Raw genomic sequence first — 55,913 nt, 5'->3', positions numbered from 1 at the left:
CCGAGACCGGCCGCCACATGGTCAAACGCGTCTCCGCCCGGCCGCCGGCGCTCCCCGCGGGCGACACGGGCCGGCCGATGACCGCCGGGGAGTTCGAGGCCTGGCTCGGCCCGGCCGTCGAGGGGTACGCGGAGGTCTGGCGGGGGCGCGGCCTGCCGCCCGGGGCGGCGCTCGCCCGGTCGCGCGAGGCGCACGAGGAGCGGCTGCCGCGGGGCCTCGACACCCCCGGTACGTCCTTCTCCGTGCTGGAGAGCGGGGGTGTGCCCGTCGGGCACGTGTGGGTGGGCTTCGGCGTCGCCGGCCTGCCGGGGGACCCCGGCGCGTACGTCTTCGACGTGGCGGTGGACGCGGCGCACCGCGGGCGCGGCCACGGGCGTTCGCTGATGCTGCTCGCCGAGGGGGCCGCCCTGGCCGGCCGCGCCCGGCTCATCGGCCTGCACGTCCTGGTGTCGAACACCCCGGCCCGGCGGCTCTACGAGTCCCTCGGGTACCGGATCGTCCAGCACAACTTCACGAAGCCGCTGATCTGACCCGGCGGAGGAACGGCCGCGCCGCGCCCGGCACGGGGCGCGTCGCGGCCGGGGATCCCGGGGCGGCCGGCTAGCCGGCCAGCAGGCGGTCGGCGATCTCCTCGATGCGCTCGCGGAGACCCTCCTGGCTCTTGCCGCCGTCCAGGCGCTCGCCGTCGATCACGTACGTCGGGGTGCCGGTGACGCCGATCGCCTTGCCCTCGGCCTGGTCGGCGTCCACGATCAGGATGTGCCGGCCGTCGATCAGCGCGGTGTCGAACTCCTCGGCGTCCAGCCCGAGTTCCTTCGCCGTCTGGACGAGGAAGGCCTCGCCCCGGCGCTCCAGCTCCTCGGTGCGGGCGAGCACGGCCTCCGCGTACGGCCAGCCCTGGCCCTGCTCCACGGCCTCCTCCACGGCCTGGGCCGCGGCGAAGGCGTGCTTGTGCTTCTCCAGGGGGAAGTGCCGCAGCCGGATGTCCATCCGGTCGCCGTACCGGGCCCGCAGGGCGCGCACGTCGTCCAGGGCGGTGCGGCAGTCGGGGCACTGGAGTTCGCACCAGACCTCGAGGACGACGGGACCGGGGGCGCCGGAAGGCTGGGAATCGCTCATGGGGTCAGTCTCCCAGACCCTCCTTGAGGAGGAGACCGACCCCGAGACGCCCCGGAGATCTCCCGGAGATGCGCCGCCACGGGCCCCGATCCGTGGCCCGGGCGCACCGGCCCGGTGCAGGATGGAAGGGGCGGAAACGCCCGCCCGCGCGCCACACCACAGCTGGAGGGACCGCATGCTTGCCGAGACCATATGTTCCGCGGTGTCCGCGGCGGGCCTGGGCATCGCCGCGCTCACCGCCTACCGCAAGCGGTACCGGGCGGCGACCCGCATCGCGGCCTACTCGCTGGTGCCCGTGGCGCTGGTGATGACCGGCCTCGTGGAGTGGGTCGGCGGCATCGTCTTCAACCCCGGTGTCTGGATCGGCTTCGGACTCCTCGGCCTGGCCTGGGTGCTGCTCGCCACCACCCGCGCCGTGGAGCGCCGCGGCACCGGCACCCGCAAGGACCGCAGGGCGGCCGCCTCCGGCACGACCCCCGCGGCCGTCGCGCCTGCCGCGGCGCCCGCCGCATCCCGCCCGCAGCCGAAGGCGGGCGCTCCGGCGGTCACCCCCGCGGATGACTTCTCCGACATCGAAGCGATTCTGAAGAAGCACGGGATCTAGCGAACTGCCGCGTGGTTCTGGCGTGTTGGGGTGGCGGCGGGGAGGGGCTGCGTCATCATTCGCCCCGAGATGCCGGACACATCGCGGGGCGAGCCCGCCACCATCGTTCCTCCGGAAGACCAGCGCGGCTGCCTCTTCGCGCTCTCCCAGCCGCCGTTGATGATCTTCCTGGCGGTGATCGGCACCCTGTTGCTGCTCGCCGCCACGCACGACCTCTTCCTGCTCTAGGGCGGGGGAGGGGCCGGGGTGCCGGCTGCTACTCGGCGGCTTCCTTGCGCCGGGCGCGGTACGCGGCCACGTGCAGGCGGTTGCCGCAGGTGCGGGAGTCGCAGTAGCGGCGCGACCGGTTGCGGGACAGGTCGACGAAGGCCCGGCGGCAGTCCGGCGCCTCGCACCGGCGCAGCCGCTCCCGCTCGCCCGAGACCACGATGAAGGCCAGGGCCATCCCGCAGTCCGCGGCGATGTGGTCCCCGACGGAGGCGCCGGGGGCGAAGTAGTGCACGTGCCAGTCGTAGCCGTCGTGGTCGGTCAGGCGGGGTGTGGTGCCGGCCGCGGCCACCAGTTCGTTGATCACGCCGGCCGCCACGCGGTCGGTGCCGGCCGCGAAGATCTGCCCGAACAGGCCGCGTACCGTCCGCACCCCCGCGAGGTCGCGGGCGCCGAGCACCCCGACGTCGCTGATCTCGTGCTCCCGTACGAACTCGCGCAGCGCCCCGAGGTCGGCCAGCCCGTCGGGCCCGCCCGGATCGGGCGCGGTGTTCACCAGATCGACGACGACGTCGAGCGCGCGACGCGTGTCGTGGGGGATCTGCATGGGGTTCTCGCTCCCTGGGGCCGCCTGCGAGCCGGTGCCCGCCGATGTCGCCGAACAATAGCGTCCCCTGGAAAAAGCGCACCGGCGCCGTCCGCGCGGGTGGCTTCCGCGGAACAGCGCCGGCACTGCCGTATGTGGTTGTCCGGCCCACACCGTCGCCCCGAGTCGGACGGTGTCGGGCGGCTCTCGCCCTGGCTCAGCTTTCCGCCAGGATGTGGGAGAGCTCCTGGTCGAGGTCGAAGTGGCGATGCTCGGTGCCGGGTGGCACCGCCGCGTCGGTCCGCTTCAGGAACGACTCCAGGGCCCTCGCGGGGGCTTCGAGCAGGGCTTCTCCCTCCGGTGAGCTCAGGGCGATGCAGACGACGCCCTGACCGTGGCTCCGGGACGGCCAGACGCGGACGTCTCCGGTACCGGTGGGCCGGTGCAGGCCCTCCGCGAGGAGGTCGCGGGCGAAGACCCACTCGACCGTCTCCTCGGCGCCGGTGTGGAAGGTGGCGTGCACGGCGTAGGGGTCGGCCGTGTCATACCGCAGGCCCGCGGGTACAGGCAGTGAGGACTCGCTCGACACAACGAGGCGCAGGTGCAGCTCGCAGCTGACCGTGGTGTTCATAAGCGCCAGGGCCTTTCGCTCAGTGTGCGCTCGGGGATTCGCACGTCGGCGAAATCGACATGCCACCTACGGTGCCGTTGTAAACCCCTCTGACCGTTTTGCGGGCGTTCAGGTACCTCGTACGGCGGATCCCGCAGCCCGTTCACCTGTGCTTGGAGCTCCGGTAGGTTTGCTCCCATGAACACGGGGAGTGACGGCCGCGGGGACACCCGGAACCCGGCCGCAGAGACGGAAGAGGCGCCGCTCGGCTCGCGCGCGCCGGAATTCATCAAGGCACGCCGCACCCTGCACCTCAGCTGGCAGGTCGGCGTCTTCATCGTGGGCCTGGCCGTCGTGGTCGCGGGCGTCATCATGCTCCCGCTGCCCGGCCCCGGCTGGCTGGTGATCTTCGCGGGCATGGCGATCTGGGCGACCGAGTTCGTCTGGGCGCAGCTCGTCCTGCGCTGGACCAAGCGGAAGGTGACCGAGGCCGCGCAGAAGGCGCTCGACCCGAAGGTCCGGCGCCGCAACATCATCCTGACCTCCATCGGCCTGGTGATCACCCTGGCGGCGCTGGGGATCTACCTGTGGAGGGTCGGCTTCGCCATGCCGTGGAACGCCGCCGAGTGACCCCGCGGGTGCCCGGCGCCTCCGTGGTCCCGGGCACCCTCTGACATGCGGTAATGTTTGAGGTGCGCCGGGGCGATTAGCTCAGCGGGAGAGCACTTCGTTCACACCGAAGGGGTCACTGGTTCGATCCCAGTATCGCCCACCCGGACCGAAGGCCCGGAGACTCGTGAGAGTCTCCGGGCCTTCGGCGTTCCCGCGTCACTTCATGCGGCCCAGCGCCTCCCGGACCCGCCGCGCGTCCCGCAGGCGCCGCTCGTACGTCGCGCCCACCACCAGCAGCAGCACCCCGGCCAGCGCCGGCGGCATCCAGCGCGGCAGCGCGTCCGCGACCTGGACGACGTACGGCGCCAGCTCGTGCAGCGCGTCCAGGGCCAGCACCGCCCCGCCCAGCAGCAGCGGCGCCCGCAGCTTGTACCGCGCGCCGAGCAGCGTCACCACCAGGGCGGCAAGCCCCAGCAGCAGCGGCCGCAGCCAGTGCGCGTCGCCCCACGCGGCGACCAGGCTCGGCACCAGCGTCGCGGCCAGCCCGGGCCCGTACGCCGTCCAGGACCCCGCCCCGGGGTCGCGCCGGCGCCGCAGCAGGCCCACCACCAGCGCGGGCACCGTCACCGGCAGGGTGTACGCCTCCGGCACGGTCACCCCCGAGGCCGCCAGCCGCACCCAGGCGGCCAGCAGGAAGAGCGCCCCCGCCGCGTACCCCACCGGCCGTCGGTCGGCCCGTACGGCGGTCCCCGCGCAGACCACCCCGAGCAGCGCCAGCACCAGGGCCAGCACCGGCAGGTCCGGCAGGGCCAGCGCCACGGCCGGCACCCCCGCACCCGCGCCGGCCACCTCGAACGGCACCCGCACCGGGCGCGCCGCCGGCGCCACCGCGGCCAGGGCCACCACCACCGGCACCACCAGCACCAGCAGCGCCGTCGGGGCAGCCGGCAGGTCGAGGGCCCGCCCCAGGGCGAGCAGCACCCCGGTCGCGTAGCCGACGGACAGCACCGCGGCCACCGACCGCGCCCCCACCGGCCCCCGCCCCGCGAAGGCGGCGGCCGCGAACAGCGCCAGGAAGGCCCCCAGCACCGCGAAGGTGCCCGGCTTCCCCGCCAGCGACAGCACCGACACGCTCGCCGCACCGGCCACCGCGCACGCCTCCGCGGCCACGGACCGCCCGAGCGCCCCCGTCACCGGTCCGCCGGCCCGCAGGGCGTACCCCACGGCCAGGGCGGTCAGCAGCACCTGCCAGGCGAGCACCACCGGGTGGGCCAGCGGCAGCACCGCGGAGGCCGTGAAGAGGGCCGCCCAGACCAGGACGACCACCGCCGCCCCCGCCTCGGCCCGCCGCCGCACCCAGGGCCCGGCCAGGCCCGCCACCACGAGCAGCACCACCGGCGCGGCCTGCATCCCCACCACCCGGACGTCGGAGGACACCGGCACCCGGCCCGCCCACACACCGCCCCACACCTCGACCGGCAGCGCCAGCGCCAGCAGCACCGCGGGCAGCGCCGACAGCGCGCCCAGCACCGCCACGCCCGCCCCCGCACCCGCCAGCCCGCGCCGCACCCCCGCGCGCAGCACGGCCACGCGGAGGAGCAGCAGCAGCGGCACCGCGCAGACCAGGTACGGCAGCACCGCCCAGCCGTCCGGCAGCGCCGCCCGCGGCACCCCGCCGAGCGCCGCCACCGCGGCCGCGCCCGCCAGCCCGGCCAGCGGCACCGCGCCCTGCTCCGGCACCCGGAACGCCACGGCCAGCGCCAGCACGGCACCACCCAGCAGCAGCGCCCCCGGTGCCACCGCCGCCGCCGGATCCCCGGCCGCCAGCGACAGCCACAGCGCACCCAGCAGCGCCCAGCCACCCGTCGCCGCACCGGCCACCGCCGCGAGCACCCGCACGAACCGGTCCCGCCACCACAGAGCCACCGCCGCGTCCAGCACCGCGGTCCCCAGCAGGGCCCAGCCCACGGCCTGCGCCGGGGCCCCGGCCGCCACCGCACCCAGCGGCAGCGGCAGCTGGGCCGTCACCAGCGCCACCGGCACCGGCAGCCGCAGCGCACCCAGCGCCAGCCCGTAGGCCGTCCACAGCGCGGCCAGCACCGCCGCCGCACCCGCCGTGTACGCCGTGCCGTCCGTACCCGGCAGCGCCACCGCGTACAGCGCGTACGCGTCCAGCACCGTCAGCGCCAGCCCCAGCCCGGCCACCGACTCGGCCGTCGACCGCAGCCCGCGGCGCAGCAGCGGCACCGGCGCCGCCAGGGCCGCGGCGGTCACCACGCCCAGCACCGCGGCCCGGCCGCCGATGCCCAGAGAGCCCCAGCTCACCACCGTGAACGCGAACGCGGCGATGGTCAGCAGGACCGCGCCCAGGGTCAGCAGCACGTTCTGGGCGCTCGGCCCGGACGCGTCACGCGCCGGACCGGCGCCCGGCGGCGCCTGCCACCCGGGGAAGGGCGCGGCGGCCGGTGCCGTCAGGACGGAGACCAGCCAGGCCCGGCGGGCCAGCAGCTGCGCGCGGCGCGCGTCGAGCTGCACCAGCTCCCGGTCGAGCAGGACGAGCTCCTCGGCGGGCGGCGGTACGCCGGGCCCCGGCGGCCCCTGGGGCGGCGGCATGTGCGGCGGAACGTTTTCCATGCCCCGGAGTGTGGCGCCGGTCACCCGGCGGGAACATGGGTGCGGATACTCAGATTTCCCCGGGGACCCGCGTGAGTACGGGTGGGGGCGGCCCGCGGAAGCCGGGGGCGCGGGGGAAAGGCGGCCGCGGGCGAGTGCCGGGCCCGTCCGGCGCGCAGACTCCCTCCATGGACTGGTGCCGCTACCGCTTCCGCAGCGTGTGGGAGCTCCCCGCGCCGCCCGGCCGGGTCTTCGCCGTGCTCGCCGAGCCCGGACGGTACCCCGAGTGGTGGCCCCAGGTCCGCCGCGTGGCCCCGGGCGGGGCGGGCGCCGGCACCGCCCGCTTCCGCTCCCTCCTCCCGTACGACCTGGTCGTCACCGCCTCGGAACGCCGCAACGACCCCGCGGCCGGCGTGCTGGAGGTGGCGATGGACGGGGACCTCGACGGCTGGGCGCGGTGGACCGTACGCCCCGGCCCCGGCGGCGGCACGCGGGCCGTCTACGAGCAGGAGGTCGTGGTGCGCAAGCCCCTCATGCGGCGGCTCGCCGTGCCCGCGCGGCCGGCCTTCCGCGCCAACCACGCGCTGATGATGCGCGCCGGACGGCGCGGGCTGACGCGCTACCTGGCGGCCGGCCGGGACGCCGCCTGAGGACCGGGTTTTGAACCACCCGCCCGTGCCCTGTATGGTTCAACTCGTTCCCGGGCGATTAGCTCAGCGGGAGAGCACTTCGTTCACACCGAAGGGGTCACTGGTTCGATCCCAGTATCGCCCACCGGGAGAGGCCGGTCCGTCAGCAGACGGACCGGCCTCAACTCGTTTCCGTGGTACGCCGGTTCCGTCCCGCTCCCGGCCACCCGCGCCCGGCGCCCCGCATCGCTTCCCGGCACCGCTCCCTCCCCGCGCCCCGGCACCGCTCCCCGCGCCGGGCCCACGGGCACGCCGGGCCCAGGAGCACGCCGGACCTCACGCCGCCGCCGGCACCTCCGGGCGCAGCGGCCAGTGCGGGTCCACCGCCTCCTCCGAGCCGTTCCGCGCGAACCACGCCTGGAGCCCCCGCGCCTGCGCCGCGTGCCAGACCGCCTGCAGGGCGTGCAGCTCCGCCGGGCTCAGCCGCTCCAGCCGCGCCGCGAACCTGCGCCCCACCGCCCGGACCACCTCCAGCGACGCCGCCGCGTCCGCCGCCGCGTCGTGCGCGCCCTCCAGCGCTATGCCGTAGTGCGCGCACAGGTCCGTCAGCGTCCGCCGCCCCTTGCGGTACCGGTCCAGGTGCTTGTCCAGCACCCGCGGATCCAGCACCGTCAGCGGCCGGTTGTCGAGGTACCGCGACAGCGACGACGCCCGGTGCCTGCGCAACTCCCGGTCCAGCAGCGTCAGGTCGAAGGGCGCGTTCATCACCACCAGCGGGCGGCCCGCCGCCGTCTGCTCCGCCAGCGTGCGGGCTATCTCCTCCACCACCGGCGCCGGCCACCGGCCGTTGCGCTGGAGGTGGTCATCGGTCAGACCGTGTACGTCGGTGGCCTCGCGGGGCACCGGGATGCCCGGGTTGACCAGCCAGCGGGTGGCCCGGACCCGGCCCCCCGCACACTCCTGGACCACCACCGCCGCGGAGACGATGCGGTCCTGCTCGACGTCCACCCCGGTGGTCTCGGTGTCAAATGCGGCCAGCGGCCCCTCGTACCAGCGCGTCATGTCCGAACTCCTCGTCCCCGATCGGCAGATGGCGCGCGCCTTCGATCCGGCCAGCCCTGCCCGAGAGCGTGATACCCGGGGCCCCGGCGCCGTACGCCGTTTGCGGCACGGCCGTCGCGGAGACAACACCGGTGGGGGACCGTACACCTGAACGGTCGTCATGGATCGGCAGACACGACCCGGAAGGCACGGGGAGCCATGGCGCTCGTACAACCCGAGCGGACGGAGCCGCTGCGGGGCAACCTCGCCACCACCGCCTGCATGGAGACCCTCCAGGTGGGCTACCTGCACGCCGTCGCCGCGGCGGCCGGCTGCTCGCTGTCCCAGCCGTTCCCGGACAACGGCATCGACTGGCACGTCAGCCACGGCTCCGACGGCCACACCGTCGACGACGAGGTCACCATCAAGGTCCAGCTCAAGGCGACCTACCAGGTGGCCCCCCGCCCGCCGGGGCCGAGCTTCGGCTTCACCCTCGACAACGACCACCTGGTCAAGCTCGCCCGCACCCCCGTCGCCGTGCACAAGATCCTCGTCGTGATGCTCGTCCCCCGGTCCCGGGAGGACTGGATCGGCGCCGGGCACGACGCCCTCGGGCTGCGGCACTGCTGCTACTGGACCAACCTGGCCGGACACCCCGTCACCGGCCGGAGCAGGACCACCGTCAGGATCCCCACCGACCGGATCTTCGACGACCGCGCGCTCTGCGAGATCATGACCCGGGTCGGGGTCGGAGGGAGACCTTGATGCACTGGACGCACCACGAGACCCCGCCCCACCCCGCCGCCGCGCCCCGCTGGCCGGCCGCCGCGGACGTCGACCCGACGGTGCTCGGCGCCCTGCTGCACCGCCACGGCTGGCAGCGCAGGGGCGGAGCCGCCGGGAAGTACGGCCGCTGGACGCCGCCCGGCGCCGGCCCCGGCGGCACCAGCCTGCTCGTGCCCGAGAGCACCGGCTTCCCGGACTGCGAGGACCTGCTCGGCGAGGCCCTCACCGCCCTGTCGCGCAGCGCCCTGCCCGGCGCCCGCGAGGTGCTCTACGGACTCACCGTGCCCAGCGACGAGGTCCGCTGGTGGCGCGCGGTCCCGCCCGGACTGCGCGAGGAGTCCTCCTGGGGCGCCCAGGAACAGCTGCGGAAGGCCGCGCACCGGCTGCTGCTCGCCGGGGCGCTGGCCGACCGGGCGCGGGCCGGGTACCACGGGGCGCGTCACCGGGCGCAGGCCGAGCGGGCCCTGGAGGGGGTCCTGGTCGGGCCCTCGCCCGGCGGGGCGCGGCTGACCGCCTTCGTGCCGGTGGACGGGGGCCGGGGCGCGGTGATCCGGCTCCACCACGCGCTGCACGCCGCCCGGGAGGCCGTCGACTACCGGCGGGCCACGGGCGGGATGGAGGCCTTCGACGCGGCCGTCGAGGCGGGGGTGAGCCGGGAGCTGGCCGAGGCGCTGATCTCCCTGGTGCGGGGCACGGAGGGGGCGCGGGTGGCGCTGGCCTGGGCGCCGGCGGCCGGGACCCCCGCCGGGTGCGCGGTGCGGCCCGAGCCCGTGGAGTTCTCGCCGGGGGACCTCCCAGTGCTGCGGGAGGCGGGCGAGCGGTACACGCGGGACGAGCCGGCGGTGCCGGTGCGGATCGCGGGCACGGTGGTGCGGATGCGGCGCGCGTCCGCGCGGGGCGGCGGGAGCGTACGGCTGCGGGTGCTGGCCGGGGCGGAGGTGCCGTACGTCCGTGCCGCGCTCGACGAGGAGGCGTACCAGGTCGCGGGCCACGCGCACCTGGCCGGGCTGCCGGTGCGGCTGTCCGGGCGGCTGCAGCGCCGGGGCGGGTTCCGGCGGCTGACCGACGCCCGGGACGTGGCTCCCGTACCGCTGGACGAGGTGGAGCGGGACCGGCTGATGAAGTCGCTCCAGGGCAGCGGGGACGGCGTGGACTTCCTGGAGGAGGCGTGCGGCGAGGACTGACGGCGGGACCTGGGGGTTAACCGTTTCGCGGGCGGGCCGGTCGGCTCGGTACGATTCAGGCGCGCAGTGACCGCTGTAGCGATCTCCCCGGGCAGTCGCCCGGAGGTGCCCCCAGAGTCAGGAGAGACCGGTGTCAGACGTCCGTGTGATCATCCAACGCGATTCCGAGCGGGAAGAGCGCGTGGTGACCACGGGCACCACTGCGGCGGACCTCTTCTCCGGCGAGCGCACCGTGATCGCCGCGCGCGTGGCCGGCGAGCTGAAGGACCTCTCGTACGAGCCCGCGGACGGCGAGACCGTCGAGCCGGTGGAGATCTCCTCCGAGGACGGCCTGAACATCCTGCGCCACTCGACCGCGCACGTCATGGCGCAGGCCGTGCAGGAGCTGTTCCCCGAGGCCAAGCTGGGCATCGGCCCGCCGGTCCGGGACGGCTTCTACTACGACTTCGACGTGGCCAAGCCCTTCACCCCCGATGACCTCAAGGCCATCGAGAAGAAGATGCAGGAGATCCAGAAGCGCGGCCAGCGCTTCTCCCGCCGCGTGGTCACCGACGAGGCCGCCCGCGAGGAGCTCGCCGACGAGCCGTACAAGCTGGAGCTCATCGGCATCAAGGGCTCGGCCTCCACCGACGACGGCGCGAACGTCGAGGTGGGCGCCGGCGAGCTGACCATCTACGACAACCTGGACGCCAAGACCGGCGAGCTGTGCTGGAAGGACCTCTGCCGCGGTCCCCACCTGCCCACCACCCGGAACATCCCGGCGTTCAAGCTGATGCGCAACGCCGCCGCCTACTGGCGCGGCAGCGAGAAGAACCCGATGCTCCAGCGCATCTACGGCACCGCGTGGCCGTCGAAGGAGGAGCTGAAGGCCCACCTCGACTTCCTCGCCGAGGCCGAGAAGCGCGACCACCGCAAGCTCGGCAACGAGCTGGACCTCTTCTCCATCCCGGACGAGATCGGCTCCGGCCTCGCCGTCTTCCACCCGCGCGGCGGCATCATCCGCCGGGTGATGGAGGACTACAGCCGCAAGCGGCACGAGGAGGAGAACTACGAGTTCGTCTACTCGCCGCACGCCACCAAGGGCGCCCTCTTCGAGAAGAGCGGCCACCTGGACTGGTACGCGGAGGGCATGTACCCCCCCATGCAGCTCGACGGTGGTACCGACTACTACCTCAAGCCCATGAACTGCCCGATGCACAACCTGATCTTCGACGCGCGCGGGCGTTCGTACCGTGAACTGCCGCTGCGCCTCTTCGAGTTCGGCACCGTGTACCGGTACGAGAAGTCGGGCGTCGTGCACGGTCTGACCCGGGCCCGCGGCTTCACCCAGGACGACGCGCACATCTACTGCACCCGTGAGCAGATGGCCGAGGAGCTCGACCGCACCCTCACCTTCGTGCTGAACCTGCTGCGCGACTACGGCCTGACCGACTTCTACCTGGAGCTGTCCACCAAGGACCCGGAGAAGTTCGTCGGCTCGGACGAGGTCTGGGAGGAGGCCACCGCGGTCCTCCAGCAGGTCGCCGAGAAGCAGGGCCTCCCGCTGACCCCCGACCCGGGCGGCGCGGCCTTCTACGGCCCGAAGATCTCGGTGCAGGCGCGCGACGCCATCGGCCGCACCTGGCAGATGTCGACCGTGCAGCTGGACTTCAACCTGCCGGAGCGCTTCGACCTGGAGTACACCGCCGCGGACGGCTCGCGCCAGCGCCCCGTCATGATCCACCGCGCGCTGTTCGGCTCCATCGAGCGGTTCTTCGCGGTGCTGCTGGAGCACTACGCGGGTGCCATGCCGCCGTGGCTGGCGCCGGTGCAGGCGGTCGGCATCCCGATCGGCGACGCGCACGTCGAGTACCTCCAGGAGTTCGCCGCCGAGGCGAAGAAGAAGGGCCTGCGGGTCGAGGTGGACGCCTCCTCCGACCGCATGCAGAAGAAGATCCGCAACCACCAGAAGCTCAAGGTCCCGTTCATGATCATCGTCGGTGACGAGGACATGGCCGCGGGCACCGTCTCCTTCCGCTACCGCGACGGTTCGCAGGAGAACGGCATCCCCAAGGACGAGGCGCTGGCCAAGCTGGTCAAGGTCGTCGAGGACCGCGTCCAGGTCTGATCCGCTCTCCGCGAGACCCCCGGGAAGGTCACTTCCCGGGGGTCTTCTCGTCCTCCCTGGTGAACACCTGGATCAGCCAGGACGAGAAGGAGCCGGTCACCGCCCCGAGCAGGGCCAGGCCGCCGAACATCAGGCCGGCCGCGACCGTCCGGCCCACCGGGGTCACCGGCACCACGTCCCCGTACCCGACGGTGGTGAGGGTGGCGCACACCCACCAGATCGCGTCGCCGAAGGTGACGATCGAGGCGCCCGGGGCCAGGTGCTCGTGGTCGTACACGGTCAGGGCTCCGGAGAACCCCAGCAGCACGGCGGAGAGGCTCGCGTACGCGATCACCCGGGCGTGCAGGCTCAGGCGGGGCTGGTCGCGCCGCTTCTGGAGCACGTTGTAGACCTGCACCATGCGCAGCGGGCGCAGCAGCGGCAGGATCAGGACGAGGGTGTCGAGCAGGTGGGTGCGGGCGAAACGGAGCGGGCGGCGGCCGCTGATCCCCAGGCGCACGACGTAGTCGCCGGCGAAGCAGACCCAGGCCGCGAGGGTGACCGCGAGACCGGCGTCGCGCAGGGCCTGGTCGGAGTCGGGCACCAGCACGCGGACCGCGTATCCGGCGATGAAGGCCAGGGAGATCAGGAACAGGGGCAGCTCGGTACGGCTCTCCCAGCGCTCCAGGCGGGGATCGGGTACAGGGTCCATCCGGACAGGATCGCCGCAGGCCGGCCGGTGTGCGCCCCGGCGACACGCCGCGCGGGGGCGAAGCCATATGCTGCATGGCATGACGACTGAGCCGGAGCAGCAGATCGGTGTCGGGGTGCAGGACGCGTTCCAGCGGCTGTGGACGCCCCACCGGATGGCGTACATCCAGGGCGAGAACAAGCCCACCGGCCCGGAGGCGGGCGACGGGTGTCCGTTCTGCGGGATCCCGGACATGTCCGACACGGACGGCCTGGTCGTGGCGCGGGGCCGGCACGTCTACGCGGTGCTCAACCTGTACCCGTACAACGGCGGGCACCTGATGGTGGTCCCGTACCGGCACGTGGCGGACTACACCGACCTGGACGGCCCGGAGACCGCGGAGCTCGCCGACCTGACCAAGCGGGCGATGGTCGCGCTGCGGAAGGCGTCGGGCGCGCACGGCTTCAACATCGGCATGAACCAGGGGGCGGCGGCGGGTGCCGGCATCGCCGCCCACCTGCACCAGCACATCGTGCCGCGCTGGGGCGGGGACACGAACTTCATGCCGGTGGTGGGGCACACGAAGGTGCTGCCGCAGCTGCTGGCGGACACCCGCGCGATGCTCGCGGAGGCCTGGCCGAACGACTGACGCCGGACGCGACGGCCCGGTGCCGGATGCGACGGACGCCGGCCGGCGGCCCGTGCCGGACGCGAGGGGGCCCGTACGGATCGCCGTACGGGCCCCCTCGCGTCGCGCCGGGCGCGCTACGCGTCGTACACGTCCGCCTTGCGCGGGGACGGGTCCTGGACCAGGCCGCTGACGATCATCGAGCGGTTGGTGAAGCGCTCGGTGTCCACGCCGTTCTCCTCCAGCACCTTCATCGCGGCGGAGTGCACCACCCGCAGCACCGGGGTGGCGGCGCGCATCGCGTCGTCGGCCATGAAGCGGTGGCGCCAGGGCGCGGCGGCCCAGACGTGGCGGACGCCGAACGGCTCGGGCAGGACGATCTTGCCGCCCAGGAAGTTCAGCACCGGGGGGTACCAGCTGAGCAGGGCGCGGACGCTGAGCCTGACCACCTCGTTGGTGTCGCAGAGCGGCTCGACGACCTCGACGGTCTCCCAGAAGCGGATGCTCTTGGGGACCTCGTGGGTCTTCGGCGCGGACTTGGTGGTGAACAGGCCGTGGACCGGCCCCAGGGCGTGGCCGGTGACCTCCACCCGCAGGGTCTGGTAGAGCACGGTGACGGTGACCAGCATGGTGAGCACCAGCTGGCCGTCCCAGAGGGTGAACTGCACGCCGAGGTAGTGGCGGTTCCCGCTGCCGAACTGCTGCTCGTTGCAGATCCGGGTTATCTCCTGGCCGGTGATCTGGAAGCTGTCGGCGCCCTCGCCGGACGGCCGGGTCACCTCCTTGGCGCCCTCGCCGACCGGGCTGACGATCCAGTGCTTGACCGAGGGGGCGGGGAAGCCGCCGGTGTGCAGGGGGCCGCGGTCGAGCTGGGTGAGCTGCTTCTCGATCATGCGGATGACGTCCCAGCTGCGGAACGGGTGGATCTCCGTGCCGGGAGTGCGGGGGGCCAGTTCCTCGGCGAGCTGCCAGCTGCCCCACCGGGTGCCCATGCCGAGTATCCCCTTGGGGCCGGCGTAGAAGACCGAGTTGCTGCGGTCCTCGGCGGTGAGCCGGGCGAGCTGGCGGCGCAGCTCCTCGGCCGCGGTCTCGTCGGGGTTGCCGGGCACCGCCTCGGGGATCTTGGCGCCGACGCCGCCGCCGGAGAGCAGGCCGTCCCAGCGGGCCCGCATGTCCCGGGCGGTCGCCTCGCAGATCCGGCGGGCCAGCGGCCAGCCGACGGCGGGGGCGATGACCATGGCACGGAGGTAGTAGCCCCAGAAGCCGGTGAACGGGAGCCGGAACATGGCCACGGCGGCGACGATGCCGATGCCGACCAGGACGGCGGTGCCCATCCAGGTGGCCTTGCGGTCGCCCTCCTTGCCGGCGAGGGTCTTGCGGAACTGGAAGAGGCCGAGCCAGAGCAGCAGGCCGGGCAGGAAGACCACGCCGCACACGAACATGATCATGCGGAGCCTGGCGTCGCGCTGCTTGCGGATGCGGGAGGCGGCCAGGCAGTGCTCGACCACGGTCTGGGGTTCGGCGCCGAAGGACTGGACGAGGGGCTTGCGCTTGGCGCCGAGCATCCGGGCCTCGACCGCGGTGCAGAAGGCCTCGCCCAGGTTGGGCTTGAAGAGCGAGAGCTTGCCCGCCTTCACCTCGGTCTTGTACCAGTCGTTGTCGGCCTTCTGGATCTCGTCCACGGGACTGTCGCGGTACGCCGCCGAGGCGAGGGCGTTCGTCGCCGCGGTCTGGCCGCCCGCGCCCTGGAGCGGGACCTGTGCTCCGGGACTGAAGTCGAAAAGATCGTCCGCCACCGCTGCCCCCATCACGCGTGCTTGACCCCGCCCGCCGTGCCCGGGCGGTGCCCCCTACCTTGCGGCTGTTCCCCGTGGTCACACCCGGCACACTTCGTGACGAAGCCTATCCGCCAGGTGCATCACCCCGGTACGGGACCCGGAAATGCCGCCCGCCGCAAGCGAGTTGGGCGGGCGGCGCCGGACTGGCACGACCGACTACGTTCCCTTCTGGGCCTCTTCGCGCATCTTGTCCGCCAACAGCTGGGGCATGGGCTCGTGCCGGGCGTACGCGCGGTCGAAGCGGCCGGTGCCGTGGGAGACGGAGCGCAGCTCCACCGCGTACCGGTCGATCTCGATCTCGGGGATCTCGGCGCGTACGAGCGTCCGGCCGGAGCCGGCCTGTTCGGTGCCCACCACCCGGCCGCGCCGGCTGGACAGGTCGCTCATGACCGGGCCGACGTACTCGTCGGGGATCAGTACGGACAGCTCCGCGACCGGCTCCAGCAGGTGGATCCGGGCCTCTGCCGCGGCCTCGCGCAGGGCGAGCGCGCCGGCGGTCTGGAAGGCGGCGTCGGAGGAGTCCACCGAGTGCGCCTTGCCGTCGACCAGGGTGATCCGTACGTCGACCAGCGGGTACCCGGTGGCCAGTCCCTTGGCGGCCTGGGCGCGCACCCCCTTCTCGACGGACGGGATGAACTGCCGCGGCACGGCGCCGCCCACCACCTTGTCGACGAACTCGATGCCGCTGCCCGGCGGGAGCGGCTCGACCTCGATCTCGCAGATGGCGTACTGGCCGTGGCCGCCGGACTGCTTGACGTGCCGGCCGCGCCCGGCGGCCCTGGTGCCGAAGGTCTCCCGCAGCGAGACCTTGTGGGGCACGGCGTCGACGTGGACGCCGTACCGGGTGCGCAGGCGCTCCAGCGCGACGTCCATGTGGGCCTCGCCCAGGCACCACAGGACCACCTGGTGGGTGTGCTTGTTCTGCTCCAGCCGCATGGTCGGGTCCTCGGCGACCAGCCGGGCCAGGCCCTGGGAGAGCTTGTCCTCGTCGGCCTTGCTGTGGGCCTGGATGGCGAGGGGGAGCAGCGGGTCGGGCATCACCCAGGGCTCCATCAGGAGCGGGTCGTCCTTCGAGGAGAGGGTGTCGCCGGTCTCGGCGCGGGTCAGCTTGGCCACGCAGGCGAGGTCGCCCGCGATGGCCCGGCCCAGGGTGCGCTGGGCCTTGCCGAAGGGGGAGGAGAGGGCGCCGACGCGCTCGTCGACGTCGTGGTCCTCGTGGCCGCGGTCCTCCAGGCCGTGGCCGGAGACGTGCACGGTCTCGTCGGGGCGCAGGGTGCCGGAGAAGACGCGGACCAGCGAGACGCGGCCCACGTAGGGGTCCGAGGAGGTCTTGACGACCTCGGCGACGAGCGGCCCGGCGGGATCGCAGGTGACGGCGGGCCGGGCCGCGCCCTGGGGCGTGGTGACGGCGAGTTCCGGCCGTTCCTCGGGGGTGGGGAAGCCGCCCGTGATCAGTTCGAGGAGTTCCACGGTGCCCAGGCCCTGGCGGGCGCCGTCGGTGGCGGGCGCGGCCATCAGCACGGGGTGGAAGGTGCCGCGGGCGACGGCCCGCTCCAGGTCGTCGACCAGCGTCTTCAGGTCGATCTCCGCGCCGCCGAGGTAGCGGTCCATGAGGCCCTCGTCCTCGCTCTCGGCGATGACGGCCTCGATGAGCCGGTTGCGCGCGTCCGCGATCAGGGCCAGCTCGTCCGGCTCCGGGTCGCGCTCGCGGCGCTCGCCCGAGGTGTAGTCGTACACGCGCTGGGAGAGCAGGCCGAGCAGGCCGTGGACGGGTGCGTGGCCGTCGGGGCCGGCGGGGCCGTGGAGGGGGAGGTAGAGCGGGGTGACGGCGTCGGGGTCGTCGGCGCCGAAGATCTCGCCGCAGACCGCGGTCATCTGGGCGTAGTCGGCGCGGGATGCCTCCAAATGGGTGACGACGATGGCCCGGGGCATGCCGACGGCGGCGCACTCCTCCCAGACCATGCGGGTGGCGCCGTCGACGCCGTCCGAGGCCGAGACGACGAAAAGGGCCGCGTCCGCTGCCCGCAGACCGGCCCTGAGTTCCCCGACGAAGTCGGCGTATCCGGGGGTGTCCAGAAGGTTGATCTTGATGCCGCCCCATTCGACCGGGACGAGCGAGAGCTGTACGGACCGCTGCTGGCGGTGTTCGATCTCGTCGTAGTCCGAGACCGTGCCGCCGTCCTCGACCCGTCCGGCCCGGTTGACCGCTCCGGCGGTCAGCGCGAGCGCTTCGACCAGGGTCGTCTTCCCGGCTCCGCTGTGGCCGACCAGCACCACGTTCCGGATGTCGGAGGGCCGGTCGGCCGTCAGTGCCCTGCCGGCGGCCCCGGGCTGTTGGTTCGCCTTGTCGCCCATGGTTGCCTTGCCTCCCTGTTCCTTGCACGGCGAGGAGGATGTGAGCGCGGACCCAGGGGAGTCGCGAGGGGAATCGACGGCTCCGGCGACGCCCGCGGTCCTTCGAGCTTTGCACCCGTGTCACGGTGCGTCCATACGTCGTACCCGACGCGAACCGGTGGGTGCGAGGGGGTGAACACGCCACCCCTGGCTACGATGGGCCAGCCGGTGGCCGCTGTGGCCGCGCGGCCCAGCGACCCTCCGGGAAGGCCATGCTGAACAAGTACGCGCGTGCATTCTTCACGCGTGTCCTCACACCGTTCGCCGCGTTTCTGCTCCGCCGGGGGGTGAGCCCGGACGCGGTGACCCTCATCGGCACCGCCGGTGTGGTGGCGGGTGCGCTGGTCTTCTTCCCCCGGGGCGACTTCTTCTGGGGCACGATCACGATCACCCTGTTCGTCTTCTCCGACCTGGTCGACGGGAACATGGCGCGGCAGGCCGGCGTGTCCAGCCGGTGGGGCGCCTTCCTCGACTCCACCCTGGACCGGGTCGCCGACGCCGCGATCTTCGGCGGTCTGGCCCTCTGGTACGCGGGCGGCGGGCACGACAACGTGCTGTGCGCCGTGGCGATCTTCTGCCTGGCGAGCGGCCAGGTGGTCTCGTACACCAAGGCGCGCGGCGAGTCGATCGGGCTGCCGGTGGCCGTCAACGGCATGGTCGAGCGGGCCGAGCGGCTGGTCATCACGCTGGTGGCGGCCGGTCTCTCCGGCCTCCAGATCTTCGGGGTGCCCGGCTGGATCGGCGTGCTGCTGCCGGTGGCGCTCTGGGTGGTCGCGGTCGGCTCGCTCGTCACGCTGGTACAGCGCGTGGTGACCGTGCGGCGCGAGTCGGCGGAGGCGGACGCGGCGGAGAACGGTGCGCCGGCGGCCGGGGACGGCGGGGTGGCCGGGGACGGCGGCGCCGCGGACGGCTCCCGTACCGCCGGGGACGGCGCCCACCCGGCCGGGGACGGTGCCGCGTGAACCTGCGCGACCGCCTGACGGACGGGCTGTACGGGCTCGGCTGGAGCACCGTGAAGAAGCTGCCGGAGCCCGCGGCCACCGGGCTGGGGCGGCGCATCGCCGACTTCGCCTGGCGGCGGCGCGGCAAGAGCGTGCTGCGGCTGGAGTCGAACCTGGCCCGCGTGGTGCCCGGGGCGGACGCCGAGCGGCTGCGCGAGCTGTCGCGCGCCGGCATGCGCTCGTACATGCGCTACTGGATGGAGTCCTTCCGGCTCCCGGCCTGGGACGCCGAGCGGGTCCGGGAGACCGTCGAGATCAAGGACGAGCACATCCTGCGGGAGGCGCTCGCCTCGGGACGCGGTGTGATCGTCGCCCTGCCGCACCTGGCCAACTGGGACCTCGCGGGCGCCTGGGTCACCACGTACCTCGGGGTGCCCTTCACGACGGTCGCGGAGCGGCTCAAGCCCGAGTCGCTGTTCGACCGGTTCGTCGCCTACCGCGAGAGCCTGGGCATGGAGGTGCTCCCGCACAGCGGAGGCGCCGCCTTCGGCACGCTCGCCCGGCGGCTGCGCTCGGGCGGCCTGATCTGCCTGGTCGCCGACCGGGACCTGTCCGCCTCGGGCGTCGAGGTGGACTTCTTCGGCGCCGCGGCCCGGATGCCCGCGGGCCCCGCCCTGCTGGCGCAGCAGACCGGGGCGGTCCTGCTGCCGGTGACGCTCTGGTACGACGGGCCGGACATGATGCGCGGCCGCATCCACCCGCCGGTCGAGGTGCCCGGGGAGGGCACCCGGCCCGCGAAGTCGGCCGTCATGACGCAGGCGGTGGCCGACGCCTTCGCCTCCGGCATCGGCGAACACCCGGAGGACTGGCACATGCTCCAGCGGCTGTGGCTGGACGACCTCGAACCGCGGGGGGACCGCGCGTGAAGATCGGCATCGTCTGCCCGTACTCCTGGGACGTACCGGGCGGGGTCCAGTTCCACATCCGGGACCTGGCCGAGCACCTGATCCGGCTGGGCCACGAGGTCTCCGTCCTCGCGCCCGCGGACGACGACACCCCGCTGCCGCCGTACGTGGTCTCGGCGGGGCGGGCCGTGCCGGTGCCGTACAACGGCTCCGTGGCGCGGCTGAACTTCGGCTTCCTGTCCGCGGCGCGGGTGCGGAGGTGGCTGCACGACGGCACCTTCGACGTGATCCACATCCACGAGCCGGCCTCGCCCTCGCTCGGGCTGCTGGCCTGCTGGGCGGCGCAGGGGCCGATCGTGGCCACCTTCCACACCTCGAACCCGCGCTCCCGGGCGATGATCGCCGCGTACCCGATCCTCCAGCCCGCGCTGGAGAAGATCAGCGCCCGCATCGCGGTCAGCGAGTACGCGCGGCGCACGCTGGTGGAGCACCTGGGCGGCGACGCGGTGGTCATCCCCAACGGCGTCGACGTCGGCTTCTTCGAGAACGCGGAGCCGAACCCGGAGTGGAGCGGCCGCACCCTGGGCTTCATCGGCCGCATCGACGAGCCGCGCAAGGGGCTGCCGGTGCTGATGGCGGCGTTCCCGGAGATCGCGGCAGCCTGCCCGGACGTACGGCTGCTCGTGGCGGGTCGGGGCGACGAGGAGGAGGCGGTGGCGACGCTTCCGGCCGAGCTCCGCTCGAAGGTCACCTTCCTGGGCATGGTCTCGGACGAGGACAAGGCCCGGCTGCTGCGCAGCGTGGACGTGTACGTGGCGCCCAACACCGGGGGCGAGAGCTTCGGGATCATCCTGGTCGAGGCCCTCTCGGCGGGGGCTCCGGTGCTGGCCTCGGACCTGGACGCGTTCGCGCAGGTGCTGGACCAGGGCGCCGCGGGCGACCTCTTCACGAACGAGGACCCGGCGTCGCTGGCCCGGGGCGCGGTCCGGCTGCTGGAGGACCCGGCCCGGCGCGCGGAGCTGAGCGCGCGGGGCTCGGCGCACGTGAAGCGCTTCGACTGGTCGACGGTGGGGGCGGACATCCTGGCGGTCTACGAAACGGTCACGGACGGCGCGGCCTCGGTCGCCACCGACGAACGCGTCCCGCTCCGCACGCGGTGGGGCCTGACCCGCGACTGAGCCCGCCGGGGTGGGCCCTGGCCCCTCGAAGCGGACCGGGGCTCCCGAGCGCAGACCGGACCCCCTCCTCGGCCCCTGGGGAGTGGGCCCAGGCCTCCTCGAAGTGGGCCCAGGCTTCCGGTAGCGGCCCGGGGTGCCGGGTCGTCCGGAGCGGCCCGACCCGTCGGAGAGGGCCCCGGCAGGCCCGGCACCGCAGCCGAAGCCGGCCCCGGGGCCGGGCGCAGGGGGAGCCGGCTCCGGGGTGCCGAAGCTCCCCTCCCGGCAGCGAAGCCGCGCTGCCGCAGCCGCGTGCGGCTCCGGGGCCGCTGCCCTGCGGGGCGTGCCCTCCCCACCCTGCTGCCGTTCACCGGATCTCCGCCCCGGCCCCCGCTGCCCCAACGCCGCAGGGCTGGAGGGTGGCCCCGTCTTCGGCCGCGGCCCACCGACGCCCCGGCCGGAGGGCCGCTCCGTTCCGGGGGTGGTCAGCCGAAGGTGGCGTAGGAGGCAGGGCGCCCGGAGGGTGCGACGGTGACGTGGGCCGGCGGGCCCTCGGCAGGGTCGAGGCGGATGCGGGACGGGCCCTCCCAGCTCGCCCCGGCGAACCCGTTGTCGGCGGCGTCACCGTTGAACGAGGCCACCGGCCAGCGGCGCACCGCGGGCCAGGTGCCCTGCTCGACGTACACCGTCCAGTGCGGATCGAGGAGACCGAAGTCGCTGTGGACCACGAGCCGGCGGTCCGGCCGGCCCGGGGCGGTGCTGGACGCGACCTCCGCGCCGTCGCCGGTCAGCGCGCCCGCCAGCCCGCCGACCATCAGCCAGCCGGCCGCCAGGGGGATCACGACGAACGCAGCCGCGGCGCGCTCGCCCCGGCGCCGGCCGGCGAACACGGCCCCGGACAGGGCACCGACCACGAGCCAGCCGGTGAGCGTGAGGTGGTGGTACGCGAGGGTCAGGAGCACCAGCGCGCCGGGCCCGTCGGCCCACGCCCCGAGCGCCGTCCACACCACGGCCAGTACGGCCGCTCCCACCAGCGCGCCCGCCAGGCGCCTCCCGTACCGGCCGCCGCTCGGCATGCTTCCCGCCCCCCGCCCCCTCGCCCCGTCACCTCCGCCGACGCTACCCGCAGGCGCGTTCGAACGGTGGTCGTTCGGCCGAAGGCGCCGGGCACGGGCGCGCCACCCCCGGGAAGGGGGCCGGGTGGTCGGCGGGTAGGCCGTGGGCGGGGGGCCGCACGCCGCGTCGTACGGCCGGCCACGCCCGCGACGCTCCGCGCCGTCGGTCCTCGCCCCGGAGGGCAGATGGCCTGGTGGCCCGCGCCCGAGGGGCTGCGAGGCCCTACGGCGCGGGGTCGAGGACGACCGGTACGGGCACGGTGAAGCCAGGGCGGGTAGGCATGGCCGGGGCGGTCGTGCCGCGTGCGCCGGCACCGCGCGCCGGACGCGCGGACGGGGCCGCGGCGGTGGGGTCAAGCGCCGTGGGCCGGCAGCGCGGACGGAGGGCGGGGGCCGGTCCGGCCGGGTGGCCGGCGTCGCGGACGCCGGGTGAGGGCGGTCCGGTCGGGGGTCGTGGGCCGGCACCGGGGGCGGGGCCGGGGTGGTGCCGTGGGCCGCGCCGCGCAGCGGACCGGTAGAGTCGCCGGGCGTGATCGAAACCCTCGTCTGGATCGCCCTGGCGCTCGTCGCCGTCGGGATCTACCTCAGCTGGACCGCCGGACGGCTCGACCGCCTGCACACGCGCATCGACGCCGCCCGCGCCGCACTCGACGCGCAGCTCGTGCGGCGCGCCTCCGTCGCGCTGGAGGTGGCCACCTCGGGGGTGCTCGATCCCGCCGCGTCCATCGTGCTCTACGAGGCCGCGCACGCGGCCCGCCAGGCCGAGGAGGACCACCGCGAGGTCGCCGAGAGCGAGCTCAGCCAGGCCCTGCGGGCCGTCTTCGAGGACCCCGACCAGGTAGAGGCCGTCAAGGAGGCGCCCGGCGGCGAGGAGGCCGCCGGCGAGCTGGCCGCGGCCGTGCGCCGCGTCCCCATGGCCCGGCGGTTCCACAACGACGCCGTCCGCGCCGCCCGCGCCCTGCGCCGCCACCGCAAGGTCCGCTGGTTCCGGCTGGCCGGCCACGCGCCGTTCCCGCTCGCCTTCGAAATGGACGATGAGCCTCCGGTGGCCTTGGCAGACCGCCCCGGCAGCTGACACTGGCCACTCTGGCCATGCAGAAGGATCCACTCGCTCCACATTGGCCCTTGCAGTGGACTGATCGGCCCGGTTTCCTGGCTCAGGTCGGACTTTCCGGCCCACGCCGGGTTTCCTGGCTGCGTAGTACCGCAGTACCCCGTCTCCATCGAGTGAGGTCAATCCGTGAGCACGCTTCCCACCACCCCGCAGTCCGCTGAGTCGGCCATCGGCACCTCCCGCGTCAAGCGCGGCATGGCCGAGCAGCTCAAGGGCGGCGTGATCATGGACGTGGTCAACGCCGAGCAGGCGAAGATCGCCGAGGACGCCGGCGCCGTGGCCGTCATGGCCCTGGAGCGGGTCCCCGCGGACATCCGCAAGGACGGCGGCGTCGCCCGCATGTCGGACCCGAACATGATCGAGGAGATCATCGACGCGGTCTCCATCCCGGTGATGGCCAAGTCCCGCATCGGCCACTTCGTCGAGGCCCAGGTCCTGCAGTCCCTCGGCGTCGACTACATCGACGAGTCCGAGGTCCTCACCCCGGCCGACGAGATCAACCACTCCGACAAGTGGGCCTTCACCACCCCCTTCGTCTGTGGCGCCACCAACCTGGGCGAGGCCCTGCGCCGCATCGCCGAGGGCGCGGCCATGATCCGCTCGAAGGGCGAGGCCGGCACCGGCAACGTCGTCGAGGCCGTCCGCCACCTGCGCCAGATCAAGAACGAGATCGCCCAGCTGCGCGGCTACGACAACAACGAGCTGTACGCCGCCGCCAAGGAGCTGCGCGCCCCGTACGAGCTCGTCAAGGAGGTCGCCGAGCTCGGCAAGCTCCCGGTCGTGCTGTTCTCCGCCGGTGGCGTCGCCACCCCGGCCGACGCCGCCCTGATGCGTCAGCTCGGCGCCGAGGGCGTCTTCGTCGGCTCCGGCATCTTCAAGTCCGGCGACCCGGTCAAGCGCGCCGCCGCCATCGTGAAGGCCACCACCTTCTACGACGACCCGAAGGTCATCGCGGACGCCTCCCGCAACCTGGGCGAGGCCATGGTCGGCATCAACTGCGACACCCTCCCCGAGGCCGAGCGCTACGCCTCCCGCGGCTGGTAAGGCACCCCGGAACATGAACAACCCTCCCATCATCGGCGTCCTGGCCCTCCAGGGCGACGTCCGGGAGCACCTGATCGCCCTGGCCGCGGCGGACGCCGTGGCCAGGCCGGTCCGGCGCCCCGAGGAGCTCGCCGAGGTCGACGCCCTGGTCATCCCCGGCGGCGAGTCCACGACGATGTCCAAGCTCGCCGTCCTCTTCGGCATGCTGGAGCCGCTGCGCGAGCGCGTGCGCGCCGGGATGCCGGTGTACGGCACCTGCGCGGGCATGATCATGCTCGCCGACAAGCTCCTGGACGGCCGTGAGGACCAGGAGACGCTCGGCGGCATCGACATGATCGTCCGCCGCAACGCGTTCGGCCGGCAGAACGAGTCCTTCGAGGCGCAGATCGACTTCGAGGGCATCGGGGGCGGCCCCGTCGAGGGCGTCTTCATCCGCGCGCCCTGGGTGGAGTCGGTCGGCGCGTCCGCCGAGGTGCTCGCGACGTACGACGGCCACACGGTGGCCGTGCGCCAGGGCAACGTGCTGGCGACCTCGTTCCACCCGGAGCTCACCGGCGACGACCGCGTCCACGCGTATTTCGTCGACATGGTGCGCGCAAGCGCCTGACGCGGCCCCGGTAGGATCTGAGGCGAACACTGTTGGTTACGCGAAGGAGACAGGCGGATGTCCGGCCACTCTAAATGGGCTACGACGAAGCACAAGAAGGCCGTGATCGATGCCAAGCGCGGCAAGCTCTTCGCGAAGCTGATCAAGAACATCGAGGTCGCGGCCCGCACCGGCGGTGCCGACCCGGACGGCAACCCGACCCTCTTCGACGCCATCCAGAAGGCCAAGAAGAGCTCGGTGCCCAACAAGAACATCGACTCCGCGGTCAAGCGCGGCGGTGGTCTCGAGGCGGGTGGCGTCGACTACGCCACGATCATGTACGAGGGCTACGGCCCGAACGGCGTCGCGGTGCTCATCGAGTGCCTCACCGACAACCGCAACCGTGCCGCGTCCGACGTGCGCGTCGCCATGACCCGCAACGGCGGCTCCATGGCCGACCCGGGCTCGGTCTCGTACCTGTTCAACCGCAAGGGCGTCGTCGTGCTGCCCAAGGGCGAGCTGACCGAGGACGACGTCCTGGAGCACGTGCTCGAAGCGGGTGCCGAGGAGGTCAACGACCTCGGTGAGCAGTTCGAGGTCATCAGCGAGGCCACCGACCTGGTCGCGGTCCGCACCGCGCTCCAGGAGGCGGGCATCGACTACGACTCGGCCGAGTCCAGCTTCGTCCCGACCATGCAGGTCGAGCTGGACGAGGAGGGCGCGCGCAAGATGTTCAAGCTGATCGACGCGCTGGAGGACAGCGACGACGTGCAGAACGTCTTCGCCAACTTCGACGTCAGCGACGAGGTCATGGCGGCGGTCGACGCCTGATCGGCAGCGGCTCCGGCGGGCCGGTGGGGGACACACCCCCGCCGGCCCGCCGCCGTTTGGGCGGCGCTGTCGGTGGCACCCGGTAGCCTGCTCGAACTGGCGACCACAGGGAGGGTGACGTGCGTGTGCTCGGGGTGGACCCGGGGCTGACCCGGTGTGGCGTGGGGGTCGTCGAGGGAACCGCCGGCCGGCCCCTGACCATGCTCGGCGTGGGCGTGGTCCGCACGCCCGCCGACGCGGACACCCCGGTCCGGCTGGTCGGGATCGAGGAGGGCATGGAGGCCTGGCTCGACGAGTACCGGCCCGAACTCGTCGCCGTGGAGCGGGTGTTCAGCCAGCACAACGTCCGTACGGTGATGGGCACCGCCCAGGCCAGCGCGGTCGCCATGCTCTGCGCGGCCCGCCGCGGCATCCCGGTCGCCCTGCACACCCCCAGCGAGGTCAAGGCCGCCGTCACCGGCAGCGGCCGGGCGGACAAGGCCCAGGTCGGCGCGATGGTCACCCGGCTGCTCCGGCTCGACGCCCCGCCCAAGCCGGCCGACGCCGCCGACGCACTGGCCCTCGCCATCTGCCACATCTGGCGCGCCCCCGCGCAGAACCGCCTCCAGCAGGCGGCCGCCGCGCACGCCGCGGGCCGGCGCGGCACGGCGGCGTCCGCCGAGGCCCTCCTGGCCGCCCGCCGGTCCGCCGTCCGCACCCCCGCCGCCGTCCGCACCCCGTCCGCCGTCCGCAGCCCGAAAGGCCCCACCGCATGATCGCCTTCGTCACCGGCCCCGTCGCCGCGCTGGCCCCGACCACGGCCGTGATCGAGGTCGGCGGCGTGGGCATGGCCGTCCAGTGCACCCCCACCACGATCGCCGGCCTCCGGACCGGCGAGCAGGCGCGCCTGGCCACCTCGCTGGTGGTGCGCGAGGACTCCCTCACCCTGTACGGCTTCGCGGACGACGACGAGCGGCAGGTCTTCGAGCTCCTCCAGACCGCCAGCGGCGTCGGACCACGCCTCGCCCAGGCCATGCTCGGGGTGCACAGCCCCGACGCGCTGCGGACGGCGTTCGCCACCGGGGACGAGAAGGCCCTCACGGCGGTGCCGGGGATCGGCAAGAAGGGCGCCCAGAAGCTGCTGCTGGAGCTGAAGGACAAGCTGGGCGCGCCGCTGGGCTCCTCCGGTCTGGTCGGTGCCCAGCGGGTGGCCGCCGGGCCGGCGCCCTGGTCGGAGCAGCTGGCTGCCGCCCTGATCGGCCTCGGGTACGCGTCCCGGGAGGCCGACGCCGCCGTCGAGGCGGTGGCTCCGCAGGCCGAAGCCGCCCTCGCCGCCGGTGGCAGCGCCCCGGTCCCGCAGCTCCTCCGGGCCGCGCTCCAGACCCTCAGCCGCACCCGCTAGCCGCCGGCCGCTGCGCGGGGCCGCTTCCCCACCCCGCCCCTTCCCGAACCGGGGCTCCGCACCGGACCCCGCGCCTCGAACGCCGGCGAGGCTGCAACTGGCCCGAGGGGCATATCCAGCCCCTCCGGCCTTTGAGGAGCTGGGGGTCCCCCCAGCGGTAGCTGGGGGAGGGTGCGGGGGCGGAGCCCCGGGGAACGGACGAGGGGCGGGTAGGGGACTCGCCCCGCAGGGCAACGAACCGCACCCGGCACGGGACCCGCACCCGGCACGGGACCCGCACCGTACGACCACCGCACGACACCGAAAAGGCAGACACCGTGAACTGGGACGAGGACGACGACACCGGCACCGCCGCCGAGCGACTGGTCGGCGCCGCCGCAGACGGCGAGGACAGCGCCGTCGAGGCCGCGCTGCGCCCCAAGGACCTCGACGAGTTCGTCGGCCAGGAGAAGGTCCGCCAGCAGCTCGACCTCGTCCTCAAGGCCGCCCGCCAGCGCGGCGCCACCGCCGACCACGTCCTGCTCTCCGGCGCCCCCGGCCTCGGCAAGACCACCCTCTCGATGATCATCGCGGCCGAGATGGGCGCCCCGATCCGGATCACCTCCGGCCCCGCCATCCAGCACGCCGGCGACCTGGCGGCCATCCTGTCCTCCCTCCAGGAGGGCGAGGTGCTCTTCCTCGACGAGATCCACCGGATGTCCCGGCCCGCCGAGGAGATGCTCTACATGGCGATGGAGGACTTCCGCGTCGACGTGATCGTCGGCAAGGGCCCCGGCGCCACCGCCATCCCGCTGGAGCTCCCGCCCTTCACCCTGGTCGGCGCCACCACCCGGGCCGGCCTGCTGCCCCCGCCCCTGCGCGACCGCTTCGGCTTCACCGGCCACATGGAGTTCTACGCCCCCGAGGAGCTGCAGCGCGTCGTCCACCGCTCCGCCCGCCTGCTCGACGTGGAGATCGACGCCGACGGGGCCGCCGAGATCGCCGGCCGGTCCCGCGGCACCCCCCGCATCGCCAACCGCCTGCTGCGCCGCGTCCGCGACTACGCCCAGGTCAAGGCCGACGGCGTGATCACCCGCGAGATCGCCGCCGCGGCCCTCGGCGTGTACGAGGTGGACGCGCGTGGCCTGGACCGCCTGGACCGCGCCGTGCTGGAGGCGTTGCTGAAGCTCTTCGGCGGCGGCCCGGTGGGCCTGTCCACCCTGGCCGTGGCGGTGGGGGAGGAGCGCGAGACCGTCGAGGAGGTGGCCGAACCCTTCCTGGTCCGGGAGGGACTGCTGGCCCGCACCCCGCGCGGCCGGGTGGCCACCCCCGCGGCCTGGGCCCACCTGGGCCTCGTACCGCCCCGGCAGGCCGGAAGTGGATCAAGCGGACAACAGGGCCTGTTCGGGGCGTGACGGCGCGGAGGGTCGCCTGGTCAGGAACCCGGGTGCCATGCTGGGCGTTGTTCCATCGGTGCGGACTCGCCTAGACTCCGCCGATGCCGACCGTCCGAGGTCGGTGTGCCCACCCCCGTAGAAAATGGCCGCCTCTCCTGCGCGGTCGTGCGAAGGAAACTCCGTCCCGTGAACAATCTCGTGACCTTCCTCCCGTTCATCGTGCTCATCGGGGCCATGTTCCTGATGACCCGCTCCGCCAAGAAGAAGCAGGCGCAGGCGGCATCGATGCGCGACCAGATGACGCCCGGCACCGGTGTGCGCACGATCGGCGGCATGTACGCCACGGTGAAGGAAGTCGGCGACGACACCGTCACCCTCGAGGTCGCCCCCGGCGTCCACGCGGTCTACGCGAAGAACGCCATCGGCGCCGTCCTCGAGGATGCGGAGTACAACCGCATCGTGCACGGCACCGGCGATGATCTGACCATCGACACGCCGGTCGTCCCGGACGACGCGTCCTCCCTCACCGAGGCCGCGGACAAGGCGGACGACACCAAGATCGACCTCGGCAAGTCCGAGGCCGACGGGGACACCCCGGGCACCAAGGACGGCAAGACGGACGGCGAGGCCGACGCGAAGTAAGCCGGCCGACGGGGACCGCGCGGCGCTCACCGGCGCCCGGCGCGGTCCCGGTCAGTGCTCACTTCTGCGGGGGGCAGGCCCCCACAACACTTTCGTGGCCGCCTGAGCGCACACCCGGCGCGGGCGGTTGGACAGGGAGATACGACAAGGTGGCAGCACCGAAGAAGGGCCGACGGCCCACGGGGGCTCAGGGCAGGCCGGGGCGTGCCCTGGCGGTGATCCTGATCGCGATGGTGGCGCTCACCGCGGGGATGTTCATCTCCAAGCAGACGACGCCCCGCCTGGGCATCGACCTGGCGGGTGGCACGACCATCACGCTCAAGGCCAAGAGCGAGCCCGGCAAGCCGAACGCGGTCAACGAGACCAACATGAACACCGCGGTCGGCATCATCGAGCGCCGTGTCAACGGTCTCGGCGTCTCCGAGGCCGAGGTCCAGACCCAGGGCCGCGATCACATCATCGTGAACATCCCCAAGGGGACGAACGAGAAGCAGGCCCGCGAGCAGGTGGGCACCACCGCCCAGCTGTACTTCCGCCCGGTCATGGCGTACGCGCCGGGTGCCCCGGCGGCCCCCGAGCCGACCCCGTCGGCCAGCCCGTCCGGCAAGCCGAAGGCCGAGGGCGGCAAGAGCACCGCCAGCCCGACCCCGAAGGCGAGCGCGAGCTCCCAGGGCCGCGCGGTGCCGGAGGCCCTGAAGGCCCCGAGCCCCACGCCGACGCCGGACGCCTCGAAGAAGGCCGACGACAAGAAGGCCACCCCGGCCCCGACGCCGACCCCGGACGCCGCCACCGGTGACCTCCAGAAGCAGTTCGCCGCACTGGACTGCACCAAGGAGGCCGTGCGGGCCAACGCCGGCAAGAACGCCAAGCCCACCGAGCCCACCGTCGCCTGTGGCCTGAACAACGCCGGCCAGTGGTCCAAGTGGCTCCTCGGCCCCGTCGAGGTCGACGGCCAGGACGTCTCCGACGCCAAGGGTGTCCTCGACCCGCAGCGCGCGATGTGGATCGTCCAGCTGAAGTTCACGGACAAGGGCGCCGACAAGTTCGCCAAGACCACCGGCGCGCTGGCGGCCAAGCAGTCCCCGCAGAACCAGTTCGCCATCGTGCTCGACGGCGAGGTCATCTCCGACCCGTCCGTCAGCACCGCGATCACCGGCGGCAACGCCGAGATCTCCGGCGGCTTCACCCAGCAGTCCGCCCAGGACCTGGGCAACATGCTCTCCTACGGCGCCCTGCCGCTGTCCTTCCAGGAGGACAGCGTCACCACCGTCACCGCCGCGCTCGGCGGCGAGCAGCTGAAGGCCGGCCTCATCGCCGGCGCCATCGGCCTCGCCCTCGTCGTGATCTACCTCGTGGCGTACTACCGGGGCCTGGCGTTCATCGCCATCATCAGCCTCCTGGTCTCCGCGATCCTCACGTACACGATCATGGCGCTGCTCGGCAAGGGCATCGGGTTCGCCCTGAACCTGCCCGCCGTCTGCGGTGCGATCGTCGCCATCGGCATCACCGCGGACTCGTTCATCGTGTACTTCGAGCGGATCCGCGACGAGGTCCGCGAGGGCCGCACCCTGCGCCCGGCCGTCGAGCGCGCCTGGCCGCGTGCCCGGCGCACCATCCTGGTCTCCGACTTCGTGTCGTTCCTGGCGGCGGCCGTGCTGTTCATCGTCACCGTCGGCAAGGTGCAGGGCTTCGCGTTCACGCTGGGCCTGACCACCCTCCTCGACGTGGTCGTGGTCTTCCTCTTCACCAAGCCGATCATGACGCTGCTGGCGCGCACGAAGTTCTTCGCCGACGGCCACCCGTGGTCGGGTCTGGACCCGAAGCGCCTCGGCGCCAAGCCGCCGCTGCGCCGCTCCCGCCGTGCCACCGCCCCTGCCGCTGGCAGCCCCGTCGAACCGAAGGAGGCCTGAGATGTCGAAGCTCGGTAACCTCGGCGCCCGGCTGTACCGAGGCGAGGTCGGCTACGACTTCGTCGGCAAGCGGATGATCTGGTACGCCGTCTCGATCCTGATCACCATCACGGCGATCGTGGCGCTGGCCGTCCAGGGCCTCAACATGGGCATCGAGTTCAAGGGCGGTGCCGTCTTCACCACCCCGAAGACCACCGTGTCGGTGGAGAAGGCCCAGGAGGACGCGGAGACGGCCTCCGGCCACGACGCGATCGTCCAGGAGCTCGGCACCGGCGGTCTGCGCATCCAGATCTCCGGTCTGGACACCGACCAGGCCAACGACGTGAAGACGAAGCTCGCCGCCGACCTCGGGGTCAAGGAGGCGGACATCAACGCCGACCTCGTCGGCCCCAGCTGGGGTGAGCAGATCGCCAACAAGGCGTGGACCGGCCTCGCCGTCTTCATGATCCTCGTGGTGATCTACCTGGCCATCGCCTTCGAGTGGCGGATGGCCGTGGCCGCGCTGATCGCGCTCATCCACGACCTCACCATCACCGTCGGCATCTACGCGCTGGTCGGCTTCGAGGTCACCCCGGGCACGGTCATCGGTCTGCTGACGATCCTCGGTTACTCCCTCTACGACACCGTCGTCGTCTTCGACGGTCTGAAGGAAGCCTCCAAGGACATCACCAAGCAGACCCGCTACACCTACAGCGAGGTCGCCAACCGCAGCCTCAACGGCACGCTGGTCCGCTCGATCAACACCACCGTCGTGGCGCTGCTGCCCGTCGCCGGCCTGCTGTTCATCGGCGGCGGCGTGCTGGGTGCCGGCATGCTCAACGACATCTCGCTGTCGCTGTTCGTCGGCCTCGCGGCCGGCGCGTACTCCTCGATCTTCATCGCCACCCCGCTGGTCGCCGACCTCAAGGAGCGCGACCCGGCGATGAAGGCCCTCCGCAAGCGCGTGCTCGCCAAGCGGGCCGCGGCCGCCGCGAAGGGCGATACCCCGGACGACGCCGACGACGCGGGCGCCGAGGTCGTGGGCCAGGGCGGCCGTACCGCGCGGGCGACGGGACACCGCCGGTGACCGCGGCCGTACGCGAGCTGCTGCTCAGCCGGATCAAGGACGTACCGGACTACCCCAAGCCGGGCGTGGTGTTCAAGGACATCACCCCGCTGCTGGCGGACCCGGAGGCGTTCGGCGCCCTCACCGAGGCCCTCGCCGAGCTGTGCGTACGGCACGGCGCGACGAAGATCGTCGGTCTGGAGGCGCGCGGGTTCATCCTCGCCGCCCCGGTGGCGGTCCGGTCGCGGATCGGCTTCGTGCCGGTCCGCAAGGCCGGCAAGCTGCCCGGCGCGACCCTCCGGCAGGCGTACGAGCTCGAGTACGGCACCGCGGAGATCGAGGTGCACGCCGAGGACCTGGCTCCGGGTGACCGGGTCATGGTCATCGACGACGTGCTGGCCACCGGCGGCACCGCCGAGGCCTCGCTGGAGCTGATCCGGCGGGCCGGTGCCGACGTCGCGGGCGTCGCGGTGCTGATGGAGCTCAGCTTCCTCGCCGGCCGCGCGCGCCTGGAGGACAGCCTGGGCGGGGCCCCGCTGGAGGCCCTGATCGTGGTCTGACGACCGCACTCTCCCGCGGAGCGGCGGGCACCGGACACGTCCGGTGCCCGCCGCTCCCGTGTGAGCGGGGGCCCCCGGGGCTGTCCGCCAGGCGGCCGCGGGGAACGGGCCGGGCCACGGGTCGCTACCATGGGTTTTCCGGACCTGACCGGGGCCCCGGAACCTCCCCCGGACTCCGGGGGGACCCCCAGAGGAGCGCTCTTGCCAGACGAGGTCCAGCCACTCTCCGCCGCGCAGCCCGACAAGCAGGCAGACCCGGCCACGGCGCCCGCCGCCACGCCCCCCGCGGCACCCAAGCCCGTACCGCCGGTTCCGCCCCGGCCGCTGCCGGCCAAGCCCGGCGGTTCGTCCAACCGCGTGCGGGCCCGACTCGCCCGGCTGGGCGTCCAGCGCTCCAACCCGTACAACCCGGTCCTGGAGCCGCTGCTGCGCATCGTCCGCAGCAACGACCCGAAGATCGAGACGGCGACGCTCCGCCAGATCGAGAAGGCCTACCAGGTCGCCGAGCGCTGGCACCGCGGCCAGAAGCGCAAGAGCGGCGACCCGTACATCACGCACCCGCTCGCGGTGACGACGATCCTCGCCGAGCTGGGCATGGACCCGGCCACGCTGATGGCGGGCCTGCTGCACGACACCGTCGAGGACACCGAGTACGGGCTCGACCAGCTCCGCCGCGACTTCGGCGACGCCGTCGCCCTGCTCGTCGACGGCGTCACCAAGCTGGACAAGGTCAAGTTCGGCGAGGCCGCGCAGGCCGAGACGGTCCGCAAGATGGTCGTCGCCATGGCGAAGGACCCGCGCGTCCTGGTCATCAAGCTCGCGGACCGCCTGCACAACATGCGCACCATGCGCTACCTCAAGCGGGAGAAGCAGGAGAAGAAGGCCCGCGAGACCCTCGAGATCTACGCGCCCCTGGCCCACCGCCTGGGCATGAACACGATCAAGTGGGAGCTGGAGGACCTCGCCTTCGCGATCCTCTACCCCAAGATGTACGACGAGATCGTCCGCCTGGTCGCCGAGCGCGCCCCCAAGCGGGACGAGTACCTCGCCGTCGTCACCGACGAGGTCCAGGCCGACCTGCGGGCCGCCCGGATCAAGGCGACCGTCACCGGCCGCCCGAAGCACTACTACAGCGTCTACCAGAAGATGATCGTGCGGGGCCGCGACTTCGCCGAGATCTACGACCTGGTGGGCATCCGCGTCCTCGTCGACACCGTCCGCGATTGCTACGCGGCGCTGGGCACCGTCCACGCCCGCTGGAACCCGGTTCCGGGGCGGTTCAAGGACTACATCGCGATGCCCAAGTTCAACATGTACCAGTCGCTCCACACGACGGTCATCGGGCCCAACGGCAAGCCGGTCGAGCTGCAGATCCGCACCTTCGACATGCACCGCCGCGCCGAGTACGGCATCGCCGCGCACTGGAAGTACAAGCAGCAGACCGTCGCCGGCGCCTCCAAGATCCGCACCGACGTCCCGCAGGCCGCCAAGGGCAGCGCCGGCCAGGACACGGTCAACGACATGGCCTGGCTGCGCCAGCTGCTGGACTGGCAGAAGGAGACCGAGGACCCGGGCGAGTTCCTCGACTCGCTGCGCTTCGACCTCTCCCGCAACGAGGTCTTCGTCTTCACGCCGAAGGGCGACGTCATAGCGCTCCCGGCCGGGGCCACCCCGGTCGACTTCGCCTTCGCCGTGCACACCGAGGTCGGCTACCGGACCATAGGGGCCCGGGTCAACGGGCGCCTGGTCCCGCTGGAGTCCACCCTGGACAACGGCGACCTCGTGGAGGTCTTCACCTCCAAGGCCGAGGGCGCCGGGCCGTCCCGCGACTGGCTGACCTTCGTCAAGTCGCCCCGCGCCCGCAACAAGATCCGAGCCTGGTTCTCCAAGGAGCGCCGCGACGAGGCGATCGAGCAGGGCAAGGACGCCATCGCGCGCGCCATGCGCAAGCAGAACCTGCCGATCCAGCGGATCCTCACCGGCGACTCGCTGGTGACCCTGGCCCACGAGATGCGCTACCCCGACATCTCCTCGCTGTACGCGGCGATCGGCGAGGGACACGTGTCGGCGCAGGCCGTCGTCTCCAAGCTCGTCCAGGCGATGGGCGGCGAGGAGGCCGCGAACGAGGACATCGAGGAGAGCGTCCCGCCGTCGCGCGGCCGCTCCAAGCGGCGCGCGAACGCCGACCCCGGTGTCGTGGTCAAGGGCGTCGAGGACGTGTGGGTCAAGCTGGCCCGCTGCTGCACGCCGGTGCCGGGCGACCCGATCATCGGCTTCGTCACGCGCGGCAGTGGCGTATCGGTTCACCGCGCCGACTGCGTGAACGTCGACTCGCTCTCGCAGCAGCCCGAGCGGATCCTGGAGGTCGAGTGGGCGCCCACCCAGTCCTCCGTCTTCCTGGTCGCCATCCAGGTCGAGGCGCTGGACCGGTCCCGGCTCCTGTCGGACGTCACGCGGGTCCTCTCCGACCAGCACGTCAACATCCTGTCGGCGGCCGTGCAGACCTCCCGCGACCGGGTGGCCACCTCGCGGTTCACCTTCGAGATGGGCGACCCGAAGCACCTGGGCCACGTACTGAAGGCCGTACGCGGCGTGGAGGGCGTCTACGACGTCTACCGGGTCACCTCGGCCCGCAGACCCTAGCCCGCCCGCGGCCGGCGCCCCGCACGGGCGCCGCCGCCCGGACGACACGAGAGGGGCCCCGTACCGCGGTACGGGGCCCCTCTCGTCACTCGGGACGGCGTCCCGGCGGCCCGGTCAGCCGCCGAACTCCTCCAGGCCCTTCAGCGCCTGGTCGAGGAGGGCCTGGCGGCCCTCCAGCTCACGCTGGAGCTTGTCGGCCTTGGCGGTGTTGCCCGCCGCGCGGGCCGCCTCGGCCTGCTCGCGCAGCTTGTCGACGGCCGCCTGCAGCTGACCGGTCAGACCCGCGGCACGCGCACGCGCCTCCGGGTTCGTCCGGCGCCACTCGGCCTCCTCCGACTCCTGGATGGCCCGCTCGACGGCGTGCATGCGGCCCTCGACCTTGGGACGGGCGTCCCGCGGCACGTGGCCGATGGCCTCCCAGCGCTCGTTGATGGACCGGAACGCGGCACGCGCGGCCTTCAGGTCCGTCACCGGCAGGAGCTTCTCGGCCTCGTCGGCCAGCTCCTCCTTGAGCTTCAGGTTCTCCGCCTGCTCGGCGTCGCGCTCGGCGAACACCTCGCTGCGCGCCGCGAAGAAGATGTCCTGCGCCCCGCGGAAGCGGTTCCACAGGTCGTCCTCGGCCTCGCGCTGCGCCCGGCCGGCCGCCTTCCAGTCCGCCATCAGCTCGCGGTAGCGGGCGGCCGTCGGGCCCCAGTCGGTGGAGCCGGAGAGCGACTCGGCCTCGACGACCAGCCGCTCCTTGATCTTGCGGGCGTCCTCGCGCTGGGCGTCCAGGGACGCGAAGTGCGCCTTGCGCCGCTTGGAGAACGCCGAGCGGGCGTGCGAGAAGCGGTGCCACAGCTCGTCGTCCGACTTGCGGTCGAGGCGGGGCAGCCCCTTCCACGTGTCCACCAGGGCGCGCAGCCGCTCGCCCGCGGAGCGCCACTGGTCGCTCTGCGCCAGCTCCTCGGCCTCGGCGACCAGCGCCTCCTTGGCGTGCTTGGCCTCGTCGGTCTGCTTGGCCTTCTGGGCCTTGCGCTCCTCGCGGCGCGACTCGACCGTCTCGACCAGCTTGTCGAGCCGGACGCGCAGCGCGTCGAGGTCGCCGACCGCGTGGTGCTCCTCGACCTGCTGGCGCAGGTGGTCGATCGCCGTCGTCGCGTCCTTGGCGGACAGGTCGGTGGTCCGCACCCGTCGTTCGAGGAGGCCGATCTCGACCACCAGGCCCTCGTACTTGCGCTCGAAGTAGGCCAGGGCCTCCTCAGGGGTGCCCGCCTGCCAGGAGCCGACGACCTGCTCGCCATCGGCAGTACGCACGTACACGGTGCCCGTCTCGTCGACGCGGCCCCACGGGTCGCTGCTCACAGCGCCTCCTCCACCTGATGCCGGGGGTCAGGCCCCCTGGCATCGTCCACAGTTTCCTGGGGCGGGCAGCGCCCGCCCTGCACAACGCCAATCTAGGCGACCGCCGGGCCGCCTGTCCGCATCCGGCGACACGGAATCTCGGCCGTCAGCCCTTGGTGACCGTCGCCTTTTCGATGGTCACTCCCTTTTGCGGCGCTCCGTCCGTCGCACCGCCCGCGACACCGGCCTTCGCGACCTCCTCCACGGCCTTCAGACCGGCCGCGTCGAGCTTGCCGAACGGCGTGTACGTCGGGGGCAGCTTGCTGTCCTTGTAGACCAGGAAGAACTGGCTGCCGCCCGAGCCGGGCTGGCCGGTGTTGGCCATGGCCACGGTGCCGGCCGGGTACGTGACCGTGCCGTCCGCGCCCGCCTTGCCCAGGCCGTCCAGGTTCTCGTCCGGGATCGTGTAGCCCGGGCCGCCGCTGCCGGTGCCCTGCGGGTCGCCGCACTGGAGGACGAAGATGCCGCCCGTGGTCAGCCGGTGGCACTTCGTCCCGTCGAAGTAGGCGGCGTCGGCCAGCGACTTGAACGAGTTCACGGTGCGCGGGGTCTTGGCCGCGTCCATCGTGATGGCGAGGTCGCCCTGGTTCGTCTTGAGGGCGAAGGTGTACTTCGCCTTCCGGTCGACCGCCATCGCCGGCTCCTTCTTCGCCTCCTGCGTGGCCGAGGGCGTGGCGGTCGGGCTCGGCTGGGCCTCGGGCGTGGCGTCGTCCTCCGAGGAGAACGCGCCGGACGCCACGGTCGCCACGACCGCCGCGATCACCACCGCCACCGCGGAGCCGATCACCGCGCCCTTGCGGCGCGCCTTGCGCTGGGCCTCCACCCGGCGCTGCTGCTGCCGCTCGAACTTCTCCCTGGCGTTCTTCCGCCGCTGCTCACTGGTGACCACCGGGTCGTCTCCTTGTGCTCTCACGTGCTGCTGTCCGGGCTGGGTCAGGCCGTACCGTATATGGGTTCGCTGTGTGCTGAGCAGCGCCGGTAGGCTCTGATCTGCCGCAATCCGCCGGCCGCTGTGCCGGCCCGATGACGATCTGAGGACGAACGTGCTCATTGCCGGGTTCCCCGCCGGGGCCTGGGGGACCAACTGCTACGTGGTCGCCCCCGCCGCCGGCGAGGAGTGCGTGATCATCGACCCGGGCCACCAGGCCACCCAGGGAGTCGAGGACACCCTCCGGAAACATCGGCTCAAGCCCGTCGCCGTCGTCCTCACCCACGGCCACATCGACCATGTCGCCTCGGTGGTTCCGGTCTGCGGGGCGCACGACGTGCCCGCCTGGATCCACCCCGAGGACCGCTACATGATGAGCGACCCGGAGAAGGCGCTGGGCCGTTCCATCGGGATGCCGCTGATGGGCGAGCTGACCGTGGGGGAGCCGGACGACCTCCGCGAGCTCACCGACGGCAGCGAGCTGAAGCTGGCCGGTCTGGACTTCACCGTCGCGCACGCGCCCGGTCATACCAGGGGGTCGGTGACCTTCCGGATGCCCGAGCTCGCGGACGTGCCGTCCGTGTTCTTCTCGGGCGACCTGCTGTTCGCCGGCTCCATCGGACGCACCGACCTGCCCGGCGGCTCCCACGCCGAGATGCTCGAGTCGCTGGCCCGCGTGTGCCTGCCGCTCGACGACTCGACCGTGGTGCTGTCCGGCCACGGCCCCCAGACCACCATCGGCCGCGAGCGCGCGACCAACCCGTACCTCCGGGAAGTCGCCGCCGGCCTGGGAGACGGCACCGCCGCCCCACGACGAGGAATGTGACGAGAGTTTCGTGAGCACCTTCAAGGCCCCCAAGGGCACGTACGACCTGATCCCGCCGTACTCGGCGAAGTACCTGGCGGTGCGCGAGGCCATCTCCGGCCCGCTCCGCACGTCCGGCTACGGCTACATCGAGACCCCCGGCTTCGAGGACGTCGACCTCTTCGCCCGCGGCGTCGGCGAGTCCACGGACATCGTGACCAAGGAGATGTACGCCTTCGAGACCAAGGGCGGCGACAGGCTCGCCCTGCGTCCCGAGGGCACCGCCTCGGTGCTGCGCGCGGCCCTGGAGGCCAGCCTGCACAAGCAGGGCAACCTGCCGGTCAAGCTCTGGTACTCGGGCTCGTACTACCGCTACGAGCGCCCGCAGAAGGGCCGCTACCGCCACTTCTCGCAGGTCGGCGCCGAGGCGATCGGCGCCGAGGACCCCGCCCTGGACGCCGAGCTGATCATCCTGGCCGACCAGGCGTACCGCTCGCTGGGCCTGCAGAACTTCCGCATCCTGCTGAACTCGCTGGGCGACAAGGAGTGCCGCCCGGTCTACCGCGAGGCGCTCCAGACCTTCCTGCGCGGCCTCGACCTGGACGAGGAGACCCTGCGCCGGGCGGAGATCAACCCGCTGCGGGTGCTGGACGACAAGCGCGCCGACGTCCAGAAGCAGCTCGTGGACGCGCCGCTGCTGCGGGACTACCTGTGCGACGCGTGCACGGCGTACCACGAGGAGGTGCGCGCGCTGGTCACCGCGGCGGGCGTGGTCTTCGAGGACGACGCGAAGCTGGTGCGCGGCCTGGACTACTACACCCGTACGACCTTCGAGTTCGTGCACGACGGCCTGGGCTCGCAGTCCGCGGTCGGCGGCGGCGGCCGCTACGACGGCCTGTCCGAGATGATCGGCGGCCCCGCGCTGCCGTCCGTCGGGTGGGCGCTGGGCGTGGACCGCACCGTGCTGGCCCTGGAGGCCGAGGGCGTGGAGCTGGACATCCCGGCCGCCACGGCCGTGTTCGCCGTCGCCATCGGCGAGGAGGCCCGCCGACTGCTGTTCGGCAAGGTCACCGAGCTGCGCCGGGCCGGGGTCGCGGCCGACTTCGCGTACGGCGGCAAGGGCCTCAAGGGCGCCATGAAGGACGCGAACCGCAGCGGCGCGCGGCTGACCGTGGTCGCCGGCGAGCGCGACCTCGCCGAGGGCGTCGTCCAGCTCAAGGACATGGAGTCCGGCGAGCAGACCGCGGTGCCGGTCGCGGACCTGGTGGCGGCCGTCCGCGCGAAGCTGGCCTGACGCCGGCCGGCCGGAAGGCCGGCGCGACACCGACCGGACGCCGGAGGGCCCGCCGCGAGCGGCGGGCCCTCCGGCGTCCGTGCGTCTACAGCAGGCCCTCGCGCAGGGCGGTGGTCACGGCCGCCGTGCGGTCGTCCACGCCCAGCTTGCCGAAGATCCGCAGCAGGTGGGTCTTGACCGTGGACTCCGCGACGTACAGGCGCCGGCCGACCTCGGCGTTGGTCAGGCCGTCCGCGACCAGCCGCAGCACCGCCACCTCGCGGTCCGAGAGCCGGGGCCGCTCCGGCTTCGCCCGCAGCCGGTCCACCAGGCGGCCCGCGACCGTGGGGGCCAGCACCGTCTCGCCGCGCACGGCCGCCCGTACCGCCTCGGCCAGCTCACCGCGGGCCAGGTCCTTGAGCAGGTAGCCGGCGGCGCCGGCCTCCACCGCCCGCAGGATGTCGCGGTCCGTCTCGTACGTCGTGAGGACCACCACCCGGCAGGGCAGGCCCGCCGCGGTGATCCGGCCGGTCGACTCGACCCCGTCGCCGCCCGGCATCCGCAGGTCCATCAGCACGATGTCCGGCCGGAGTTCGGCGGCCAGGGCCTCCGCCTGGGGGCCGCTGGCGGCCTCGCCGACCACTTCCAGGTCCGGTTCGGCGCTGAGCATGCCGCGCAGGCCCTCCCGTACCACGGGGTGGTCGTCGGCGAGCACGATGCGGATCACGGGGCACTCCCGGGGTCGGTCGGCAGGGTGACGGAGACGGTGGTGCCCAGGCCGGGGGCACTGGTCACGGACGCGGTGCCGCCCGCCTCCGCGGCGCGGGCGCGCAGGCCGCGCAGGCCGAACCCGCGGGCCGGGGCGTCCGGCGCGAAGCCGCGGCCCCCGTCCCGTACCGACACCGTCAGTTCGTGGTCACCGTAGGCGAGCGAGAGCCGGACCGCGGCGCCGGGGCCCGCGTGCTTGGCGGCGTTGGCCAGCGCCTCCTGGCAGGTGCGCAGGGCCACCACCTCCAGGGCGGGCGGCAGCGGCCGCACCGGGCCGGTGACGGCGACCGCGGCCGGCGGTTCGTGCCGGGCGGCCAGCCGCCGTACCGCCTCGGGCAGCGAGCCGCCGTCCAGGTCGGCCGGCGCGCCGCCGGCGACCAGGGCCCGCGCCTCGGCGAGGTTCTGCCGGGCGGTGACCGCCATCAGTTCCAGGTGGCGGCGGGCCTCCGGCAGGTCGTGGTCGAGCTCGGACTGCACGGCCTGGACGAGCATCAGCAGGCTCGTGAAGCCCTGGGCCAGCGTGTCGTGGATCTCCCGCGACATCCGCTCCCGCTCGGCCAGCGCGCCGCGCTCCGCGGAGAGCCGGGCCACCTCCTCCCGGCGGGCCTCCAGCTCGGCGATGAGGCGCGCGCGGTCCCTGCTCTGCTCGATGATCCGGATGATCCAGCCGCCGAAGAAGGCGGAGAAGACCAGGGTCACCACGGCGAACACGGAGTTGAAGAAGACCACGTGGGCCGGGGGACGCCAGATCAGGGCCCAGCCGGCGACCGGTACGAGGTTCAGCACGGCGGACGCGGCCATCGCCCGGCGCAGCGACAGCAGCATGAAGCAGTGCGGTGCCAGGGCGAAGGTGGCCAGCCGGGTCTCGCCGGCCAGGAACCCGGCGGGCAGGAACAGGGCCATCGCCCCCGCGAGGTACACCGTCGAGCGCCGCAGGTCCTCCCCCTCGCCGAGGATCGCCGGCCGCCCCACCACCGCGTACCAGGGCACCAGGAGGGCCAGCAGGCCCACGGCGGTGAGCCGGTACGGGGCGGGCGGTTCGGCGGCCCCGAGCAGGAACACCGCGGTCGCGGCCCAGACGACCGCGAAGTAGAGGTCCCAGGGCCGGAACGCGCGCTCCCACACGTGGGCGTCGCGCGCTCCCGCGCTCCCGGCGAACTCCGTCAGCCGTCGCGGCGGTTCTTCCACGTGAAGGTGAGCAGACACAGCACCAATCCTCCGACGCACCAGGCGCCCAGCACCAGGGCGATCCGTCCGTACTCCCAGCTCCCCGCCTGCTCCAGCACGGCGGCCGACTCCGGCAGGAACACCCCGCGGAAGCCCTGGCACATCCACTTCAGGGGGAACAGGGCGCCGATGTTCAGCAGCCAGTCGGGCAGCGAGCCGACCGGGATGTACACCCCGGAGACGAACTGCAGCACCAGGAAGGGCAGGACGACCACGGAGGTGGCGCTCTTGCCGGAGCGGGGCAGGCTGCTGATCGCGATGCCGAGGAGCGCGCAGCCGGTCAGGCCGAGGGCGAACACCCAGCCGAACGTCAGCCACTTGGCGGTGGTGCCCGGCAGGTCGAGGCCGAACAGCGCGGTGCCCACGCCGAGCAGCAGCGCGGTCTCGGCCAGCCCGGTGACCAGCACCAGCCAGACCTTGCCCAGGAAGTACGCGGCCGGCGGCATCGGCGTGCCGCGCAGCCTGCGCAGCACCTTCTCGTCGCGCTCGATGGCGATGGAGATGCCCAGCGACTGGAACGAGACGGACATGACGCCCGCGGCGACCATGCCGGCCGCGTACAGCTGGGAGGCGGTGATGTCGGTGCCCTCCACCTGGTCCCGGAAGATCGAGGCGAACAGGGCCAGGAACACCACGGGGAAGGCGAAGGTGAAGATCACCTGGTCGCGCTGGCGGAAGAACTGGCGCAGCTCCAGGACGCCCCGGGCGAGGCCCAGGGTCCAGGCGCCGGGCAGGGCGCGGGCGGTGGCCTCCGGAGAGGTCGCGGCCGGGGCGGCGGCGGTGGTCATCGGACGTCCTTCCGGGTGAGGGGGCCGGCCGGGGCGGCCGGGGGGTCGGCGGGGCCCTGCTGCCCGGTCAGGCGCAGGTACACGTCCTCGAGCGTGGGGCGGGTCACGCGCAGCCCCGGGACCTCGCCGTCGAAGCGGGCCGAAAGCTCGGCCACGGTCCGGGTCGGGGTGTCCGTCTCGACGGAGCGGGACGCGCCGTCCGGGCCCTCGGTCCACTCGACGGTGGCGCCGGTGCCGAACCGGCGGCGCAGCGCGGCCGGTTCGCCCTCGGCGACGACCCTCCCGCCGGCCACCACCGCGAGCCGGTCGGCCAGGGCCTCGGCCTCCTCCAGGTAGTGGGTGGTGAGCAGGATGGTCGTGCCCTCGTCCGCCAGCTGCCGGATCAGCTCCCAGAACTGCCGCCGGGCGGCCGGGTCGAAGCCGGTGGTCGGCTCGTCGAGGAGCAGCAGCCGCGGGCCGCCGATGACGCCGAGCGCCACGTCGAGGCGGCGGCGCCGGCCTCCGGAGAGGCCCTTGACCCGCCGGTCCGCCTCGGCCTCCAGACCGACCAGGGCGATCACCTCGCGCGGGTCGCGCGGCGCCGGGTAGTAGCGCGCGAAGTGCTCGACGGTCTCCCGTACCGTCAGCTCGGCCGGGGCCGACTCGTCCTGCCAGACGATGCCCACCTTGGAGCGCCAGGCCCGGCCGGCCGTCGCGGGGTCCGCGCCGAGGACGGCGACCTCGCCGCCGTCGCGGTCGCGGTGGCCCTGGAGGATCTCCACCGTCGTGCTCTTGCCGGCGCCGTTGGGGCCGAGGAGGCCGAAGACCTCGCCCTGCCGGATCGTCAGGTCCAGGCCGTCGACGGCCCGGACCTCCCCGTACTGCTTGCGCAGTCCGCGTACTTCCACTGCCAGAGTTGTCATGTCCGACAGCCTGGCGGGCGGGTGGCCGGAACGGTCCCCCCGGCCGGACGGACTCGTGTCCACCGAACGGTGGACAGCGGGGCCCGTGCGGCACAATGACCTTGCTCCTACGGGCCGGACGACCGATGACGGGAAACGAACGACGCCATGACCACCACAGCTGAGAAGACCACGCGGACCGTCGGCGGGAGCAGGGCGCTGGCGTGGCTGCTGGTGATCACCGGGGCCGCGGGCCTGCTGGCCTCCTGGGTGATCACGATCGACAAGTTCAAGCTCCTGGAGGACCCGAACTTCACCCCGGGGTGCAGCCTCAACCCCGTGGTGGCGTGCGGCAACATCATGAAGAGCGACCAGGCGTCGGCCTTCGGCTTCCCGAACCCGATGCTGGGCCTCGTCTCCTACGCCGTCGTGGTCTGCGTCGGCATGAGCCTGCTGGCCGCGGCGAGCTTCCGGCCCTGGTACTGGCTGACCCTCAACGCGGGCACCCTCTTCGGCGTGGGGTTCTGCACCTGGCTGCAGTACCAGTCGCTGTACGTCATCAGCTCGCTGTGCCTGTGGTGCTGCCTGGCCTGGGTCGCCACGATCTTCATGTTCTGGTACGTCACCGCGCACAACATCCGCGAGGGGCTGCTGCCGGCTCCCGCCTGGCTGCGGAACTTCCTGGCCGAGTTCACCTGGGTGCTGCCCGTGCTGCACGTCGGGATCATCGGGATGCTGATCCTGACCCGCTGGTGGGACTTCTGGACCTCCTGAGCCCCGGGGTGGACCGCCTGAGCCCCGGGGCCGCCCCCGTCTGCCGGGGCGCCGCCTCCGTGGCCGGCCGGGCGGCCACCGGGCCGGGCCTGATTGTCGGCGGCCTGCCCTAGGCTTTCAGGCGTGGAACCCGATCTGTTCACCGCCGCCGCCGAGGAGCGCCAGGAGAAGGACCCGGCGAGCTCCCCGCTCGCCGTCCGCATGCGCCCGCGCACCCTGGACGAGGTCGTCGGCCAGCAGCACCTGCTCAAGCCCGGCTCGCCGCTGCGGCGGCTGGTGGGGGAGGGACAGGGCGGCCCGGCCGGAGCCTCCTCCGTGATCCTGTGGGGCCCGCCCGGCATCGGCAAGACCACCCTGGCGTACGTGGTCAGCCAGGCCACCCAGAAGCGCTTCGTGGAGCTGTCCGCGATCACCGCGGGCGTCAAGGAGGTACGGGCGGTCATCGAGGGCGCCCGGCGCGCGGCCGGGGGGTACGGCAAGGAGACGGTCCTCTTCCTCGACGAGATCCACCGCTTCAGCAAGGCCCAGCAGGACTCGCTGCTCCCGGCCGTCGAGAACCGCTGGGTCACGCTGATCGCGGCGACCACGGAGAACCCGTACTTCTCGGTCATCTCCCCGCTGCTCTCCCGCTCGCTGCTGCTCACGCTGGAGCCGCTCACCGACGACGACCTGCGCGGCCTGATGCGGCGCGCGCTCACGGAGGAGCGGGGGCTCGGCGGCGCGGTCACGCTGCCGGAGGACGCCGAGGCGCACCTGCTGCGGATCGCGGGCGGGGACGCGCGGCGCGCCCTGACCGCGCTGGAGGCGGGCGCGGGCTCCGCGATCGCCAAGGGCGAGGACGAGATCACGCTCCAGACCGTGGAGGAGGCCGTCGACCGCGCGGCGGTCCGGTACGACAAGGACGGCGACCAGCACTACGACGTGGCCAGCGCGCTCATCAAGTCCATCCGGGGCTCGGACGTGGACGCGGCGCTGCACTACCTCGCGCGGATGATCGAGGCGGGGGAGGACCCGCGGTTCATCGCCCGGCGGCTGATGATCTCGGCCAGCGAGGACATCGGGCTGGCCGACCCGACGGCGCTGCCGACGGCGGTGGCCGCGGCCCAGGCGGTGGCGATGATCGGCTTCCCGGAGGCGGCGCTGACCCTCTCGCACGCGACGATCGCGCTGGCGCTGGCCCCGAAGTCGAACACCGCCACCACGGCGATAGGCGCCGCGCTCGCCGACGTCCGCGCCGGCCTGGCGGGGCCGGTGCCGGCGCACCTGCGCGACGGCCACTACAAGGGCGCGGCGAAGCTGGGCCATGCGCAGGGGTACGTGTACCCGCACGACGTGCCGGGCGGGATCGCGGCGCAGCAGTACGCGCCGGACGCGGTGGCGGGCCGGCGGTACTACGAGCCGACCCGGTACGGGGCGGAGGCGCGGTACGCGGACGTGGTCGAGCGGGTGCGGGGGCGCCTGCGCGGCGAATGAGGGCCCCGGCCCCGTGCCGGGTGCGGGTCCCCGCCCTGCGGGGCGGGTCCCTCCCCGGACCCCCGCCCTTCCACCGCCGGAGGGGCCGACGGCGCGGGGTCGGGGGCGGAGCCCCGGTTTCGGGAAGGGGCGCGGTGGGGAACCGCTCAGCGCATGCGTCTGCGTTCAGCCCTCGTTGCCGTAGTCCTCGCAGCCCTGGCCGGCGGGTGCCACCAGCGGGGTGACCCGGACGCCGCAAGGGCGAGCGCGGCGGCGCTCGTGGCACGCGTGCCGCCGGCCGGCAAGGGGTTCCCACCCGAGGCCGCGACGGCCAGGGGCCGGCTGGCCGGCCTCACGGTCGCGTGGGGGAAGAACTGGCAGACGTACCGCCGCGCCGCGTTCGGCCCGGCCTGGTCCGACGACACCGACGCGCCCGGCGGGCGCAACGGGTGCGACACCCGGGACGACGTCCTGCGCCGGGACCTGAAGGAGCTGAGGGAGGGCGACCGCAATCCCTGCGTCGTGCTCTCCGGGGTGCTCGACGACCCCTACACCGGCAAGCGCCTGCCGTACAGCCACCGCAGGGCGTCCCGGATCCAGACCGACCACGTCGTCGCGCTCGGCGCGGCCTGGCGGGCCGGGGCGTACGCGTGGACCCCGGAGCGGCGGCTGGCGTACGCCAACGACCTGGACGTCCTGCTCGCGGTCGACAAGCAGACCAACCAGGACAAGGGCAGCAGGACCGCCGACAAGTGGCGCCCGCCGCGGCGGGACTACTGGTGCGAGTACGGGCGGCGGTACACCGGGATCAAGCACAAGTACGGGCTGACGGTCACCCCGCCGGAGAAGCTCGCGCTGGAGGAACTGCTCGCCGCCTGCCCGCCCGCCTGAGGGCCGGCCGTGGCCGCGGGGGTCAGGCCGACGCCGCCTCGAAGAGCGTGTGCATCGCGCGCCGCAGGCCGCACACGTCCCGGACCGGCTCCGGGAAGTCGAAGCGCGCGTCGAAGGGCCGGTCGCCGGTGAAGCGGATCCGCAGCCCGAAGCGGTCCAGCGCCAGCGGCACCGCCCGGCGGCCCCCCGCCTCGGCCTCGCGCGCGCCGAGCAGCCCGCAGAGCCCGCCCACCCGCTCGCCGTGGGCCGCGTGCAGGTGCTGGAGCAGCTCCGCCTCGTGCGCGGCCAGCGGGTCCGGGGCGGCCCCGGCCAGGGCGTCGGGGTCCACGTACTCCGTGCCCCACAGGTCGTCCACGCCGATCTCCCCGACCTCCAGGCGCAGCAGCATCCACGCCGGGCGGCCGTACGCACCCGGCGCGGGGTCCGGGTGGAGGGCCTCCCCGAGACCCAGCAGCTCGCCCACCGGCTGCCGCTCGGCCAGCAGCATCGCGGCCGCCGCCCGCTCCTCCCCGCGCACCGGGGTGAGCCACCCGGCGAGCCACGCGCGGCCCCGGATACGATGGGGCACGGACACCGGCGCCACGTCCGTGATCTCGATCACGGCGGTGAGGTCGTCGTCCTGGGCGTGAGCGGCCGCCCTGGCAGCCGCGCTCTCCCCTGGAACCAGGAGGAGCACGTCCCCGTCCGGGGTGACGGTCCGCGCGACCGGCACCCCTGTCCCCGGCTCTTCGGACCCGTACGCGCCCCGCGCGTCACGAGCACCCGGCAGAGTGAGGGATACTGAGGCGTTGGACTCAACGAGGGTTCGTACGCGCTCGGCTCCGGTGGGCTGTCGAGCGCCTTCCCTGGGACGCGGCTGACCTTGCCTACCGTCGTCGTCAGCGGACGTGGATTGGTTCTCGTCCGAACTGCGATGCGCACTGGGCAGGGGGATCCCATGTGGTCGAGACATTACGTCCTCCTCGAATAAGGTAAGGCTCACCTAACTTACATGGAGGTAGGTTCCTCGTGAACCAGGCACGACCCAAGGTCAAGAAGTCTCGCGCCCTCGGCATCGCCCTGACGCCGAAGGCCGTCAAGTACTTCGAGGCTCGCCCCTACCCGCCGGGCGAGCACGGCCGTGGCCGCAAGCAGAACTCGGACTACAAGGTCCGTCTGCTGGAGAAGCAGCGTCTGCGCGCGCAGTACGACATCTCCGAGAAGCAGATGGCCCGCGCGTACGACCGCGCGAAGAAGGCCGAGGGCAAGACGGGCGAGGCGCTGGTCGTCGAGCTCGAGCGTCGCCTCGACGCCCTGGTGCTGCGTTCGGGCATCGCCCGCACCATCTACCAGGCCCGCCAGATGGTCGTTCACGGCCACATCGAGGTCAACGGTGCGAAGGTCGACAAGCCGTCGTTCCGCGTCCGTCCCGACGACGTCGTGACGGTCCGCGAGCGCAGCCGCGACAAGCACCCGTTCCAGGTCGCCCGTGAGGGTGGCTACGCGGGTGAGGGCGAGACCCCTCGCTACCTGCAGGTCAACCTGAAGGCCCTGGCCTTCCGCCTGGACCGTGACCCGAACCGCAAGGAAATCCCGGTCATCTGCGACGAGCAGCTCGTCGTCGAGTACTACGCCCGCTAAGCCTCCGCGCGCGTAGGGGTGGCCCCGGCGGCGACGCCGGGGGAACCCACGGACTGGTCAGGCCCGCCGACTCCCCTCACGGGAGCCGGCGGGCCTGTTCCGTTGTACGGCCCCGCCGGCCCGCGGCGTCGGCAGCGCCACCCGCCCCCGGGCCGGCCCGCGCAGCGCCCGCGCGGCCAGCGCGTCCGCGTCCAGCGTCCGGCCCTCGGCCGCCAGGGCCGCGTACCGCTGCTCGCCCAGCGCCTCGCCCGCCTGCTCCCGGCAGGCCAGCCGCGGGCCGTTGAAGTACCCCGAGCCGAACAGCCGCAGGCCCACCGAGTCCCACAGCCGGTCCGCCGCGCCCTGGAGCACCGCGGCCTCCGCCGGATCGCCCTCGGTGGCCGTCAGCAGCGCCAGCAGCTCCACCGCCAGCACCAGGCCCAGCAGGTCGTGGAAGGCGTGGTTGATCGTCACGCACTCGCCGAGCAGCGCCCGCGCCCCCGGCAGGTCGCCCGCGCCCAGCGCCGCGTACCCCAGCACGTACAGCGCGTACGCCTTCGCCCACCGCTCCCCGTGGTCCTCGCAGATCTCCCGGACCTCGTGGCACAGCCGCAGCGCACCCGCCATGTCGCCCTGGAAGGCCAGCGCCAGCGCCAGCTCGACCTGGCACATCAGGACGTTGCTGTTCAGCTCACCGACCTCGCGGTACTGCTCCAGCGCCGCCCCGAACAGCTCCCCGGCCCGCTCCACCTCGTCCGAGACCAGCGCCAGGCAGCCCAGCCGGTGCACCGCGTACGCCATCGCCACCGGGTTCCCGGCCGCCGCGGCACCGTCCCGGCACTCGTGCAGCGCCGCGAGCGCGGCCACCGGGTCGCCCTGCAGGGCCGCCACGTACCCCAGCACCCACAGCGCCTTCAGCCGCGAGCCGTCGTGGTCCGCCGTCACCTCCAGCGCCCGGTCCAGCCAGTGCCGCCCCTCCGCCAGCCCTCCGCAGCCCGCCCAGTAGAACCACAGCGTGCCCGCCAGGTACTGGCCCAGGTGGCCGTCCTCCGGGTCGTCCAGGCAGCACTCCAGGGCCAGCCGCAGGTTCGGCAGCTCCGTGTCCACCCGCGCGGCCACCTCCGCCTGCCGCGGGCTGAACCAGTCCAGCTCGCACCAGGTCGCCAGTCCCATGTACCAGTCCCGGTGCCGCCGCCGCAGCCGTTCGGCCTCGCCCTGCGCCGCCAGCCAGCCCGCCCCGTACTCCCGTACGGTGTCCAGCATCCGGTAGCGGACCCCGGCCGGACCCTCCTCGCGGACCAGCAGCGACTGCGCCAGCAGCTCGCCGACGACGTCCAGCACGTCGTCCTGGGGCAGCTCGGGCCCCCCGCACACGTACTCCGCCGCGTCGAGGTCGAACTGCCCCGCGAACACCGACAGCCGGGCCCACAGCAGCCGCTCCTTCGGGGTGCACAGCTCGTGGCTCCAGCCGATCGCCGTACGCAGCGCCTGGTGGCGCGGCAGCGCGCCGCGCGCCCCGCCGGTCAGCAGCCGGAACCGGTCCTCCAGGCGGGTGAGCACCTGCCCCACGGACAGGCTCCGCAGCCGCCCGGCCGCCAGCTCCACCGCCAGCGGGATCCCGTCGAGGCGGCCGCACAGCTCCGCCACCGCCTCCCGGTTGGCCTCCGTCAGGGCGAAGCCGGGCACCACCGCCCCGGCCCGCGCCGCCAGCAGCTCCGCCGCCTCCGGCCCCGCCATCGGGGCGAGCGGGAAGCACTGCTCGCCGTCCAGGCACAGCGGCCTGCGGCCCACCGCCAGCACCCGCAGCCCCGGCGCCCGGCGCAGCAGCTCCCGCACCAGCTCCGCGCACGCGTCCACCAGCTGCTCGACGCCGTCCAGCACCAGCAGCGCCCGGCGGCCGGCCAGGTGCTCGGCCAGCACCTCGCGCGGCGCCCGCGCGGTGTGGTCCGTGAGGCCCAGCGCCTCCGACACGGCGTGGTCCAACAGCGCCGGGTCGCGGACGGCGGACAGCTCCGCCAGCCACACCCCGTCGCAGTAGCGTTCCTGCACCTGGCGGGCGGCCCTCAGGGCCAGCCGGGTCTTCCCCACGCCGCCGACACCGGTCACCGTCACCAGCCGCGAGGCCTCCAGCAGCCGCCCCAGCTCGGCGAGTTCGGGACCCCGCCCGAAGAAGCCGTTCAGCTCCGAGGGAAGATTGCCGTACGTGCTTGCTCGCATGGGACACGGAGCGTACTGCTCCGGATGCGCTGCGTACAAGGCGCTCGTCGAACCCCGGAATTCCGGTACGGCGGCGTACCCCCGGCGCGATAGGGTCGGGGCACGGCTTTTTCGTTTTTCGATGTGTTCTTCGATCAGGGAGCGGTGCACGTGTCCGGTGGAGAGGTGGCCGGGATCATCGTGGCCGTCTTCTGGGCGATCCTGGTCTCGTTCCTCGCCGTGGTGCTGGCGAGGCTGGCCCAGACGCTCAGGGCGACCACCCGGCTCGTGGCGGACGTGACCGAGCGCGCGGTGCCGCTGCTGGCCGACGCCTCCACGACCGTGCGCTCCGCCCGCACCCAGCTCGACAAGGTCGACGCCATCACCAGCGACGTCCAGGAAGTCACCTCCAACGCCTCCGCGCTCTCCTCGACCGTCGCCTCCGCCTTCGGCGGCCCGCTGGTCAAGGTCGCCGCCTTCGGCTACGGCGTGCGCAAGGCGCTGGGCCGTACGGAGGAGGTGCCCGCCCGGGCGACCCGGCGTACGGTGATCGTCGGACGGACCGTACCCGCGGCCCGGCGCCGGAAGCAGAAGGACTGAGATCGCGATGTTCCGCCGTACCTTCTGGTTCACCGCAGGTGCCGCAGCGGGCGTGTGGGCCACCACCAAGGTCAACCGCAAGCTCAGGCAGCTGACCCCCGAGAGCCTCGCCGCGCAGGCCGCGGACAAGGCCGTCGAGGCGGGCCACCGCCTCAAGGACTTCGCCCTCGACGTCAAGGCCGGCATGGCCCAGCGCGAGGACGAACTGAACGACGCACTCGGGCTGCGCCAGGCCCCGGACCAGGTCCAGGCGCTGCCCGCCCCGCGACGGCGTGCGGAGATCGAGACCCCGCCCGCCGCCCGCGGCCGCAAGCAACACCCCCGACTGAATTCGTACAACCGGAATGAGGACCACTGATGGAGTCGGCTGAAATCCGCCGCCGCTGGCTGAGCTTCTTCGAGGAGCGCGGTCACACCGTCGTCCCTTCGGCGTCGCTCATCGCCGACGACCCGACTCTGCTGCTGGTCAACGCGGGCATGGTGCCGTTCAAGCCGTACTTCCTCGGTGAGACCAAGCCCCCGGCGCCGCGGGCCACGAGCGTGCAGAAGTGCGTCCGCACGCCCGACATCGAAGAGGTCGGCAAGACCACCCGCCACGGCACGTTCTTCCAGATGTGCGGCAACTTCTCCTTCGGCGACTACTTCAAGGAAGGCGCCATCAAGTACGCCTGGGAGCTCCTCACGACTCCCGTGGCGGACGGCGGCTACGGCCTGGAGCCGGAGAAGCTCTGGATCACCGTCTACCTCGACGACGACGAGGCCGAGACGATCTGGCGCGACGTGATCGGCGTCCCCGCCGAGCGCATCCAGCGCCTGGGCAAGAAGGACAACTTCTGGTCCATGGGCGTCCCGGGCCCCTGCGGCCCCTGCTCCGAGATCAACTACGACCGCGGCCCCGAGTTCGGCGTCGAGGGCGGCCCGGCCGTCAACGACGAGCGGTACGTGGAGATCTGGAACCTGGTCTTCATGCAGTACGAGCGCGGCGCCGGCGAGGGCAAGGAGGACTTCCCGATCCTCGGCGACCTGCCCTCCAAGAACATCGACACCGGTCTCGGCCTGGAACGCCTCGCGATGATCCTGCAGGGCGTGCAGAACATGTACGAGACCGACACCCTGCGCGTCGTCATGGACAAGGCCACCGAGCTGACGGGCGTCCGCTACGGCGCCGCGAAGGACACGGACGTCTCGATGCGCGTGGTCGCCGACCACATGCGCACCTCCGTGATGCTCATCGGCGACGGCGTGACCCCGGGCAACGAGGGCCGCGGCTACGTGCTGCGCCGCATCATGCGCCGCGCCATCCGCAACATGCGCCTCATGGGCGCCACCGGCCCCGTGGTCAAGGACCTCATCGACGTCGTCATCGACACGATGGGCCGGCAGTACCCGGAGCTGATCACCGACCGCAAGCGGATCGAGACCGTCGCGCTCGCCGAGGAGGCCGCGTTCCTCAAGGCCCTCAAGGGCGGCACGAACATCCTCGACACCGCGGTGACCGAGACCAAGGCCGCCGGCGGCACGGTCCTCTCGGGCGACAAGGCGTTCCTGCTCCACGACACCTGGGGCTTCCCGATCGACCTCACCCTGGAGATGGCCGCCGAGCAGGGCCTCTCCGTGGACGAGACCGGCTTCCGCCGCCTGATGCAGGAGCAGCGCGACCGCGCCAAGGCCGATGCCAAGGCCAAGAAGACCGGCCACGCGGACATGTCCGCCTACCGCGAGATCGCCGACGGTTCCGGCGGCACCGAGTTCACCGGCTACGCCACCACCCAGGGCGAGGCCACCATCGTCGGCCTGCTGGTCAACGGCGTCTCCGCGCCCGCCGCCTCCGAGGGCGACGAGGTCGAGGTCGTCCTCGACCGCACCCCCTTCTACGCCGAGGGCGGTGGCCAGCTCGCCGACCAGGGCCGCATCAAGCTCGACTCCGGCGCCGTCATCGAGGTCCGCGACGTCCAGCAGCCGGTCCCGGGCGTCTCGGTCCACAAGGGCTCCGTCCAGGTCGGCGAGGTGACGGTCGGCGCCTCCGCGTACGCCGCCATCGACGTCAAGCGCCGCCGGGCCATCGCCCGTGCCCACTCGGCCACCCACCTGACCCACCAGGCGCTGCGCGACGCCCTCGGCCCGACGGCCGCCCAGGCCGGCTCCGAGAACTCGCCCGGCCGCTTCCGCTTCGACTTCGGCTCCCCGAACGCCGTCCCCGGCACGGTCCTGACCGACGTCGAGCAGAAGATCAACGAGGTGCTCTCCCGCGAGCTCGACGTCACCGCCGAGATCATGAGCATCGACGAGGCGAAGAAGCAGGGCGCCATCGCCGAGTTCGGCGAGAAGTACGGCGAGCGCGTGCGCGTGGTGACCATCGGCGACTTCTCCAAGGAGCTGTGCGGCGGCACGCACGTCGGCAACACCAGCCAGCTCGGCCTGGTCAAGCTGCTCGGCGAGTCCTCCATCGGCTCCGGCGTGCGCCGCGTCGAGGCCCTGGTCGGCGTGGACGCGTACAACTTCCTCGCCAAGGAGCACACGGTCGTCGCCCAGCTCCAGGAGCTGGTCAAGGGCCGTCCGGAGGAGCTGCCGGAGAAGATCTCCTCGATGCTCACCAAGCTCAAGGACGCCGAGAAGGAGATCGAGAAGTTCCGCGCGGAGAAGGTCCTCCAGGCCGCCGCCGGACTCGCCGAGAACGCCCAGGACATCCGCGGCGTGGCCCTCGTGGTCGGCCAGGTGCCGGACGGCACCGGCGCCGACGACCTGCGCAAGCTGGTCCTCGACGTGCGCGGCCGCATCCCGGGTGACCGCCCGGCCGTCGTGGCGCTCTTCACCACGGCCAACGAGCGTCCGCTGACGGTCATCGCCACCAACGAGGCCGCCCGCGAGCGCGGCCTCAAGGCCGGCGACCTGGTCCGTACGGCCGCCAAGACCCTCGGCGGCGGCGGTGGCGGCAAGCCGGACGTGGCCCAGGGCGGCGGCCAGAACCCGGCCGCCATCCCCGAGGCCATCGCCGCGGTCGAGCGCCTCGTCGTCGAGACGGCCTGACGATGACCCTGCGCCGCGGACGTCGGCTCGCGATCGACGTCGGGGACGCCCGGATCGGGGTCGCCTCGTGCGACCCCGACGGGGTGCTCGCCACGCCGGTGGAGACCGTGCCGGGACGTGACGTCCCGGCCGCCCACCGGCGGCTGCGCCAGTTGGTCGAGGAGTACGAGCCCCTGGAGGTCGTGGTCGGACTGCCCCGTTCGCTCAGCGGGCGGGAGGGTCCGGCCGCGGCCAAGGTGCGTGCCTTCGCCGCCGAACTGGCCAAGGGCATCAAGCCGGTGACGGTCCGTCTGGTGGACGAGCGGATGACCACGGTCACCGCCGCCCAGGGCCTGCGGGCCTCCGGGAAGAACGCCAGGAAGGGCCGTTCGGTCATCGACCAGGCAGCCGCTGTGGTGATCCTTCAGAACGCTCTTGAGACCGAACGGGTATCAGGTAATCCGCCCGGCGAGTGCGTCGAAGTGGTCATCTGATCGCGATACGGTAACGTTCCGCGCCATGTGGCGGCTTTTCGAACAGCCGTCGCCCATGGAAGAGGCGGACCGGAAGCCGTGGTACCCACGCCAGGGCCACCGTCTCGCGGCTCCAGGAGACCGATGACTGAGTATGGCCGGGGCACGGGCCCCGAACCGTGGCACCCTGACGACCCCCTCTACGGGGACCAGGCGTGGACCGGACACCAGGCCCAGCACGGCCAGGTGCCGTACGAAGGCGCGCAGCAGCAGCACTACTACCAGCAGCAGCAGCCGCAGCAGCAGCCCCAGGTCCCGTACTACCCGCAGGAGCAGTCTGCGGGGCAGTACCACCCGCAGCAGCCGCAGTACCAGGACCCCCAGTACCAGGACCAGCAGTACCAGGACCCCCAGTACCGGGACCAGCAGTACCAGGACCCGCAGCACGCGTACGGTGCCCAGCCGCAGCAGGCCGCCCCCGGCCAGTACCACGGGGACGGCACGGGCGGCTGGGACACCGGCTCCTGGAACACCGGCGCGCCGGATCCGTACGGCGCCCCGCAGCCCGCCGGCTACCCGGCCGAGGCCCCCGACCAGTACGGCACCGCCGAGGCCTACCCGCCCCCGCAGCCGCCCAACCGCCGCCACCTCGTACCCGAGCCGGCGGGGGAGTGGCAGGACGAGCAGGCCGAGGACGCCGGGAACGCCGAGGCGGAGGAGCCCGAGCACGCGTTCTTCGCCGGCGGCGGGGACGACGACGGGCCCGACGACGACTCCGGCGACCGGGGCGGCCGCGGCAAACGCGGCGGCCGGGGAGGCCGCAAGCAGAAGAGCCGCAGCGGAGTGGCCTGCCTGGTCGTCTCCCTCGTCCTGGTGGGCGGGGTCGGCGGCGGCGGTTACTTCGCCTACGACTTCCTCAAGACCAAGTTCGGCCCGGCCGAGGACTACGCCGGCGAGGGCACGGGCTCGGTCGAGGTCGAGATCAAGGCGGGCTCCGGCCTGTACGAGATGGGCAACGTGCTCAAGGCCGCCGGCGTGGTCAAGAGCGCCGAGGCCTTCGTCTCCGCCGCGCAGGAGAACCCGCGCGGCACCGGCATCCAGCCGGGCCTCTACACGCTGAAGAAGACGATGTCGGGCCAGGCCGCGGTCGAGGCCATGCTCAGCGGCACCGCCCAGAACGTGCTGATGGTCAACCCCGGCATGCGCAACACCGAGGTCTACAAGGCCATCGACAAGAAGCTCAAGCAGCCCGAGGGCACCACCGCCCAGGTGGCGAAGAACCAGGCCAAGAACCTGGGCCTGCCGGCGTGGGCCGACGACAACCCCAAGATCAAGGACCCGCTGGAGGGCTTCCTCTTCCCCCAGCGCTACGACCTGAGCGCCGGGGCCACACCGGAGAAGCTGCTCAAGCAGATGGTCGCCAAGGCCTCCGCGCAGTACCAGGAGCTGGGCTTCGACCAGGCCAAGGCCAAGTCCCTGGGTCTCGACTCGCCGCTCCAGCTCGTCACCGTCGCCAGCCTCGTGCAGGCCGAGGGCATGAACCACGACGACTTCCGCAAGATGGCGGACGTCATCTACAACCGGCTCAAGCCCACCAACGACGTCACCAACCGCAAGCTGGAGTTCGACTCGACGATCAACTACGCCAAGGGCACGAGCAACATCCACGTGGGCCGCACCGAGGCGCGGACCCTGGAGGACCCGTACAACACGTACAAGCACGAGGGACCGCCGCCCGGCCCCATCGGCAACCCGGGTACGGACGCCCTCAACGCCGCCCTCAATCCCGACAAGGGCGGGTGGATGTTCTTCGTATCAGTTGACGGAAAGACGACCACCTTCACCAAGACCTTCGCCGAGCACGAGAAACTGGTCGCGGAGTTCAACAAGAAGCACAACAACGGGTAGGTAGTCACAGATGTCTGGTCGTCGGGCCGCGGTGCTGGGTTCGCCCATCGAGCACTCTCTTTCTCCGGTGCTGCACCGCGCCGCCT

The 55,913-nt window shown here is 73.1% G+C and carries 53 protein-coding genes and 2 tRNA genes (2 of these 55 cut by a window edge); 38 read left to right on the top strand and 17 right to left on the bottom strand.

Annotation, left to right across the window (positions count from 1 at the left end; genetic code table 11):
* Window positions 1–530, top strand: the 3' portion of a protein-coding gene (locus ACIQUR_RS20085; protein WP_403665864.1) for a GNAT family N-acetyltransferase. The gene continues 313 nt to the left of window position 1, outside the view; 530 of the gene's 843 nt are visible here — the last part of the coding sequence; its start codon lies beyond the left edge, outside the window; it ends in the stop codon at window positions 528–530.
* 70 nt (window positions 531–600) lie between these two features.
* Here ACIQUR_RS20085 and ACIQUR_RS20080 read toward each other — a convergent pair whose 3' ends face one another.
* Window positions 601–1,119 (bottom strand): DsbA family protein, encoded by a 519-nt coding sequence (locus tag ACIQUR_RS20080; RefSeq protein WP_403665862.1) that lies wholly within the window; start codon window positions 1,117–1,119, stop codon window positions 601–603.
* 175 nt (window positions 1,120–1,294) lie between these two features.
* Between ACIQUR_RS20080 and ACIQUR_RS20075 the strand changes: the two genes are divergently transcribed.
* Together ACIQUR_RS20075 and ACIQUR_RS20070 are read left to right on the top strand one after the other, a co-directional pair.
* Window positions 1,295–1,723: a hypothetical protein gene (locus ACIQUR_RS20075; protein WP_403665860.1), complete on the top strand. Its 429-nt coding sequence runs from the start codon at window positions 1,295–1,297 to the stop codon at window positions 1,721–1,723.
* A gap of 69 nt (window positions 1,724–1,792) precedes the next feature.
* Window positions 1,793–1,951 carry a hypothetical protein gene (locus ACIQUR_RS20070; protein ID WP_403665858.1) on the top strand — a complete coding sequence of 53 codons (159 nt, stop codon included), beginning with the start codon at window positions 1,793–1,795 and terminating at the stop codon, window positions 1,949–1,951.
* 28 nt (window positions 1,952–1,979) lie between these two features.
* On the opposite strand, the gene ACIQUR_RS20065 is transcribed toward ACIQUR_RS20070, so the two are convergent.
* Window positions 1,980–2,537, bottom strand: a complete 558-nt coding sequence (locus ACIQUR_RS20065) for a CGNR zinc finger domain-containing protein (protein WP_403665856.1) — start codon at window positions 2,535–2,537, stop codon at window positions 1,980–1,982.
* A 196-nt stretch (window positions 2,538–2,733) separates the two neighbouring features.
* Window positions 2,734–3,147 (bottom strand): SsgA family sporulation/cell division regulator, encoded by a 414-nt coding sequence (locus ACIQUR_RS20060; protein WP_004002642.1) that lies wholly within the window; start codon window positions 3,145–3,147, stop codon window positions 2,734–2,736.
* 177 nt (window positions 3,148–3,324) lie between these two features.
* Here ACIQUR_RS20060 and ACIQUR_RS20055 point away from each other — a divergent pair, with 177 nt between their 5' ends.
* The gene (locus ACIQUR_RS20055) at window positions 3,325–3,756 is read left to right on the top strand and encodes a TIGR02611 family protein (protein ID WP_403665854.1); all 432 of its coding nucleotides are present in this window, start codon (window positions 3,325–3,327) and stop codon (window positions 3,754–3,756) included.
* Window positions 3,757–3,826: 70 nt separating this feature from the next.
* A tRNA-Val gene (locus ACIQUR_RS20050) sits at window positions 3,827–3,898 on the top strand.
* A 56-nt stretch (window positions 3,899–3,954) separates the two neighbouring features.
* On the opposite strand, the gene ACIQUR_RS20045 is transcribed toward ACIQUR_RS20050, so the two are convergent.
* Window positions 3,955–6,372 (bottom strand): SCO7613 C-terminal domain-containing membrane protein, encoded by a 2,418-nt coding sequence (locus ACIQUR_RS20045; protein ID WP_403665852.1) that lies wholly within the window; start codon window positions 6,370–6,372, stop codon window positions 3,955–3,957.
* A 167-nt stretch (window positions 6,373–6,539) separates the two neighbouring features.
* Here ACIQUR_RS20045 and ACIQUR_RS20040 point away from each other — a divergent pair, with 167 nt between their 5' ends.
* Both ACIQUR_RS20040 and ACIQUR_RS20035 read left to right on the top strand, forming a co-directional pair.
* Window positions 6,540–7,001: an SRPBCC family protein gene (locus ACIQUR_RS20040; protein WP_403665850.1), complete on the top strand. Its 462-nt coding sequence runs from the start codon at window positions 6,540–6,542 to the stop codon at window positions 6,999–7,001.
* A gap of 52 nt (window positions 7,002–7,053) precedes the next feature.
* Window positions 7,054–7,125 (top strand) — tRNA-Val (locus ACIQUR_RS20035).
* Window positions 7,126–7,316: 191 nt separating this feature from the next.
* Here the strand turns inward: ACIQUR_RS20035 and ACIQUR_RS20030 are convergent.
* The gene (locus tag ACIQUR_RS20030; protein ID WP_403665848.1) at window positions 7,317–8,042 is read right to left on the bottom strand and encodes a 3'-5' exonuclease; all 726 of its coding nucleotides are present in this window, start codon (window positions 8,040–8,042) and stop codon (window positions 7,317–7,319) included.
* 198 nt (window positions 8,043–8,240) lie between these two features.
* Here ACIQUR_RS20030 and ACIQUR_RS20025 point away from each other — a divergent pair, with 198 nt between their 5' ends.
* The 3 genes from ACIQUR_RS20025 to thrS all read left to right on the top strand — a co-directional run bounded on the left by ACIQUR_RS20025 (window position 8,241) and on the right by thrS (window position 12,098).
* A complete protein-coding gene (locus tag ACIQUR_RS20025; protein WP_403665846.1) occupies window positions 8,241–8,786 on the top strand; it encodes a DUF4365 domain-containing protein in 546 nt (181 codons plus the stop codon).
* A complete protein-coding gene (locus ACIQUR_RS20020) occupies window positions 8,786–9,991 on the top strand; it encodes a hypothetical protein (RefSeq protein WP_403665844.1) in 1,206 nt (401 codons plus the stop codon). The genes ACIQUR_RS20025 and ACIQUR_RS20020 overlap by 1 nt, the downstream gene beginning before the upstream one ends.
* A gap of 130 nt (window positions 9,992–10,121) precedes the next feature.
* The gene (gene thrS / locus ACIQUR_RS20015; protein ID WP_403665842.1) at window positions 10,122–12,098 is read left to right on the top strand and encodes a threonine--tRNA ligase; all 1,977 of its coding nucleotides are present in this window, start codon (window positions 10,122–10,124) and stop codon (window positions 12,096–12,098) included.
* A 28-nt stretch (window positions 12,099–12,126) separates the two neighbouring features.
* On the opposite strand, the gene ACIQUR_RS20010 is transcribed toward thrS, so the two are convergent.
* Window positions 12,127–12,789, bottom strand: coding sequence for a potassium channel family protein (locus ACIQUR_RS20010; protein WP_403665840.1), 663 nt, complete (start codon window positions 12,787–12,789; stop codon window positions 12,127–12,129).
* Window positions 12,790–12,856: 67 nt separating this feature from the next.
* Between ACIQUR_RS20010 and ACIQUR_RS20005 the strand changes: the two genes are divergently transcribed.
* Window positions 12,857–13,417: an HIT family protein gene (locus ACIQUR_RS20005; protein WP_403665838.1), complete on the top strand. Its 561-nt coding sequence runs from the start codon at window positions 12,857–12,859 to the stop codon at window positions 13,415–13,417.
* 116 nt (window positions 13,418–13,533) lie between these two features.
* Here the strand turns inward: ACIQUR_RS20005 and ACIQUR_RS20000 are convergent, their stop codons facing one another.
* Both ACIQUR_RS20000 and ACIQUR_RS19995 read right to left on the bottom strand, forming a co-directional pair.
* Window positions 13,534–15,192, bottom strand: a complete 1,659-nt coding sequence (locus ACIQUR_RS20000; RefSeq protein ID WP_403665836.1) for a hypothetical protein — start codon at window positions 15,190–15,192, stop codon at window positions 13,534–13,536.
* Window positions 15,193–15,390: 198 nt separating this feature from the next.
* The gene (locus tag ACIQUR_RS19995) at window positions 15,391–17,589 is read right to left on the bottom strand and encodes an elongation factor G-like protein EF-G2 (protein ID WP_403665834.1); all 2,199 of its coding nucleotides are present in this window, start codon (window positions 17,587–17,589) and stop codon (window positions 15,391–15,393) included.
* Between the two features lie 251 nt (window positions 17,590–17,840).
* On the opposite strand from ACIQUR_RS19995, the gene pgsA reads away from it, so the two are divergent.
* The 3 genes from pgsA to ACIQUR_RS19980 are packed head-to-tail and all read left to right on the top strand — an operon-like array spanning window position 17,841 to window position 20,652.
* Window positions 17,841–18,590, top strand: a complete 750-nt coding sequence (gene pgsA / locus ACIQUR_RS19990) for a phosphatidylinositol phosphate synthase (RefSeq protein WP_403665832.1) — start codon at window positions 17,841–17,843, stop codon at window positions 18,588–18,590.
* The gene (locus ACIQUR_RS19985; RefSeq protein WP_403665830.1) at window positions 18,587–19,495 is read left to right on the top strand and encodes a phosphatidylinositol mannoside acyltransferase; all 909 of its coding nucleotides are present in this window, start codon (window positions 18,587–18,589) and stop codon (window positions 19,493–19,495) included. Before pgsA ends, ACIQUR_RS19985 begins: the two co-directional genes overlap by 4 nt.
* Window positions 19,492–20,652 carry a glycosyltransferase family 4 protein gene (locus ACIQUR_RS19980; protein ID WP_403665828.1) on the top strand — a complete coding sequence of 387 codons (1,161 nt, stop codon included), beginning with the start codon at window positions 19,492–19,494 and terminating at the stop codon, window positions 20,650–20,652. Before ACIQUR_RS19985 ends, ACIQUR_RS19980 begins: the two co-directional genes overlap by 4 nt.
* Window positions 20,653–21,113: 461 nt before the next feature.
* On the opposite strand, the gene ACIQUR_RS19975 is transcribed toward ACIQUR_RS19980, so the two are convergent.
* Window positions 21,114–21,704 (bottom strand): hypothetical protein, encoded by a 591-nt coding sequence (locus ACIQUR_RS19975; RefSeq protein ID WP_403665826.1) that lies wholly within the window; start codon window positions 21,702–21,704, stop codon window positions 21,114–21,116.
* 568 nt (window positions 21,705–22,272) lie between these two features.
* Here ACIQUR_RS19975 and ACIQUR_RS19970 point away from each other — a divergent pair.
* The 12 genes from ACIQUR_RS19970 to ACIQUR_RS19915 all read left to right on the top strand — a co-directional run bounded on the left by ACIQUR_RS19970 (window position 22,273) and on the right by ACIQUR_RS19915 (window position 34,875).
* Window positions 22,273–22,818: a hypothetical protein gene (locus ACIQUR_RS19970; protein WP_403665824.1), complete on the top strand. Its 546-nt coding sequence runs from the start codon at window positions 22,273–22,275 to the stop codon at window positions 22,816–22,818.
* A 165-nt stretch (window positions 22,819–22,983) separates the two neighbouring features.
* Window positions 22,984–23,901 carry a pyridoxal 5'-phosphate synthase lyase subunit PdxS gene (gene pdxS / locus ACIQUR_RS19965; protein ID WP_403665822.1) on the top strand — a complete coding sequence of 306 codons (918 nt, stop codon included), beginning with the start codon at window positions 22,984–22,986 and terminating at the stop codon, window positions 23,899–23,901.
* A gap of 13 nt (window positions 23,902–23,914) precedes the next feature.
* The gene (pdxT, locus tag ACIQUR_RS19960; RefSeq protein ID WP_403665820.1) at window positions 23,915–24,508 is read left to right on the top strand and encodes a pyridoxal 5'-phosphate synthase glutaminase subunit PdxT; all 594 of its coding nucleotides are present in this window, start codon (window positions 23,915–23,917) and stop codon (window positions 24,506–24,508) included.
* 57 nt (window positions 24,509–24,565) lie between these two features.
* Window positions 24,566–25,318, top strand: a complete 753-nt coding sequence (locus ACIQUR_RS19955; protein WP_403665818.1) for a YebC/PmpR family DNA-binding transcriptional regulator — start codon at window positions 24,566–24,568, stop codon at window positions 25,316–25,318.
* Between the two features lie 119 nt (window positions 25,319–25,437).
* Window positions 25,438–26,073, top strand: coding sequence for a crossover junction endodeoxyribonuclease RuvC (ruvC, locus tag ACIQUR_RS19950; RefSeq protein ID WP_403665816.1), 636 nt, complete (start codon window positions 25,438–25,440; stop codon window positions 26,071–26,073).
* Window positions 26,070–26,699 carry a Holliday junction branch migration protein RuvA gene (gene ruvA / locus ACIQUR_RS19945; protein WP_403665814.1) on the top strand — a complete coding sequence of 210 codons (630 nt, stop codon included), beginning with the start codon at window positions 26,070–26,072 and terminating at the stop codon, window positions 26,697–26,699. Before ruvC ends, ruvA begins: the two co-directional genes overlap by 4 nt.
* Window positions 26,700–27,016: 317 nt before the next feature.
* Complete coding sequence (ruvB, locus tag ACIQUR_RS19940) at window positions 27,017–28,093, top strand: Holliday junction branch migration DNA helicase RuvB (RefSeq protein ID WP_403665812.1); 1,077 nt, start codon at window positions 27,017–27,019, stop codon at window positions 28,091–28,093.
* A gap of 168 nt (window positions 28,094–28,261) precedes the next feature.
* Window positions 28,262–28,717: a preprotein translocase subunit YajC gene (yajC, locus tag ACIQUR_RS19935; RefSeq protein WP_403665810.1), complete on the top strand. Its 456-nt coding sequence runs from the start codon at window positions 28,262–28,264 to the stop codon at window positions 28,715–28,717.
* Window positions 28,718–28,866: 149 nt separating this feature from the next.
* Complete coding sequence (secD, locus tag ACIQUR_RS19930; RefSeq protein ID WP_403665808.1) at window positions 28,867–30,627, top strand: protein translocase subunit SecD; 1,761 nt, start codon at window positions 28,867–28,869, stop codon at window positions 30,625–30,627.
* A gap of 1 nt (window position 30,628) precedes the next feature.
* Window positions 30,629–31,693, top strand: coding sequence for a protein translocase subunit SecF (secF, locus tag ACIQUR_RS19925; protein WP_403665806.1), 1,065 nt, complete (start codon window positions 30,629–30,631; stop codon window positions 31,691–31,693).
* A complete protein-coding gene (locus ACIQUR_RS19920; RefSeq protein ID WP_403665804.1) occupies window positions 31,690–32,232 on the top strand; it encodes an adenine phosphoribosyltransferase in 543 nt (180 codons plus the stop codon). The genes secF and ACIQUR_RS19920 overlap by 4 nt, the downstream gene beginning before the upstream one ends.
* A 201-nt stretch (window positions 32,233–32,433) precedes the next feature.
* Window positions 32,434–34,875 (top strand): RelA/SpoT family protein, encoded by a 2,442-nt coding sequence (locus tag ACIQUR_RS19915; protein WP_403665802.1) that lies wholly within the window; start codon window positions 32,434–32,436, stop codon window positions 34,873–34,875.
* A gap of 114 nt (window positions 34,876–34,989) precedes the next feature.
* On the opposite strand, the gene ACIQUR_RS19910 is transcribed toward ACIQUR_RS19915, so the two are convergent.
* Together ACIQUR_RS19910 and ACIQUR_RS19905 are read right to left on the bottom strand one after the other, a co-directional pair.
* Entirely contained in the window at window positions 34,990–36,219 is a 1,230-nt protein-coding gene (locus ACIQUR_RS19910) for a DUF349 domain-containing protein (RefSeq protein ID WP_403665800.1), read from the bottom strand.
* A gap of 145 nt (window positions 36,220–36,364) precedes the next feature.
* The gene (locus ACIQUR_RS19905; RefSeq protein WP_403665798.1) at window positions 36,365–37,147 is read right to left on the bottom strand and encodes a peptidylprolyl isomerase; all 783 of its coding nucleotides are present in this window, start codon (window positions 37,145–37,147) and stop codon (window positions 36,365–36,367) included.
* A gap of 154 nt (window positions 37,148–37,301) precedes the next feature.
* On the opposite strand from ACIQUR_RS19905, the gene ACIQUR_RS19900 reads away from it, so the two are divergent.
* Window positions 37,302–38,012: an MBL fold metallo-hydrolase gene (locus tag ACIQUR_RS19900; protein ID WP_403665796.1), complete on the top strand. Its 711-nt coding sequence runs from the start codon at window positions 37,302–37,304 to the stop codon at window positions 38,010–38,012.
* A 10-nt stretch (window positions 38,013–38,022) separates the two neighbouring features.
* Window positions 38,023–39,285, top strand: a complete 1,263-nt coding sequence (gene hisS / locus ACIQUR_RS19895; protein WP_403665794.1) for a histidine--tRNA ligase — start codon at window positions 38,023–38,025, stop codon at window positions 39,283–39,285.
* A gap of 85 nt (window positions 39,286–39,370) precedes the next feature.
* Here hisS and ACIQUR_RS19890 read toward each other — a convergent pair whose 3' ends face one another.
* The 4 genes from ACIQUR_RS19890 to ACIQUR_RS19875 are packed head-to-tail and all read right to left on the bottom strand — an operon-like array spanning window position 39,371 to window position 42,949.
* Window positions 39,371–39,991, bottom strand: coding sequence for a response regulator (locus ACIQUR_RS19890; RefSeq protein ID WP_403665792.1), 621 nt, complete (start codon window positions 39,989–39,991; stop codon window positions 39,371–39,373).
* Window positions 39,988–41,238 (bottom strand): sensor histidine kinase, encoded by a 1,251-nt coding sequence (locus tag ACIQUR_RS19885; RefSeq protein ID WP_403665790.1) that lies wholly within the window; start codon window positions 41,236–41,238, stop codon window positions 39,988–39,990. Before ACIQUR_RS19885 ends, ACIQUR_RS19890 begins: the two co-directional genes overlap by 4 nt.
* Window positions 41,196–42,047: an ABC transporter permease gene (locus tag ACIQUR_RS19880; RefSeq protein ID WP_403665788.1), complete on the bottom strand. Its 852-nt coding sequence runs from the start codon at window positions 42,045–42,047 to the stop codon at window positions 41,196–41,198. The genes ACIQUR_RS19885 and ACIQUR_RS19880 overlap by 43 nt, the downstream gene beginning before the upstream one ends.
* Window positions 42,044–42,949 carry an ABC transporter ATP-binding protein gene (locus ACIQUR_RS19875; protein ID WP_403665786.1) on the bottom strand — a complete coding sequence of 302 codons (906 nt, stop codon included), beginning with the start codon at window positions 42,947–42,949 and terminating at the stop codon, window positions 42,044–42,046. Before ACIQUR_RS19875 ends, ACIQUR_RS19880 begins: the two co-directional genes overlap by 4 nt.
* 147 nt (window positions 42,950–43,096) lie before the next feature.
* On the opposite strand from ACIQUR_RS19875, the gene ACIQUR_RS19870 reads away from it, so the two are divergent.
* The 3 genes from ACIQUR_RS19870 (at window position 43,097) to ACIQUR_RS19860 (ending at window position 46,045) form a co-directional block, all read left to right on the top strand.
* A complete protein-coding gene (locus ACIQUR_RS19870; protein ID WP_403665784.1) occupies window positions 43,097–43,702 on the top strand; it encodes a vitamin K epoxide reductase family protein in 606 nt (201 codons plus the stop codon).
* A 123-nt stretch (window positions 43,703–43,825) separates the two neighbouring features.
* Window positions 43,826–45,175 carry a replication-associated recombination protein A gene (locus ACIQUR_RS19865; RefSeq protein WP_403665782.1) on the top strand — a complete coding sequence of 450 codons (1,350 nt, stop codon included), beginning with the start codon at window positions 43,826–43,828 and terminating at the stop codon, window positions 45,173–45,175.
* A gap of 153 nt (window positions 45,176–45,328) precedes the next feature.
* The gene (locus tag ACIQUR_RS19860; RefSeq protein ID WP_403665780.1) at window positions 45,329–46,045 is read left to right on the top strand and encodes an HNH endonuclease family protein; all 717 of its coding nucleotides are present in this window, start codon (window positions 45,329–45,331) and stop codon (window positions 46,043–46,045) included.
* Between the two features lie 22 nt (window positions 46,046–46,067).
* On the opposite strand, the gene ACIQUR_RS19855 is transcribed toward ACIQUR_RS19860, so the two are convergent.
* Window positions 46,068–46,757, bottom strand: a complete 690-nt coding sequence (locus ACIQUR_RS19855) for a DUF2470 domain-containing protein (RefSeq protein ID WP_403665778.1) — start codon at window positions 46,755–46,757, stop codon at window positions 46,068–46,070.
* A 296-nt stretch (window positions 46,758–47,053) separates the two neighbouring features.
* Between ACIQUR_RS19855 and rpsD the strand changes: the two genes are divergently transcribed.
* Window positions 47,054–47,665 carry a 30S ribosomal protein S4 gene (rpsD, locus tag ACIQUR_RS19850; RefSeq protein WP_403665776.1) on the top strand — a complete coding sequence of 204 codons (612 nt, stop codon included), beginning with the start codon at window positions 47,054–47,056 and terminating at the stop codon, window positions 47,663–47,665.
* A gap of 57 nt (window positions 47,666–47,722) precedes the next feature.
* Here the strand turns inward: rpsD and ACIQUR_RS19845 are convergent, their stop codons facing one another.
* On the bottom strand, window positions 47,723–49,861 hold the full coding sequence (locus tag ACIQUR_RS19845) for an ATP-binding protein (RefSeq protein ID WP_403665774.1): 2,139 nt from the start codon (window positions 49,859–49,861) through the stop codon (window positions 47,723–47,725).
* A 150-nt stretch (window positions 49,862–50,011) separates the two neighbouring features.
* Here ACIQUR_RS19845 and ACIQUR_RS19840 point away from each other — a divergent pair, with 150 nt between their 5' ends.
* The 6 genes from ACIQUR_RS19840 to ACIQUR_RS19815 all read left to right on the top strand — a co-directional run.
* Window positions 50,012–50,440, top strand: coding sequence for a DUF948 domain-containing protein (locus ACIQUR_RS19840; protein ID WP_403665772.1), 429 nt, complete (start codon window positions 50,012–50,014; stop codon window positions 50,438–50,440).
* A gap of 7 nt (window positions 50,441–50,447) precedes the next feature.
* A complete protein-coding gene (locus ACIQUR_RS19835) occupies window positions 50,448–50,798 on the top strand; it encodes a DUF6167 family protein (RefSeq protein WP_403665770.1) in 351 nt (116 codons plus the stop codon).
* A complete protein-coding gene (alaS, locus tag ACIQUR_RS19830) occupies window positions 50,798–53,467 on the top strand; it encodes an alanine--tRNA ligase (RefSeq protein ID WP_399947516.1) in 2,670 nt (889 codons plus the stop codon). The genes ACIQUR_RS19835 and alaS overlap by 1 nt, the downstream gene beginning before the upstream one ends.
* Window positions 53,468–53,469: 2 nt before the next feature.
* Window positions 53,470–53,940 (top strand): Holliday junction resolvase RuvX, encoded by a 471-nt coding sequence (ruvX, locus tag ACIQUR_RS19825; RefSeq protein ID WP_403665768.1) that lies wholly within the window; start codon window positions 53,470–53,472, stop codon window positions 53,938–53,940.
* A gap of 123 nt (window positions 53,941–54,063) precedes the next feature.
* A complete protein-coding gene (mltG, locus tag ACIQUR_RS19820; protein ID WP_403665766.1) occupies window positions 54,064–55,827 on the top strand; it encodes an endolytic transglycosylase MltG in 1,764 nt (587 codons plus the stop codon).
* Between the two features lie 10 nt (window positions 55,828–55,837).
* A protein-coding gene (locus ACIQUR_RS19815) for a shikimate dehydrogenase (RefSeq protein ID WP_403665765.1) crosses the window boundary here: on the top strand, window positions 55,838–55,913 show its start. 746 nt of this gene lie beyond the right edge of the window; the window shows 76 of its 822 coding nt (coding positions 1–76); it begins with the start codon at window positions 55,838–55,840; the stop codon falls past the right edge of the window.

Source organism: Streptomyces sp. NPDC101132, from assembly GCF_044759225.1.
Taxonomy (GTDB): domain Bacteria; phylum Actinomycetota; class Actinomycetes; order Streptomycetales; family Streptomycetaceae; genus Streptomyces.
This window is presented reverse-complemented; position numbering and strand designations above follow the sequence as displayed.

Excerpts from the sequence above, each read along its gene's own strand:
- ACIQUR_RS20080 (WP_403665862.1), bottom strand. The coding sequence starts at position 1,119 with ATGAGCGATTCCCAGCCTTCCGGCGCCCCCGGTCCCGTCGTCCTCGAG.
- ACIQUR_RS20075 (WP_403665860.1), top strand. The coding sequence starts at position 1,295 with ATGCTTGCCGAGACCATATGTTCCGCGGTGTCCGCGGCGGGCCTGGGC.
- ACIQUR_RS20070 (WP_403665858.1), top strand. The coding sequence starts at position 1,793 with ATGCCGGACACATCGCGGGGCGAGCCCGCCACCATCGTTCCTCCGGAA.
- ACIQUR_RS20065 (WP_403665856.1), bottom strand. The coding sequence starts at position 2,537 with ATGCAGATCCCCCACGACACGCGTCGCGCGCTCGACGTCGTCGTCGAT.
- ACIQUR_RS20060 (WP_004002642.1), bottom strand. The coding sequence starts at position 3,147 with ATGAACACCACGGTCAGCTGCGAGCTGCACCTGCGCCTCGTTGTGTCG.
- ACIQUR_RS20055 (WP_403665854.1), top strand. The coding sequence starts at position 3,325 with ATGAACACGGGGAGTGACGGCCGCGGGGACACCCGGAACCCGGCCGCA.
- ACIQUR_RS20045 (WP_403665852.1), bottom strand. The coding sequence starts at position 6,372 with ATGGAAAACGTTCCGCCGCACATGCCGCCGCCCCAGGGGCCGCCGGGG.
- ACIQUR_RS20040 (WP_403665850.1), top strand. The coding sequence starts at position 6,540 with ATGGACTGGTGCCGCTACCGCTTCCGCAGCGTGTGGGAGCTCCCCGCG.
- ACIQUR_RS20030 (WP_403665848.1), bottom strand. The coding sequence starts at position 8,042 with ATGACGCGCTGGTACGAGGGGCCGCTGGCCGCATTTGACACCGAGACC.
- ACIQUR_RS20025 (WP_403665846.1), top strand. The coding sequence starts at position 8,241 with ATGGCGCTCGTACAACCCGAGCGGACGGAGCCGCTGCGGGGCAACCTC.
- ACIQUR_RS20020 (WP_403665844.1), top strand. The coding sequence starts at position 8,786 with ATGCACTGGACGCACCACGAGACCCCGCCCCACCCCGCCGCCGCGCCC.
- ACIQUR_RS20010 (WP_403665840.1), bottom strand. The coding sequence starts at position 12,789 with ATGGACCCTGTACCCGATCCCCGCCTGGAGCGCTGGGAGAGCCGTACC.
- ACIQUR_RS20005 (WP_403665838.1), top strand. The coding sequence starts at position 12,857 with ATGCTGCATGGCATGACGACTGAGCCGGAGCAGCAGATCGGTGTCGGG.
- ACIQUR_RS19995 (WP_403665834.1), bottom strand. The coding sequence starts at position 17,589 with ATGGGCGACAAGGCGAACCAACAGCCCGGGGCCGCCGGCAGGGCACTG.
- pgsA (WP_403665832.1), top strand. The coding sequence starts at position 17,841 with ATGCTGAACAAGTACGCGCGTGCATTCTTCACGCGTGTCCTCACACCG.
- ACIQUR_RS19975 (WP_403665826.1), bottom strand. The coding sequence starts at position 21,704 with ATGCCGAGCGGCGGCCGGTACGGGAGGCGCCTGGCGGGCGCGCTGGTG.
- pdxT (WP_403665820.1), top strand. The coding sequence starts at position 23,915 with ATGAACAACCCTCCCATCATCGGCGTCCTGGCCCTCCAGGGCGACGTC.
- ACIQUR_RS19955 (WP_403665818.1), top strand. The coding sequence starts at position 24,566 with ATGTCCGGCCACTCTAAATGGGCTACGACGAAGCACAAGAAGGCCGTG.
- ruvA (WP_403665814.1), top strand. The coding sequence starts at position 26,070 with ATGATCGCCTTCGTCACCGGCCCCGTCGCCGCGCTGGCCCCGACCACG.
- secF (WP_403665806.1), top strand. The coding sequence starts at position 30,629 with ATGTCGAAGCTCGGTAACCTCGGCGCCCGGCTGTACCGAGGCGAGGTC.
- ACIQUR_RS19880 (WP_403665788.1), bottom strand. The coding sequence starts at position 42,047 with ATGACCACCGCCGCCGCCCCGGCCGCGACCTCTCCGGAGGCCACCGCC.
- ACIQUR_RS19875 (WP_403665786.1), bottom strand. The coding sequence starts at position 42,949 with ATGACAACTCTGGCAGTGGAAGTACGCGGACTGCGCAAGCAGTACGGG.
- ACIQUR_RS19870 (WP_403665784.1), top strand. The coding sequence starts at position 43,097 with ATGACCACCACAGCTGAGAAGACCACGCGGACCGTCGGCGGGAGCAGG.
- ACIQUR_RS19860 (WP_403665780.1), top strand. The coding sequence starts at position 45,329 with ATGCGTCTGCGTTCAGCCCTCGTTGCCGTAGTCCTCGCAGCCCTGGCC.
- ACIQUR_RS19845 (WP_403665774.1), bottom strand. The coding sequence starts at position 49,861 with ATGCGAGCAAGCACGTACGGCAATCTTCCCTCGGAGCTGAACGGCTTC.
- ACIQUR_RS19835 (WP_403665770.1), top strand. The coding sequence starts at position 50,448 with ATGTTCCGCCGTACCTTCTGGTTCACCGCAGGTGCCGCAGCGGGCGTG.
- alaS (WP_399947516.1), top strand. The coding sequence starts at position 50,798 with ATGGAGTCGGCTGAAATCCGCCGCCGCTGGCTGAGCTTCTTCGAGGAG.
- ruvX (WP_403665768.1), top strand. The coding sequence starts at position 53,470 with ATGACCCTGCGCCGCGGACGTCGGCTCGCGATCGACGTCGGGGACGCC.
- mltG (WP_403665766.1), top strand. The coding sequence starts at position 54,064 with ATGACTGAGTATGGCCGGGGCACGGGCCCCGAACCGTGGCACCCTGAC.